Genomic DNA, 55,065 nt, shown 5'->3' with positions numbered 1-55,065 from the left:
AGCGCCACCTTGACGACGAGCGTCACGATGGCGAGGCAGGCGAGAATGGATGCGGCGGCGAAGGAGCCGGCCGCGTTATAGTCGTGATAAAGCAGTTCGATATGCAGCGGCAGCGTGTTGGTCTGGCCGCGGATGTTGCCCGAGACGACGGAGACTGCGCCGAACTCGCCCATGACGCGCGAATTGCAGAGCACGACGCCATAGAGCAGCGCCCATTTGATATTGGGCAAGGTGACGGAGAAGAAGGTCCGCCAGCCGCTCGCCCCGAGCGATGTCGCCGCCTCTTCCAGATCGCGCCCCTGCGCCTGCATCAGTGGAATCAGCTCGCGCGCCACGAAGGGTGCCGTCACGAACATGCTGGCGAGCACGATGCCGGGCAGCGCGAAGAGAATTTTTATCTCCATCGATTGCAGCACCGGGCCGAACAGGCCCTGCAAGCCGTAGACGAAGAGATAGGCCACGCCCGCGACGATCGGCGAAACCGAGAAGGGCAGCTCGATAATGACGGTCAAAAGCCGCTTGCCACGGAAATCGTGTTTGGTGATCGCCCAGGCAGCCGCAACGCCGAACGCCGTGTTGATCGGCACGGCGATAAGCGCGGTGATGACTGTCAGCAAGATGGCGTGGCGCGTATCCGGGTCGACGATCGACTCGGCAAAATAGACCACGCCACTCGAAAACGCCTCGACGGCGATGACAACAAGCGGTGCCACGATCATCAGTCCGACAAGCACGAGCACGATGCCGAGCAGGCTTCGGCGGAAGACCGGATTGTCGCCGACACGCGGCGGCTTGCCTTTTCTGTTGTGCACCATGGTCAGCCCCGCACCGTGTAGCGCAGGGCACGGGCCTGCATCAGGTTGGTGATGGCGAGCATCACGAAAGCCGTCAGCAGCATGACGGAGGCAATCGCGGCAGAGGCCGGATAGTCGTACTCCTCAAGCCGGATGAAGGCGAGCAGCGCCGTGATCTCCGTCGAGAACGGCTGGTTGCCGGCGATGAAGATGATGGCGCCGAACTCGCCGAGGCTGCGCGCGAAGGAGAGCGACACGCCGGCCAGCAGCGCCGGTGTCAAGAGCGGCAGGATGACGCCGACGAAGATCGAGAGGTCACTGGCGCCCAGCGTCTGCCCCGCCTCCTCCAGCGCCGGATCCAGCTCCTCCAGCACAGGCTGCACGGTGCGCACGATGAAGGGAATGCTGGTAAAGCTCATCGCGACGATGATGCCGAGCGGCGTATAGGCGACCTTGATGCCGAGAAGCGACAGCGGTGCGCCGAACCAACCGTTGGTGGCCAACAGCGTGGTGAGCGCAATGCCCGCAACCGCCGTCGGCAGCGCGAAGGGCAGGTCGACCAGCGCATCGATGAGCCGCCGGCCCGGGAAGCGATAGCGCACCAGAACCCAGGCAAGCGCCATGCCGAAGATGAGGTTGAAGACCGTTGCGGCGAGCGCGCAGAGCACCGTCACGCGGTAGCTGGCGAAGGCACGATCCGACGAAATGATGCGCCAATAGTCCGCCGGCCCGAGGCTCGCCGCCTTGAAGACGAGCGCGGCCAGCGGCAGCACCACGATGATGGCCACATAGACAAGGGTGATGCCGAGCGCGAGCGGCAATCCGGGCAGTACACGCCGTCTCAAAGCGCGCGTCCTTTCTCAAGCAATTCCAGGAAAAGGGCATGGCGTTTCCGTCCGGAATACGTCGCACTTTTCATGCCGACAACCGGCGAGCTCCATGCCCGCCGGTTGTCGGAAAAACAATGGTTTTGGACGATCAGCGGCTGCCGTAGATCTTGTCCAGCGTACCGCCTTCGGCAAAATGCTCCTCGGAAATCTTCTTCCAGCCGCCGAAGACGTCATCGACATTCACGAGGCGGATTTCCGGGAACTTGTCCTTGAACTCGGCGGCGACCTTTTCGTCATGGACGCGGTGACCGAATTCAGCGGCGATCTTCTGGCCTTCCGGCGCGTAGAGGAAGTCGAGATAGGATTTCGCGAGATCCCGGCTGCCCTTGGCTTCCGCGACCTTGTCGACGATGGCGACCGGGAACTCGGCCAGTAGCGAAACGGACGGCACGACGCTCTGGAACTTGTCTTCGCCGTACTGCTTGGCAATACCCTTGGTCTCGGCTTCGAACGTCACGATCACATCGCCGATCTCGCGCTCGACGAAGGTCGTCGTCGCTGCGCGGCCGCCCGTGTCGAAGACCGGCACGTTGTCAAAAATCTTGGTGACGAATTCCTCGACCTTGGCCGGATCGTCCTTGAACGCTTCCTTGGCGTAAGCGGTTGCGGCGAGATAGGTGTAGCGCGCATTGCCCGAGGTCTTCGGGTTCGGGAAGATGACCTTCACGTCGTCGCGGGCAAGGTCTGCCCAGTCCTTGATGTTCTTCGGGTTGCCGGCACGCACCAGGAAGGACGGAAAGGAGTAGAAGGGCGAGGCATTGTTCGGGAATTTCTGCTGCCAGCCTTCTGCGACAAAACCGTTCTTCACGAGGAAGTCGATGTCCGTCACCTGGTTGAAGGTCACGACGTCGGCTTCAAGGCCTTCAACGATGGCCCGCGCCTGCTTGGAGGTGCCGCCATGCGACTGGTCGATGGTGACGCCCGGATGCGCCTTCACGAAGGCTTCGTTCTCGGCGGCGAAAAGCTCGCGCGCCACATCATAGGAGGCGTTGAGCAGCTTGTCGGCGGCATGCGCGGAGAACGGAGCGGCGAGGCCGAGAAGGGCCACGCCGAGAAGGAGCAAACGTTTCATCTGAAAAACCCCGAATGGAAATTGAATTCGGGCAGACAATAACGGGCTGAGGCTTGTGATCCGAGGAATCACCTGCCGCGGCTTCTACGGCAGGTGAAACAATTTTCCCTGAAAGGGACGGTGCGGGGAATCTCCGGCCAGACCGTCAGCGGGTGGGAACCGGGACCTCGCCGCGATAGTCGTAGAAGCCACGGCCGGACTTGCGCCCAAGCCAGCCGGCTTCGACATATTTCACCAGCAGCGGGCACGGGCGATACTTGGAATCGGCGAGCCCGTCATGCAGCACCTGCATGATCGAGAGGCAGGTATCGAGGCCGATGAAGTCGGCAAGCTGGAGCGGACCCATCGGATGGTTGGCGCCGAGCCGCATCGCCGTATCGATGGCATCCACCGAACCGACGCCCTCATAAAGCGTGTAGATCGCCTCGTTGATCATCGGCAGCAGGATGCGGTTGACGATGAAGGCCGGGAAATCCTCGGCAACCGTAATCGTCTTGTCGAGCGAGGCGACGAATGCCTTGGCCGCGGCAAACGTACCTTCTTCGGTGGCAATGCCGCGCACGAGTTCGACAAGCTTCATGACCGGCACCGGGTTCATGAAGTGGATGCCCATGAAACGCTCCGGCCGGTCGGTGGCGGATGCGAGACGCGTAATCGAGAACGACGATGTGTTGGTGGCAAGGATCGCTTCCGGCTTCAGCACGGAACAGACGAGGCCATAGATCTTGCGCTTGACGGTCTCGTCTTCGGTCGCCGCCTCGATGACGAGATCGGCATCGGAGAGATCGTTGACGTCGGCCGAGCCCTTGATGAGCGCGATCGCCTTCTTGCGCTCGTCCTCGGTCATCTTGCCGGAGGAAACCAGGCGAGCGAAATTGCCGTTGATCGTTGCAAGGCCGGTTTCGACCCGCTCGGGCGACAGGTCGTAGATATGGACCTTGTAGCCGGCGACGGCCGCGACATGCGCGATTCCGCACCCCATCTGGCCTGCGCCCACAATACCGACGTTCTTGATCATAGCGCCAACCGCCCCGTCATCTCATTCCGCGCCCCGATGGCGCAAAAAAACACCGGGCCGGTCGAGCCGGCCCGGTGAAGTGATAAAGCGCCGCGACGCATTTTTCCAGTGAAATCCTCGTCGCAAAGCCCGACCTTCGTCGGCTTAGAGCGCCTTCTGGAGTTCCGGCAGCGCCTCGAAGAGATCGGCGACGAGGCCATAGTCGGCAACCTGGAAGATCGGTGCCTCCTCGTCCTTGTTGATCGCAACGATCACCTTCGAGTCCTTCATGCCGGCGAGATGCTGGATGGCGCCCGAGATGCCGCAGGCGATGTAGAGCTGCGGGGCAACAACCTTGCCCGTCTGCCCGACCTGCCAGTCGTTGGGCGCGTAGCCCGCATCGACGGCAGCGCGCGATGCGCCGACGGCTGCACCGAGCTTGTCGGCGACAGGCAGGATCACCTCCTGGAACTTTTCAGACGAGCCCAGTGCACGGCCGCCCGAGATGATGATCCTGGCAGACGTCAATTCCGGACGGTCGGAGGACGACAACGCATCCCTGACGTGGCTGGAAAGACCGGGGTTCGCTACGGCCGAGATGCTCTCGATCGCCGCGCTGCCGCCTTCGGGGGCTGCCGCGAAGGATGCGGTGCGAACGGTGATCACCTTCTTGGTGTCGGTGGACTGCACCGTCTGGATGGCATTGCCCGCATAGATCGGACGCTTGAACGTATCGGCAGAGACGACCTCGGTGATTTCCGAGACCTGCGCGACGTCGAGAAGCGCTGCCACGCGCGGCAGAACGTTCTTGCCGACCGAGGTCGCGGCCGAAACGATAGCATCGTAGGAGCCGGCAAGCGACACGATGAGCGCTGCGAGCGGTTCCGCCAGATCGTTGGCAAGGCTGGCATCCTCGGCGACGAGCACCTTTGAGACGCCGGAGAGTTTTGCCGCCTGCTCGGCCGCAGCCTTGGCGCCGGCACCAGCGACGAGCACATGCACGTCGGAGCCGATTTTCGATGCCGCAGTCAGCGCCTTCGCCGTCTGGTCGGAAAGGTGTGCGTTGTCGTGATCTGCCAGAAGAAGAATGGCCATGGTTCTAGTTCTCCCTTTTCTGCCTTAGAGCACGCCGGCTTCGTTTTTCAGCTTGTCGATCAGCTCTGCAACCGACTTCACCTTGACGCCTGCCTTGCGGCCGGACGGTTCTTCGGTCTTCAGCACCTTGAGACGCGGGCTCGTGTCGACGCCGAAGTCTGCGGGCGTCTTCTTGTCGAGCGGCTTCTTCTTCGCCTTCATGATGTTCGGCAGCGAGGCATAGCGCGGCTCGTTGAGGCGCAGGTCCGTCGTGACGACGGCCGGCAGCTTCACTTCGATGGTCTGTAGACCGCCGTCGACTTCGCGCGTCACAGTCGCCTTGCCGTCACCGATCTCGACCTTCGAGGCAAACGTTGCCTGTGCCCAGCCGAGCAGTGCCGACAGCATCTGGCCGGTCTGGTTCGAATCGTCGTCGATCGCCTGCTTGCCGACGATGATCAGGCCCGGCTGTTCGGCTTCAGCGACGCCCTTGAGGATCTTCGCGACCGCGAGCGGCTCGACCTGATCGTCCGTCTCGACCAGCACGGCGCGGTCGGCACCCATGGCGAGCGCGGTGCGCAGCGTCTCTTCGGCCTTGGCGGGACCGATCGACACAACGATCACTTCCTCCGCCTTGCCGGCTTCCTTCAGCCGCAGCGCTTCCTCGACGGAAATCTCGTCGAACGGGTTCATCGACATCTTCACATTCGCTAGCTCGACGCCCGAGCCGTCGGACTTGACGCGAATTTTGACGTTGTAATCAACGACCCGCTTTACAGGGACCAGGATCTTCATGGCTTCCTTCCTTCATATGCCCGCGAGGGAAAATGCGCCTTTCAAGGGCGCCCTGATTGTCGGTTGGCGACATCGATACGCGTTTTTTCCCCAAACACAATGTGTCACGAGCCCTCCCCACGTGAAAACGGAGGCGTTATAAATTACCTTTACGTTCACGTCAATTTACCACGCGCGACACGCTCACCGCCCCCAATGGGTCGGCGGCACGGAGGGGCTTGATGGCGTCTCGTCGACGGCAACCGGGGTCGCCTCGACATGCCGGACGGCCTTGGGCGTGACGATCGTCTGGTCGAACAGCGGCACGCCGCGCCGCCGTAGCACGAGCACGAGGATGGCCCCTGCGACGATACCGCCGACATGGGCGCCCCAGGAGACGCCGCTGTCGCCATCGACCACCAGCATGTAGAATTGCTGGGCGATCCAGAAGGCGAGCGGAATGACCGCCGGCAGCGGCAGCGGGATGCGGAAGAACACCAGAACCCAGACGCGCACCTTCGGATGCAGCAGGAAATACGCCGCCACCACCCCGGAAATCGCCCCCGAGGCGCCGATCAGCGGCGCTTCCGAATCCGGCTGCACGAGACCGTGCACGAGGGCGCCGGCGGCCGCGCAGAGCAGATAGAAGACGAGGAAGCGGAAATGGCCGAGCGCATCCTCGACATTGTCACCGAACACCCAGAGGAACAGCATGTTCGAGGCGAGATGCATGAAATCGCCGTGCAGGAAGGCATAGGTGACATAGGTCGCATCCTCCGGCACAAGCACGAGGCTCGGCTCCAGGTCGGCGAAATCGAAGACCACCGCCGGGATATAGCCGAGGCCGACCACCGCGGCGTCGGAAAACGACTGCGTCGAGGCAAGCCCCGTCACCAGCCAGACGACGACATCGATCACGATCAGGCTGATCGTGACATACTGCACCTTGATGTATTTCAGGGCATTCGCGTCGTGCAGCGGTATGAACATGGATCCCCTTCCCAAGGCCTGCTGCGGACGAGCTTATCTGTTCTGCCCCGGAACCCACAATATGTCCGTGCGTCCTTTGTCGTTGACCCAGCGGGCGGCGACGAAGAGGAAATCCGAGAGCCGGTTGATATAGGCGACCGCCGCGGCCGAGACGGTCTCCCCACCATCCTGAAGTGCCACGATCCGCCGCTCGGCCCGGCGCGCAACGGTGCGTGCCAGATGCAGCGCCGCCGAAGCCGGCGTGCCGCCCGGTAGCACGAAGGAACGCAGTGGCTCCAGATCGGCATTGAGCGTGTCGATCTCCACCTCCAGCCGGTCGACCTGCGACTGCGCGATGCGCAGCGGCTCGTAATCGAGTTTTTTGCCGGTGTCAGGCGTCGCAAGGTCGGCGCCGAGATCGAAAAGATCGTTCTGGATGCGCACCAGCATCCGATCGAGGGCCGGATGATCGGCAAGATGCTGGCGCACAAGCCCGATACAGGAGTTCGCCTCGTCGACCTCGCCATAGGATTCGACGCGAAGATCATGCTTCTTGCGACGCGGCCCCGCGACCAGACCGGTCGTGCCGTCATCACCCGTGCGCGTATAAATCTTGTTGAGCTTGACCATCGTTCCCTCAGCGCCCGCCGCCGGTAATCCACAGCGTCAACATGATGAGGACGATGGCGATCGCCTGCAGGAGCACGCGCGCCTGCATCAGCTTGTTCGATGTGTTGCCGCTGCCGCCCTTGGCCATGTTGACGAGACCGCGCACGAGCACGATCACCACGAGGCCCATGACGAGCAGGGTCATGAAAGTGAGAAAGGAAGACATGCCAACAATCCGATTTGATTTCCGTCAGCCCTATTCACATAGGGCATTCGGCGGAAATAGCACGCATTTTGACGGGGAAGGCCTGCGACGCCACGCCGCGTCAGCCAAGCCTGCCGATGATCCGGTAGAACAAGGCGGCCGGCAGCAGCTTTTTCAACAGCGCACCCTGCTTGGCCGGTGTCGTCACGATGTAATGCGGCCTTGGCGCCTTCGCCGTCAGCGCATGGCGCAGCACCACATGCACCGCCTCCGGCCCCAGCTTGCCGCGCGCCGGTTTCGATTCGCCGCGCAACCGTTGCAATTGCCGGCGGTATTCTTCCGCATGCACCGAGTTTTCAAGATCGATGTTCTTCTCGATGTAGGTCAGCGCAGTGGCGGTGAAACGCGAGGTGATCGGCCCCGGCTCGATCAGACTGACATGCACGCCTGACCCGGCAAGCTCCATGCGCATCGTCAGCGACAGGGCTTCGAGCGCGAATTTCGATGCATTGTAGGCGCCACGCCAGCGATAGGGCACGATGCCGAGGATCGACGAGCATTGCACGATGCGGCCGGAACCCTGTCTGCGCATGGTGGGAATGACCCGCCGCGTCAGATCGTGCCAGCCGAAGACATTCGTCTCAAATTGCTGGCGCAACACATCCACCGGCAGGTCCTCGACGGCACCGGCCTGTCCGTACGCACCGTTGTTGAAAAGCGCATCGAGCCGGCCTCCGGTGCGTGCCAGCACCGTCTCGACAAGGGCTGCGATCGTGTCCGGCTTGGTATAATCCATCAACAGCGCCTCGATACCATCGGCTTCGAGGCTGGCCCGGTCTTCCTCCCGCCGCACGGTCGCAAAAACTCGCCAGCCCTCCGCCTTCAGCGCACGGGCGCAGTGCGCACCTATGCCCGAAGAGCAACCGGTGACGATGATGCTCGGCGGGGTTGTCGCATTCGGAGAAGACATGGCGGTTTCCTGTACAAATCTGCGTCGATTTCCCATATCACCACGACAGCACCACACGTCGTCCATAAAGCGCGGCACTATGGAAATTTGGATTTGGGCATAACGTCTTAAACTGAATCCGGTTTAAGACGTTATGCCCGGGCAGACAATTGCAGAGCCGGCCGGGCACGGTCGCAAAAGGAACTGGACATTGCCGATGCCGACCGCCATCCGCCTTGCCTACAAGGTCGTCTTCGACGCGATCTGGCATTTTTCCGAGGACGACGGCTGGGCGATGGCGAGCCACGTCGCGCTCTCGACGCTTCTGGCGATCTTCCCCTTCCTGATTTTCGGCACCGCGCTTGGCTCCTTCCTCGGCGCTGACCAGTTCGCCGAGACCGCCGTGCACCTGATCTTCGACACCTGGCCGGAATCGATTGCAGCCCCCATTTCCCGCGAGGTCGTCGCCGTCCTCACCATTCCACGTGGCGGCCTGTTGACGGTCTCCGTGCTCGCCGCCGCCTATTTCGCCTCGAACGGCGTGGAGGCACTTCGCGTCTCGCTCAACCGCGCCTACCGGGTGGCCGAAACGCGCTACTGGTACGTTACGCGCCTGGCGAGCCTCGGCTTCGTCATCGCCGGCGTGCTGGCACTCGCCGTCATCAGCATTGTGCTCGTCGCCGCGCCGCTCGCGGTGCGGGCGTCGGGCGACTGGCTGCCCTGGCTGAACTATGTCTATTCCTGGGTGGAAAGCTGGGGCCTCTTCGGCACCATCCTCGTACTGTTCGTCGGCCTGCTGATCGCCCATCTCTGGATGCCCGCCGGCCGGCGCAAGATCGCCGACGTGCTGCCCGGCATCCTGCTGACACTGCTGGCCTGGGGCATCGGCGCCTATACCTTCGCCTCCTATCTCACGACCTTCGCCAATTACGTCTCGACCTATGCCGGCCTCGCCTCGATCATGATCGCCCTGGTCTTCCTCTATATCGTCGGCGTGATCTTCATCCTCGGCGCAGAGATCAACGCGGCCCTGATGAAGTTCCGTGTAAAGCGCCTGATTCTCGACAGGATCAGGGGCGTGCGCAAGCCGCCACCGCCAGCCGATGGCGATTCAATGGAAGACGAAGCCATAGCCCGCGAGCAGGGCGCGAATGCCGGCAGGTGAAACACCCTTTTCCCGGTAGGCCGTAATCCCCGTATCCTGGTTGCTTTTCGACAGTTTTCGCCCGTCCGGCCCCGGCACGAGCCCGTGATGGCGATAGGCGGGCGCCGGCAACCCGAACAGGCTTTGCAGGAGACGATGCACCGCCGTCGCGTGAAAAAGGTCCTGCCCGCGCACCACGTCGGTGATGCCCTGTACCGCATCGTCGAGCACGACGGCGAGGTGATAGCTCGCCGGAGCATCCGGCCGCGACAGGATGACGTCACCCCAGCGCTCCGGCCGCGCCGTCACGGTGCCGGTCTCGCCCTCCGGCCCCTCGCCCGCCTCCGACCAATCCAGAACCGCCGGCGCCAGGTCACAGGCCTTGTCCATGTCGAGCCGCCACGCATGCTGCCGGCCTGCTTCGATCCAGGCATTCGCCTGCCCGCGGTCGAGCGCACGTTCTTCCGTCGGATAAAGCGGCGCCCCATCCGGATCGCGCGGCCAGAGACCGCCGTCCGCCTCGTGCGCCTGAACCCGCGCCTTCACCTCGCCGCGGCTCAAAAAACCCGGATAGAGCAGACCCATCGCCTTCAGCCGCTCCAACGCCTCGGCGTAAAACGCCAGATGCTCCGACTGCCGCCGCACCGGCCTTTCCCAATCAAGGCCAAGCCAGCCGAGGTCCCGGTAGATCGCCGCTTCGAATTCGGGCCGCGATCGGGCAGGATCGATGTCTTCCATGCGCAGCAGGAACCGCCCGCCGCAGGCTGCGGCAAGCTCGTGGTTGAGGATCGCCGAAAGCGCGTGGCCGAGATGCAGCAGGCCGTTCGGGCTCGGCGCAAACCGAAAGACACGATTTTTTGACAAAGCACTTTGCATGAGGTCTTCTGGCATGAAGAGGCGTGTCACGTCACTACAGGGCCGCGCGTTGAGAGTGACGCACAAAGGCCGCTGTTGGAACAAGGATCGAGGCCGCTCGAAACCATGCGACTGCACATGATCAATTCGGAGACGGATGTCGCGGCGGGTCTGGTCGACCTCGCCCTGCTCGACGCACGCCTGTTCACCGTCATCGACAAGGCTGGCCCGGTGCCACTCCGGCGCCTGCCACCGGGCTATCGCGGCCTTGCCGGCATCATCGTCGCCCAGATGGTGTCGCGCGCCAGTGCCGATGCGATCTGGCGGCGGCTGGAAGAGCTATCGGGCGATATCACGCCCCATCACATCCTCGCCCTTTCCGACGAGGCCTGCCGCACAATCGGGCTGTCGCGCGCCAAGGCCGAGACGCTGCGCCGCGCGGCCGAGGCCGTCGATCGCGGGGAACTCGATCTCGACGCGATCTGTCGCATGGAAGCGAAGGCAGCGACCCACAAGCTCACCGCCATCAAGGGCATCGGCCGCTGGACGGCGGATGTGTACCTGCTGTTCTGCGGCGGTCACCCGGATATCTTTCCGTCCGGTGACATCGCGTTGCAAAATGCCGTCGCCCATGCGCTTGGCCTTGCCATGCGCCCGAGCCCCCAGGAGCTCGACCGGATCGCCGAAAGCTGGTCGCCCTGGCGCGGTGTCTCGGCCCGATTGTTCTGGGCTTATTATGCCCGCGAGATGCGCCGCGAGGTCGCGCCGGTGCTCGAAGGTTGAGGCTTGCGAAATACGTTGTTTTCGCTTTTCCTTTCCCGCTTCACAATGCTGTAACAACGGGCCTAATATAGAAGAGCAGATGCCGAATCGATCAGGAGAAGCCCTTGACGATTTCTGTTTCACCACAGGCCCTGCCAGCTCTTGTCTTGAATGCTGACTACCGGCCACTGAGTTATTACCCCTTGTCGCTTTGGTCCTGGCAGGACGCGATCAAGGCCGTGTTTCTTGACCGCGTAAACATCATCGCCGAATACGACCATTCGGTTTCTTCCCCGAGCTTCACGATGCGCCTGCCGAGCGTCGTGTGCCTCAAGTCCTACGTGCAGCCCTCACGCCACCCGGCCTTCACCCGGTTCAACGTGTTCCTGCGCGACAAGTTCGAATGCCAGTACTGCGGGACGCCCGACGACCTGACTTTCGACCATGTTATCCCGCGCGCCCATGGCGGTGAGACGACGTGGCACAATGTGGTCGCGGCCTGCTCCCCGTGCAATTTGAGAAAAGGCAGCAAGCTGCCGAAGCAGGCGGGCATGTTCCCGCATCAGAAGCCCTACCAGCCGACGGTTCAGGATCTGCACAACAACGGGCGACTGTTTCCACCCAACTTTCTGCATGAAAGCTGGATGGACTATCTCTACTGGGACGTCGAACTGCAGCCCTGACGCAGGTCGCGCGAAACGGCCAAGCCGTTTTGCGCCATCAGCCTGCGTGGCCCGAAGGGTTGCGGCATCTCAGGCTTTCGCGGACCGCACGCCCTTGAAGGCGATCGCGGCAAGGATGAGGCTTGCGATCACGTTCCAGCCGGCAAAGGACAGGCCGAGGAAGCGGAATGACGCCTCCGTGCAGGAGGGCCCGTGCTTGCTGTTGAGATCGGACAAGAGATCACCGGCATTCTGCGTGACACCCTGGGCGGAGGTTGCGCAGGTCGCCGGCCCCTCCCAGAAACTCCACTCGACGCCCGCGTGATAGACGCCCATACCCACACCGACCAGCATCATGATGCCGGCAATCGCCAAAAGCAGTCGCGTCAGCCAGGCCGGACCGCCGAACAGGGCGGAGACCAGCGCCGCAACCGCAACCGGAATGCCATAATAATAGGGATCCCGCTGCAACAGGCAGAGCGCGCAGGGGATGTAGCCGCCGACATGCTCGAAGGCGAGCGCGCCGCCCACGGTCGCCGCCATGCCGAGCGAAAGCAGGCCTGCGGATGTCTTGCGGGAAAGGTCGAGGAATGCCGTCATCAGGATCGTCCAATCGGGCCGGCGGGGGTGCCGGCGAACGGCGCCGAGTTCTATCAGGTGGCACGTCGTTGTAAATCACCTGCACGGATATGTGATCAGACCCGTTTAGCCCCGATTTCCCGGTTGCCGCCCACGAACGCTTCGTGTAAACGGCGATGGCTCACAAGTGCCGTGCCCCATTGGCGGAACTGGTAGACGCGCTCGACTCAAAATCGAGTTCCGAAAGGAGTGCTGGTTCGATTCCGGCATGGGGCACCAATCTTTTCTGCGCCACGCCGCCCACCAACCCATCGTGCTGTTTCGCCTCCGCTCCGCTATGGCGCACCGAGGCTTTCCTGGATAAGGCTGGTTTTCAGGCATTTCCGAAGAAATACCGCGGCTAATCCAACCAACTGCCCGCCTTTCGGGGCGCGGTAAAGAGCCTTTGACGGTTTAAAGATCTTTGGCTGTGATTGACAGGACGATGCGTCCTTACAGGTTTGAAGAAGCCTCGGCGAACCTTATGGACTGCACCACGTCCCTTCCCCCGGCGAACCATTTATGATTACCTATGATTGTTCTTCAGAGGGGAGCTAGCCGCAATGTCATTCATGGTAGCAGCTAGCACCGGTTTTAGCGCTGCGAGAGAAATTTACGCAGCAGGACATAAATCCAGCAACAAACTTCACTTAGACGGGAACTCCGCATTTACCGCCAATCGGCACAACTATGCGCCTGTCGCCTTCGGTGCGACATTTGCCGAAAGCGACCAGGCGCATGAAAATCAACTCCGAGCTGCTCTTCTCCAGCTCGGCGGGTTCCGTGAACGTTTTGGTATTCCAACGACCTATTTCTTGCGCGATGGGAAGGCGCTTCTTCGTATGCGCCCCGTCGCAACGAATTGCGGCGAGCTTGCTATGATCGCAGCAGCAAGTGCCTGGGTCAGGCTGGGGGAGCCAAAACCTGCGCCATTGGCGTTGGTCTCTTTGGCGGCGCCGGCTGACCACGTTTTCTGTGCTGTCGGACCCCGCGTCAAATGTGCGAATTTAGGAAACAATACAGTGGAGGAGTTGGCGAGAAGTCCACTTTCCGCCGATGTTTGGGCGGTCGATCCATGGCTGAATGTGTTTTGCAAATTGCAAGATTACCCGGCGCGGGCCGGCGAAAAATTCAACAAATGGCACCTGGCCAATAAGCGAATCGCCTGGGGAACCGGGCCGCAAGGTGCCGGATGGTACCCACCGCTTGGCGACTACGCCCGGGGCTTTGCGGCGGCTGGTTTGGTAGTGACCCTGGGCTGACACGCGCGACATACAATCAAAATCTATCGTCCGCGCCTTGTTGGGGCTGGCTTCAAGGCGATCCCATCCTGCCCCACCGTAAGCCGGAATTCAGAAAGCCTGCAAAAATTCGTTTTTTAGCGGGAACAAATTTTGCTGTGCTGCATTTCACGGGGGCAGCCGCAGACACCCCCGGATGCGGTTGTGAGGGGGACCCGAGAGCGATGTGCACGCTCTTGGGTCTCAACCATTTTAGGCCCCATAAACGGAAATACGGGGCCACTCGCGGGCGATGATCAGAGAATGAAATCCGCCTTGGTGAAGGTGATGGACGCGTCCACCACAATCGAAAAATCCGCCTTGCCATCGCCGTTCACGTCGCCCTGGATATAGGTGTCACCACCCGTCTTCACGTAACGAAGTTCGCCGGCATCCTTCGAGAAGGCCTTGTTGCCGATGAAGGAAAAGGCCTGGTCCTTGGCGAGCGTGGTGTCGGCGTCGATTGCCTTGAGGTCGATCCTGTCTTTTTCCTTCTGGTTGAAGTCGAAGATCGTATCGCGTCCGCTCGCAGCCACCGTCGAATCCTGCACCGAGAGGAAGACGAAGGTATCGGCACCGGCACCGCCATAGAGCTTGTCCGCGCCGGCGCCACCCTCCAGCCGGTCGTTGCCGGCATCGCCCTTCAGCGTGTCGTTGCCAGCGCCGCCGTAGAGCTTGTCTACACCATTGCCGCCGGACATCGTGTCGTTGCCGTTGTAGCCGTAGAGCGCGTCATTGCCGTTGCCGCCCCAGAAGACGTCGGCATAGTTGGTCGCCTTGATGACATCGTCACCGGACAGGAAGGCGTTGAGGAACTTCGTGGTGCTGCCGCTGTCGATCGCCGCCGTCAAGGCCTTGCCGGTCAGCGAAAGGTTGGTGACGTCGAGGACGGCGATGCCGTCGGAGACGGTCTTGAAAGCCGTGATCGTGCCGCCGGTGACGCCAAAAACTTCCCCGCCCACGACCTTGTACGTCAGGTTTGTACCGCTGAACTTCATGTAGCTCTTGCTGTCGTCGCGAAACTCGAGGTAGGTCGGCTTTGCAACTTCGCGATCATAATCCAGGATTGTCTGCAACTTTTCGGAAACGAATTTGTTGAAATTTGCGCCGGATTTCAAAGAGAAACCCCTAATATTGATATTGCTCATACTCTATCCCCGGTTGCGATAGCCGATGCTTAGCCTGCGCCAAACAGGCCAACAACTCCCAATTCGGGGCGGATCTGTCTGACTTCGGAACAGTCCTAATCATCCCTAAACAGCACCGAACAAATCCTCCCCTTGCGCGTTTCCATTCAGTCAACCACAGGAGCGTTCCATGGTCTTCAAAGAAGGTACCTTCAAGGGTGAACCACCCGAACACTTCGAAGCACCACACCCCGCGTGGCTCGAACAGGCGGTCGCCGACGCCCTGTCCGTCGCCGGCGACGTGGATGCGTCCGATGTAACCGTGACCTGCGAGGGCACGCGGATCATTCTATCAGGCAGCATCAGTTCCCCGCAGGAGGCGGAGCGCGCAACGGCAATCGCGGCGTCCATTGCGAATGTCAGCAGCGTGGACAACCGCCTGTCCTGGCTCTGACCCCCACAAAGGCGCCATTGCGGGCTGCCCCTCCGGAATGCTAGGTGCAATGCAGCAAACTGGAGTGCCGCCGGATGCTCGCCGAGAGATCGACCTATGATGCGCTGTACCGGGATTTCCGCTGGAAGATCCCGGAACGGTTCAACATCGGCACCGCAGTCTCCAATGCCTGGGCCGAGCGTGAACCGGAGCGTATCTGCCTTCAGCATTTCCGCCCGGACGCGCCGCCGCTTTCGATGACCTATGGCGAGCTTGCCGCACGCTCCGACGCGTTTGCGGCAGCGCTTGCTGCGGAAGGGGTCAGCCGGGGTGACCGCGTCGCGATCCTTTTGCCGCAGGGTTTCGAGACGGTCATCGCGCACCTGGCGACCTACAAGCTTGGCGCCATTGCCCTGCCGCTCGCCTTGCTTTTCGGTGCCGATGCCCTGCTCTATCGGCTAAAGAATGCCGAGGCGAAGGCGATCGTCACGAACCGGTTCGGCCTTAGCCGTTTGCAGCCGATCCGGCCGGAGCTGCCGACCCTCGATCTGGTGATCACGATCGAGCCGGTCGGCGATCCGGCAGCAAAGTCCTTTCAGGACCTCATTTCCCGGCACGCCGGTCCGTTCGACGCAGTCGACAGCGGCCCGGACGATCCGGCGATGATGATCTATACGTCGGGCACGACTGGCCCGCCGAAGGGTGCCCTGCATGGCCACCGGGTGCTGCTCGGCCATGTGCCGGGTTTCCAGATGCATCACGAATTCCTGCCGCAGCCGGGCGACCGCATCTGGACGCCCTCCGACTGGGCCTGGGCGGGCGGCCTGCTCAACGTGCTGCTGCCGGCCCTGCTGCTCGGCGTGCCGGTCGTCTCCTCGCCGGGGCAGAAATTCGATCCGGACATGGCCTACCGCATCATGCAGGACATGGACGTGCGCAACGCCTTCATCCCGCCGACGGCGCTGCGGCTGATGAAGAGCGTCGCAAACCCGCGCGAAAAATACCGGCTGAACCTGCGCACCATCGGCTCGGCTGGCGAATCGCTCGGCCGAGAGACCTGGGAATGGGTGCGCGACACGCTCGGCATCACCATCAACGAATTCTACGGCCAGACCGAATGCAACATCGTGCTCGGCTCGATCGGCAAGCTCGGCGTGTCGCGGCCCGGCCCGATCGGCAAGGCGGTGCCCGGCCATGTCGTCGCGATCATCGGCGCCGAGGGCCGGGAAGTGCCGCGCGGCACGGTCGGCCAGGTCGCGGTCAAACGGCCCGACCCGGTGATGTTCCTTGGTTACTGGCAGAACCCGACGGCGACGGCGGAAAAATTCGTCGGCGACTGGATGGTGACCGGTGACCTCGGCCGCATGGACGAGGAAGGCTACGTCACCTTCTTCGGCCGCGACGATGATGTCATCACCTCCTCCGGCTACCGCATCGGCCCGAGCGAGATCGAGGATTGCCTCGCCGGCCACCCGGCCGTGCAACTTGCCGCAGCCGTCGGCAAGCCGGATCCCGTGCGCACCGAGATCGTCAAGGCCTATGTCATGCTGCGCCCGGGAGAGACACCCTCGGAAGCACTCGCCTCCGATATCCGCGACTGGGTGAAATCACGGCTTTCCATGCACGAATATCCCCGCGAGGTGGATTTCGTCGATTCCCTGCCGCTGACAACCTCCGGCAAGGTCATCCGCCACCTGCTGCGCAAGCGCGCTGCGGAAGAGGCGCCGTTCGTGGCCTAGAGCAATCCAACAAAGGTGCGCAGCGGTTTTGCGTTTGGAGTTGCGCCAAACAGGAAGCGTCTAACGCCGCGCCAGCGACCGGATCTTGTCGCGCAGCAGCCGCGCGACATTGCGCGTGTTGCGGTAGAGGTGAAGCTGCGCCGCCGTCTGGCGGACGTCGCGGTCGCGGTTCTGTTGCAGCCCGACGACGAGCGTTCCCATGTCCTCGCGCTCTTCCCAGAAGCGGCTCATGACCGGATGGTCCGGCACCGCACAGGAATCCGACCGCGCGATATTCGCGTCGTCGAGGTGCCATTCGGTCAGTTCCGCCACAAGCAGCTTGCCGGGCGAATATTTCGCAAACGCCTCGTCATAGGCCGTCTTCCACGTATAGGCCTCGCCGCCCGTCATGAAGACGATCATCGAGGCGATGGCGCGCCCGTCGAGATCGAGCGTGTGGATGCGCACGCCGTCGGTTTCCGCAAGATTGCTGATCGCCTCGCGCGCAAAGGCAGCGCGATACCGGTCGTTGATCATCGCCGTGCGGCCGCGTCCCTTCCAGCCGGCCGCCTCGAGCAGCAGGAATTCCTCCATGCGCAGGCGGATGTCGGCGGGCTGGCGGGCGACGTTGTAGCTGAGCTCGCCCATTGCATCGAGCCGGCGCCACTGCCGACGCAGCTCGCGGAAATGCTCGGGCGAGATGGCATTCTGCAGATAGGTCTGGCCGTCGAGCAGGCTGTCGAGCATCGGCCGGCGATAGGTATCGGTGACGGTGACCGGCAGGTTGCGGCCGATCGCAACGGCGCGCAGCAGCTGGGCGAAGGCGCCGTTGAGGCGCAGGTCCGGCAGGACGAGGATCGGCGGCAGCCCGGTGCCCGGCCCACCGAGCGCTTCGAGGAAATTGTCCAGCGTTTCGGCCGCGTCTTCGGCATCGACGAGCGGCGTGCCGAGCGGGCCAAACGGGTTCGACCAGCCGCGCAGGATGCTTGCACCAATGGAGAAGCCCGGCTTTTCCACCGAGAAGGGCATCAGGAAGCGGATGCGGCTACGCCCGTTGCTCTCGTCGCGGATGACGAAAAGCCGTACGGCGCGGTCCTCCAGGCGGGGCATGGCGGGCGCCAGAAACCGCCCCGTAAAGAAGACGTTCGGCTCCATGACGCGGTTCGACAGGAAATCGAGTTCCTGCTGCAGCTCATAGCCCGCCGTTGCCGGATAGAGCGCCAGCGAGCGGCCCGGCCGCCCGACGATGAAACGCTGGTCCGCCGGCGGTTGTGCCAGCGGCGGGGCTGGCGGGATAGCGGCCTGGGCGCGCCCTGCCGCGATGGCGTGGTCGATGCCGTGGCTATCGGTCATGATGGTCCATCCCGTTGACGAGACTCGCTTTCACCGGATTGGCGAAGGCGAAGAGAATGATGGAAAGTCTGGTGCGCACCACGATGTGCAAAAGCAGCGCCTCGACGACCATGGCGCCAGCGGTGGCGATGGCGGCGCCCGTCAGGCCGAAGAGCGGAATGAGCGTGACGTTGAAGAGGATGTTTGCCGTAAGCGCCACGGCATAGACACCGACACAGAGCCGCTGTTCACCGCACATGGTGAGCAGCACTTCGCCCGGCCCGACAAGCGCCTTGGCGAGAATGCCGGCAAAGAGAATGAACATCAGGCTCCAGCCGGCCGTGAAAGCCGGCCCGAAGAGCGATAGCAGCAGATGGCCAGACAGCAGCACCACGCCGCCAACGACGAGCGACGGCCAGAAACTCCAGCGCACCGTCTCGCCGGCAAAGCGCGCAAGGGCTACGCGGTCACCCGCAGAGAACATGGCAGAAAAACGCGGGGCGGCGGCGGCCTTTACGGAGAAGAACACGAAGTGCACGAGCGCCATGGTTTTTGCCGCGGCGAAATAGATGGCCACACTTTCCGGATCGAGGAAGAGACCGACGACGATGACGTCGGAATTGGTAAGCAGGAAGCCGAACCCTTCGATCAGGAAGATCGGCAGCGCCGCCTTGATCCAGAGCGAGAACTCGATCTTGCGCGGTCCCGCGACATAACGTTTGCCGAGCCGGTAGACGATATTGAAGAACTGCACGACCGTGGTGAGGTAGGTCGCGGCCAGCGCCGCGGTCATCGCCGTCAGGGCCGTATGCGGCGCGCCAAGCGTCACCGCCAGCACCATGAAGACGAGGATCAGCAGCGGGCGGACGATATAGGTGGGGCTCAGCGCCACCACCGCCCAGCTATGCGCGCGCGCCGTGCTTTCCAGCACGTCGCCGAGCGCGATCATCGGCATGCAGAACAGGCCGATGAACAGCGGCAGGACATAGTAGCCGGCAAAGGAATCGCGGAAAAACCAGAGGCAGAGGAAACCGAGCACCGCAAGCGTGGTCGAGGACAGGATGGCGAAAATGCGGGCGGTGGAGGTAAGCCCGCGGATTTCCGCAAGGGCGCTGCGGCCGACATAGTCGGGCAGGAAGCGCACGACCGTCGTGTGGAAGCCGAGACAGGACATGTCGCCGACGATAACGATGAGCGCCCAGACGAAAACGAAGATGCCATATTCGAACTCGCCCATCACCCGGGCCAGCACGATCTGCGTCAGGAAGGCGATGGCGGCGCTGGCAACCCGGATGGCAAAGGCAATGAGCGCCATGCGCTGGGCGAGGTTGCGGGGATCGTCGCTGGACAGGATCGTCGCGAGCGCACGCGTGAGCGGCTCCGCCTTGCCGCGCAGGCCGGATGGCAGCAACCTCTCAGCCGATTGAATGACCGCCATCAACACAGGAACCCAGACGCTACGCAGAACTCGACAGCGTCAGTCTTGTCAGATCAGGGTTAACAAACGGTTGGGTCGCGGCGTCACGCGCCTTGACCGACCAACAAAAATGCCGCCCGAAGGCGGCATTTTCAGTCTTTGCGATCAGGCCTGTTCGAAGGCGCCGTGGCAATGTTTGTATTTCTTGCCCGAACCGCAGGGGCAGGGCTCGTTGCGGGAGATGCGGCCCCAGCTCGACGGATCGTTCGGGTCGCGGTTCTCCGGCTCGACGGCAACCGCCATGAAGCCACCGCCATTGCCTTCGCCGAAATCGTCTTCACCCGTTGTGCCGTCGATGTGATGACCTTCCATCTGCGGCAGCGCCGGCGCCGGCCCATCGGCGGCCTGGCGCACCAGCTCGACGCGCATCAGCTGCGCGGTGACCATCTGGCGAAGGTTTGCAAGCAGCGCCTGGAAGAGTTCGAAGGCTTCCGCCTTGTACTCCTGCAGCGGATCACGCTGGGCATAGCCACGGAAGCCGATGACGGAGCGCAGGTGGTCGAGATTGACGATATGCTCGCGCCACAGCGTGTCCAGTGTCTGGAGCAGCACGGAGCGCTCGACATAGGTCATGATTTCCTGGCCGAAGCGTTCCACGCGGTCGGCCGCAGCATCGTCGGCGGCCTTGTGCAGGCGCTCGAGAATGTCCTTCTCGTCGATGCCTTCCTCGGCCGCCCAGGCCTCGATCGGCAGATCGAGATTGAGCTGCTCGACGACGCCCGCTTTCAGGCCCGCAACGTTCCACTGCTCGGCATAGGCGTTTTCCGGGATGTTCAGGCGGACGAGGTTCTCGACCACTTCGTTGCGCATGTCGGTGACGATTTCCGACAGATTCTCGCTGTCCATCAGCTCGATGCGCTGCTCGAAGATCACCTTGCGCTGGTCGTTCAGCACGTCGTCATACTTCAAGAGGTTCTTGCGGATGTCGAAGTTGCGGGCTTCGACCTTCTTCTGCGCGCGCTCCAGTGCCTTGTTGATCCAGGGATGGACGATTGCCTCGCCTTCCTTGAGACCGAGCTTCTGCAGCATGGAATCCATGCGCTCGGAGCCGAAGATGCGCATCAGGTCGTCCTGCAGAGACAGGAAGAATTTCGAGCGGCCCGGGTCGCCCTGACGGCCGGAACGGCCGCGCAGCTGGTTGTCGATGCGGCGGCTTTCGTGGCGTTCGGTGGCGAGAACGTAGAGCCCACCGCCGGCAAGAGCCTGTTCTTTCAGCTTCTTGACCTCGGCTATGATCGCCTCGCGCTTGGCGTCAAGCTCGGGACCCGGCTCCATCTCGGCAAGGTCGCGCTCAAGGCGCATTTCGAGGTTGCCGCCGAGCTGGATGTCGGTACCGCGGCCGGCCATGTTGGTGGCGATCGTCACCGCACCCGGCACGCCGGCCTGCGAAACGATATAGGCTTCCTGCTCGTGGTAGCGGGCGTTCAGCACCTGGAAGTCCTTGAAGCCGGCCATCTTGAGGCGCTCGGCAAGGTATTCGGACTTTTCGATCGAGGTCGTGCCGACGAGGACCGGCTGGCCCTTTTCGCGCGCGTCCTTGATCTCCTGGATGATCGCCTTGTATTTCTCTTCGACGGTCCGGTAGACCTCGTCGTCTTCGTCGAGGCGCTGGATCGGCAGGTTGGTCGGCACTTCCACGACGTCGAGGCCGTAGATGTTGCCGAATTCTTCCGCCTCGGTCGAGGCCGTACCGGTCATGCCGCCGAGCTTGGAATACATGCGGAAATAGTTCTGGAAGGTGATCGAGGCCAGCGTCTGGTTTTCCGGCTGGATCGTGACCTTTTCCTTGGCTTCGAGCGCCTGGTGCTGGCCCTCCGAATAGCGGCGGCCCGGCATCATGCGGCCGGTGAACTCGTCGATGATGACGATCTCGTCGTTGCGGACGATGTAGTCCTTGTCGCGGGTGAAGAGCTTGTGGGCCTTCAGCGCATTATTGATGTGGTGCACGATCGCGACGTTCTCGACGTCATAGAGCGATTCGCCCTTCAGGAGCCCCGCCTGACGCAGCAGGTTTTCGAGCTTCTCCGTGCCGACTTCCGAGAAGTTGGCAGAGCGCTGCTTCTCGTCGATCTCGTAATCCCCTTCATCGAGCAGCGGAATGTAGGCATCGATGGTGGTGTAGAGGTCGGAGCGGTCGTCGAGCGGGCCGGAAATGATCAGCGGCGTGCGCGCTTCGTCGACGAGGATCGAGTCCACTTCGTCGACGATGGCGAAGAAGTGGCCGCGCTGGACCATCTGGCCGCGCTCGTACTTCATGTTGTCGCGCAGATAGTCGAAGCCGAGTTCGTTGTTCGTGGCGTAAGTAATGTCGCAGCCATAGGCCGCGCGGCGCTGGTCGTCGTCAAGCCCGTGCATGATGACGCCGGTCGTCATGCCCAGGAAGCTGTAGATCTTGCCCATCAGCGCGCTGTCGCGGGTGGCGAGGTAGTCGTTGACCGTCACGACATGCACGCCCTTGCCGGCGAGCGCGTTCAAGTAGACGGGAAGCGTCGCGACGAGCGTCTTGCCTTCACCGGTCTTCATTTCGGCGATCGACTTCTCGTGCAGGATCATGCCGCCGATCAGCTGGACGTCGAAGGGACGCAGCCCCAGCACACGCAAGGCCGCCTCGCGGGCGACCGCAAAGGCCGGCACCAGGAGATCGTCAAGCGTCTTGCCCGCGGCGAGTTGCTCGCGGAACTCCACCGTCTTCGCGCGCAACGCGTCGTCGGAGAGCGCCTTCATCTGCGATTCCAGCGCATTGATGGCGTCGACCCGCGGACTATAGGAGCGGATGCGACGATCGTTCGAGGAACCGAACAACTTGCGGGCTATGCCGCCGAGGCTGACCATCAGGATGGTCCTTTCTTTGTGGGCACCCGGCGCGTGACAGGTCGTAGGAATTGCGCGCAAAGCCGTGAAACGCCCGGAAACTGATCTGGACGCGGGATTGCGTGACAGATAAGAGGGGGGTCGAATGATGTCAACGGCTCTGGCGGTTGCACAACTGCCACATTCTGGTGGTGTTGAGCCGTCTGGCACCGGATATCGGCTCGATTCCGGCGAGGATGTGAAAGGTCTTTTCTTTATGTTGAAGTATAGCAAGCTCGCGGCAGTCGCCCTCATCGCGATCGTCGCCGCAAGCACAAGCGTCCGTGCACAGGACGCCGCCGCCGATCCGGTCATCGCCAAGGTCGGCGCGCTCGAGATCCACGAATCGGAGCTGAAGCTCGCGATCGCCGGCCTCGACCCGCAGCTCGCCAACCTGCCGGACGAGCAGAAGCGCGTCGCCGCCCTCTCCTCGATCATCGACGTCAAGCTGCTTGCCGCCGATGCCGACAAGGAAGGCCTGAAGGACGACGCCGAGTTCAAGCAGCGCCTCGCCTTCCTGACGGATCGCGAACTGCACAACGCCTATTTCAAGAAGCACGTCGTTGATGCCGTCACGCCGGAAGACGTGAAGGCGCGCTACGAAAAGGAAATTTCCGCCATCACGCCGGAAGACGAAATCCGCGCCCGCCACATCCTCGTCAAGACCGAGGACGAAGCCAAGGCCGTGATCGCCGAGCTCGATGCCGGCAAGGATTTCATCGAGATCGCCAAGGCGAAGTCGACCGATCCGAACAAGTCGGAAGGCGGCGACCTCGGTTACTTCGCCAAGGGCCGCATGGTTCCGGAATTCGAAACGGCGGCGTTTGCCCTCGAAAAGGGCGCCTATTCCAAGGTCCCGGTCAAGTCGCAGTTCGGCTTCCACGTCATCAAGATCGAGGACAAGCGCAAGCAGCAGCCCCCGGCACTCGACCAGGTCGAGCCCCAGGTTCGTCAGCTCGTCATGCGCGACAAGTATCTTGAGCTTCTGGAAAAGGCCAAGGCCGCAGCACCGATCGACATCCAGGATCCGGCGCTGAAGACCGCTTACGACGCGGTCAACAAGGCGGAAGCTGCGGGCGAAGGCGAACCCGCGCCGGCCATCGAAGGCCAGCAGTAAGAACGACAACGGCCCGGCGTTTTTCGTCGGGCCTTTCTTCAAACAGGCCGGCCCGGCTCCCGTCGGGCCTTTCCTCAAACAGGAATGCACGATGTCCGGCTCCGTCTCCCCGCTCGCTCCGAAAACCTTTGCCGAGATGCCGCCGGTCGGCGGCGTGCGCATGGCGACCGCCGCTGCAGGGATCAAGTACAAGAACCGGACGGACGTGCTGATGATGGTCTTCGATCGCCCGGCGGCGGTCGCAGGCGTCTTCACCCGCTCGAAATGCCCTTCCGCCCCCGTCGATTTCTGCCGCGCCAATCTGCCCGGCGGTGTCGCCCGCGCCGTGGTGGTCAATTCCGGCAATGCCAATGCCTTTACCGGCAGCAAGGGCCGCGAATCGACCAGGATGACCGCCGAAGCTGCCGCCAAGGCGATCGGCTGTACCGAGAGCGAAGTTTTCCTCGCGTCGACGGGCGTCATCGGCGAACCGCTCGACGCCACAAAATTCTCCGGCGTGCTCGATGGCCTCGCCGCCTCGGGAACGGAAGATTTCTGGTTCGAGGCCGCCAAGGCGATCATGACGACGGATACCTATCCGAAGGTCGCGACCCGCACCGCAGACCTCGGCGGCGTCACCGTCCGCATCAACGGCATCGCCAAGGGCGCCGGCATGATCGCACCCGACATGGCGACCATGCTCTCCTTCGTCGTCACCGATGCAGCCATCCCCGCGCCGGTGCTGCAATCCCTGCTGTCGGCCGGCGTCGGCCCGACCTTCAATGCCGTCACCGTCGACAGCGACACCTCGACCTCCGACACGCTGATGCTCTTTGCAACCGGCGCCGTGGACGGCCAGCAGCCGGTAACGGCCGACGACGCATCGCTCGACGGTTTCCGCGCCGCCCTCAACGACCTCCTGCGCGATCTGGCGCTCCAGGTCGTGCGCGATGGCGAAGGGGCGCGCAAGATGGTCGAAGTCACCGTCGAAGGTGCTGAGACTGACGCCGCCGCCAAGCGCATCGCGCTGTCGATTGCCAATTCGCCGCTCGTCAAGACCGCCGTTGCCGGCGAGGACGCCAATTGGGGCCGCATCGTCATGGCCGTCGGCAAATCCGGCGAGATGGCCGACCGCGACCGCCTCGCCATCTGGTTCGGCGACGTGCGCGTCGCCGTCGATGGCGAACGTGATCCGTCCTATTCCGAAGATGCGGCGACCGCCGTCATGCAGAAGCAGGACATCCCCGTCCGCGTCGAGATCGGTCTCGGCAATGGAAGGGCGACGGTCTGGACCTGCGACCTGACCAAGGAATATGTCGAGATCAACGGCGACTACCGTAGTTGAGGCCGGGACCACGTGATGCCCTGCGGACAAAAGACGATGAGTGACCTCCCCAAAGTGCGCCGGCTCGAAGCCGTCGGTTTTCGCGCCTGGCCGGCAGCCTCGGTGCAGTATGACGGAAGCTGGCTCTGCCGGCTGACCGCCGGCCACCCCTCGCGCCGGCTGAATTCGGTAAACCCGCTCGACCCGTCCGACTATCGCGACCTCGACATCCGCCTGCAAAAGGCGGCAAAGCGCTTCGCCGACTACGGCCGGCCGCTGCTGGTGCGCCAGACGCCCCTGACGCCGCCGAAGCTGATCGCCTTCATGGACGAAGCGGGCTGGGGGGAAGACGGCCATACCGTCGTCATGATGGCCGACCTAGCCACCCTTCCCCGCGACGAAGGCCTCGACCACCTGCCAAGCCGCGATGTCGGCCGCTTCGTCGATGCGCGCATTCGCGTTGCCGGCGACGACCCGGCGCTGAAGCCCGGCCTGACCGAGATCATCAACGCCATCAAGCCGGAAACCGGCCTCTTCATCTTCGAGGAAGCGGAGTTCGGCCCGACGGCCGTGACGATCGCCGTGCACGACAATGACCTGGTCGGCATTCTCCAGCTCGGGGTTGCAGAAGAACGGCGCGGCCAGGGCCTCGGCACCGCCATCCTGCATGCGAGCCTGCGCTGGGCCAAGCTCAAGGGCGCCCGCCACGCCTGGGTGCAGGTCGAGGCGGACAATGCGGCGGCGATCGCGCTCTACCGCCGCGCCGGCTTCCAGGACGTCTATCAGTACAGTTATCGGGGACCGGCCGCGGCATGACCGAACTGACGTCCAAGCCCCGTCGCATCCTGCTCGTCGCCGCCTGCGCGCTCGTCGATGCCGATGGCCGTATCCTTTTGGCACAACGGCCTGAAGGCAAATCGCTCGCCGGTCTCTGGGAGTTCCCGGGCGGCAAGGTCGAGCCCGGCGAAACGCCGGAAGAGACGCTGATCCGTGAGCTGGACGAAGAACTCGGCATCCAGACAAAGGTCGCGTGCCTTGCGCCGCTGACCTTCGCCAGCCACACCTATGACGACTTCCACCTGCTGATGCCGCTCTATGTCTGCCGTCGCTATGAGGGCACCGCCCATGGCCGCGAAGGGCAGGCGATCAAGTGGGTGCGGCCGAAGGCGTTGCGCGACTATCCCATGCCGCCCGCCGACGAACCGCTGATCCCCTTCCTGATGGACCTGCTCTGAGCACTCCGGCAGGAATTTACCCCGCATTTTTCGTGTTTCGTTAAGCAATCGTTTAGCACCGTGGTTCAAAGATTAGCTTTGAACGTTGCAATGCGTGCGAGACCCTGTGATGCGTGACGATGACTTCTGGAAAGCCGTTCAGGAGAAGGATTACACGCCGGCCGGCGATACCCGGACCGGCGCGCTCAACCTCGCCCTGCTCTTCGGCACGGCTGTAATAGCGCTTGCGCTGGTTTTGACCCCGGTCCTCTCCGCGAAGACCGACAAGCGCATGATGGCGAACGTGCCCGACGAATTCGACATGATCTCGACAGGTTCTATCCCGACGGATGGGACCAAGCGATACACGGTGCGCCGCAGCGTGCTGCAGGAAATGCCCGGGGCCGTCTGCATCGTCAACGGCAATGGTCAAGGCAACGGCTGCTGAGCCGACAGCAAACCTAGAGTGCTCGAAGCACGCAGGAGAGATGAATGGTGCGCAGGCTGCTGAAATCATTCCTTTCCAACCGCAGTGGCGCGACAGCCATCGAATACGGGCTCCTCGCGGGGCTCATTGCAATTGGTCTCCTGGCCGGTTTGCAGGCCTTTAGCGGCGGCCTCGGAAATGTCTTCAACACCGTCACGACCAGCATCGAATCCGCACGGAATTAACGCGGTTATTCCTGGCCGGTCTGCTTGAGCGCATCGGCCAGGCGCATCGTCGCCGAGCCGGGTTTCAGCGGCTTCTGCTGGCTTTCATGCGGCGCCCAACCCGAGACATAGATGACCGAAAAGGTCGCCCGGATCCGTCCGTCAGGATCGGAAAAGCGTTGTGCATAAAGCTCCGCCGCCCGCAGCAGCACGCCCCGCGCCAAAGGCCTGCGGCTGCGCCCGGTGAGTGGATTGGCCATCCCCATGGCGCGCAGGTCCTTCATCAGCGGAAAGAGCGAATCGTAGCGGACCGTATAGGTCTCCTTGTCGGTCACCGGCAGGGCGAAGCCGCCGCGCTGGAGCAATGCGCCGATATCGCGCACGTCCGGGAAAGGCACGACCCTCGGGCTCGCCCCACCGGTCATCTCGCTTTCCGCCGCAAGCAGAACCTCGCGGAGTTCCTGCAACGTGCCATTGCCCGGGATCGCCGCAAGAAACAGCCCGTCCGGCTTCAGCGCCCGGCGGATCTGCACGAAGACCCCCGGCGTATCATTGGTGAGGTGCAGGGCAAGCGGCGACACGATGAGGTTTGCCGATTGCGGCGCCAGCGGCACCGTTTCCAGCGACGACACGGTCAGCACTTCGCCGGGCGTGGCAAAACGCTGGTCGCTCTCGATCCGCTCGATGGCATCCACCTTGCCCGTTTCGGCAATCGCCCGCGCAACGGCGCCGGTATGGCCATGCAGTTCCACAGCCCGCTCGAAGCGCCGGTCGATGACGCTGAGGCGCTCGGCCAGTTCCCGCGCCACCACGTCGAGCAGGAAATCCGCCGGCCCGTCTTTGAGGGCCCGCAGCCGGTGCATGTCGATCAGGGCGTGGTCGAAGAGCGTTTCCATCGTCAAAATCCAGTTCGGAATCCCATCGCTTTGGCCATTGGGAGAGACTATTGTCAACCGCATGGGCGAAATCGAGGCTGAGGCATTGCCGGCAATCCCGCTCCGGCTGGTCGTCGCCCGCCGGTTGCGCGGTCTTGCAGGTGCCGCCCTCAACCTTGTCTACCCGCCGGCCTGCGCCGGGTGCGGCGTGCTGCTCGGCAGCAGCGCCAGCCTCTGCCCCCACTGCTGGGCGAAGCTCGCTTTCATCGAACGCCCCTATTGCGAGATGCTCGGTACACCCTTCTCGCACGATCTCGGCCCCGGCATCCTCAGCGCCGATGCCATCGCCAATCCGCCGCCTTTCGACAGGCTGCGCTCCGTCGCGCTCTATGACGACCTCGCCCGCGTGCTGGTGCATTCGCTGAAATACCGCGACCGAACCGACCTGGCGCCGATGATGGCGCAATGGATGCTGCGCGCCGGCGACGGCAGCGTGCAGGCGGCCGATCTCATCATCCCCGTCCCCCTGCACCGTTTCCGCCTGCTCTGGCGCAAGTTCAACCAGGCAGCCGAACTCGCGCGCGCCCTTGCAGACCTTTCCGGCAAACCGGTGCTCATCGACGCCGTGCGTCGCACGAAGCGCACCCGCCGCCAGATCGGCCTCGGCCCACGCGCCCGCGAGGAAAACGTGCGCGGCGCCTTCGCCATCACGCCGGAAGGCCGCGACAAGCTCTTCGGCCGCCGCGTCGTGCTCGTCGACGACGTCTACACGACCGGCGCAACCGTCGCGGCGGTCACTCGCACCCTGAAACGCGCTGGCGTTGCCGACGTCACCGTTTTGACCTTTGCAAGGGCGCTTCCCGGACCTATATGAAAGACAAGGTTTTCCAAGCTTTGGAGCAGCAAACTATGGCTTCGGTCGTCATCTATACGCGTCAGTTCTGCGGCTATTGCAGCGCCGCCAAGAAACTTCTCGAGACCAAGGGCGTGGCCTTCGAGGAGCATGACGCAACCTATGCACCGGAAGTGCGCCAGGAAATGATCAAGCGCGCCAACGGCCGCACAACCTTCCCGCAGATCTTCATCAAGGACCGCCATGTCGGCGGCTGCGACGACCTGCATGCGCTGGAACGCGCCGGCGAACTCGACGCGCTGCTGGCAGCGTAGGGAGACAATCCATGACCGTCACGATCGCCGCCGTCCAGATGTGCTCCGGGACCGATCCCGTCCGCAACGTGGAAACGATGCGGCGCCTCGTGCGCGAGGCGGCCGCCAAGGGCGCCGTCTATGTCCAGACGCCGGAGATGACCGGCGCCCTCCAGCGGGATCGCACCGGTCTTAAAGCCATCCTCCGCTCGGAGGCCGACGACCTCGTGGTCGCGGCCGCCACGGAACTCGCCAGGGAACTCGGCATCCATATGCATGTCGGCTCGACGGCCATAGCGCTTTCCGATGGCAAGATCGCCAACCGTGGCTTTCTGTTCGGCCCGGACGGCGAAAAAGTCTGCAGCTACGACAAGATCCACATGTTCGACGTCGATCTCGACAATGGCGAGAGCTGGCGCGAGAGCGCGGTCTATTCGCCGGGCGCCGTCGCGCGCATGGCCGACCTGCCCTTCGCGAAACTCGGCTTCGCCATCTGCTACGACGTGCGCTTCCCGGAACTCTTCAAGACGCAGGCCCAGGCCGGCGCCGAGATCATCTCCGTGCCCGCCGCCTTCACCCGCCAGACCGGCGAGGCGCATTGGGAAACGCTGCTGCGCGCCCGCGCCATCGAAAACGGCGTCTACATCATCGCCGCAGCCCAGGCAGGCGTGCACGAGGACGGCCGCGAGACCTTCGGCCATTCCATAATCATCGACCCGTGGGGCCGCGTTCTTGCCTCAGCCGGCGGCACCGGCGAGGCCATCGTGCTCGCTGAGGTCGATCCTGCCGCCGTCAAGGCCGCGCATGACAAGATCCCGAACCTGCGCAATGGACGCGCCTTCACCCTCGAGGTGGCGGGCGAGCCCGCGAAGGGAGGCGTTGCCGCTTGATCCGCTACGAGCTTTCCTGTGACAATGGGCACGCCTTCGAAGGGTGGTTCGGCTCAGCGGGCGATTTCGACCGCCAGCAGACGATGGCGCTCGTCTCCTGCCCGTCCTGCGGCTCCGCCCACGTCGCCAAGCGCCTGATGGCTCCGTCCGTCTCGACCGCCCGCAAGAAGGAGCGCCGCCAGGAACTCGTCGTGCAGGCCGGCCAGAAGGAAATGATGGCGAAGCTCCGGGAGGTCGTCACCACCATCCGTGCCAATTCCGAGGACGTCGGCGAGCGCTTCCCCGAGGAGGCCCGCAAGATCCACTATGGCGAAACCGAGCAGCGGGGCCTGATCGGCCGCGCCTCCGCCGAAGAGGTGCGCGACCTGCTGGAAGAAGGCGTCGAAGTCGCCCCCCTCCCCGTCCTGCCTGACGATACGAATTGATGCGCGGCCACCGTCTCGCCGCCTACAATTTCGGCCTCCATGTCGATGATTACGAAAGCCCGCGCGTCGAAGGGTTTCGCCTGCGCGAACCCTTGAACTTCGAGGCGGCAAGCCGGGCGGACGGCTATGTCGGCCGCTCGGGCTACGACGACGTGCCGGGACCGGAAAGCTGGGGCGAGAAGGTCTATCCCCGCTTCATCAAGGGTAGCGGCTTCGAAGACGCACCCTCCTCTCTGTCGCTCTGGGCCGACCTCGAAGCGCTGATGGCCTTCACCTATAACGGCGTGCACGCCGATGCGCTGAAATATGCCCGCAACTGGAACCAGAAGCAGGCCTGGCCTTCGCTCGTTTTATGGTGGGTGCCGGACGGTTTGCGGCCCGTCTGGGCCGACGGTGCGCAGCGGCTGGAATACCTGCACGACAACGGCCCGACGCCGCGCGCCTTCACCTTCAAGGTCGCCTTCTGTCCGGACGGCAATCCCGTCGCCATCGACCGCAACCGTGTGAAGGCAAAGGCCGAACACAATGCGCCCGGACAGGAAGACCTGCTTGCCGTTGCGAGGACCCTGAAACCCTGACTACGCGGAGGCGCGGCGGGCGACCATCATGTAGTTGACGTCCATGTCCTTCGACAGGTTCCACTGATTGAGCAACGGATTGAAGAACACGCCGGTCCGGTCCGTTACCGTCAGGCCCGAAGCCGTAAGCGGCTTCTCGATCTCTTCCGGACGCACCAGCTTTTCATATTGATGCGTACCGCGTGGCAGCCAGCGCAGCACATTCTCCGCGGCAAAAATCGCCAGCGCTGCCGCCTTCATAGTGCGATTGATCGTGGCGACGAACGTCATGCCGCCGGGGCGCACCATGGAGGCGCAGGTGGTGAGGAAGAACTCGACGTCGGAGACGTGCTCGACCACTTCCATGTTGAGCACGACGTCAAACGTCTCGCCGGCTTCCGCCAGCGCCTCGGCCGTCACCGCCCGGTAATCGACCGGAACGCCGCTGCCGGCCGCATGCGCCTTGGCAATACCGATATTCTTTTCCGACGCGTCCGCGCCGAGCACATCCGCCCCCATGCGCGCCATCGGCTCGGACAGCAGGCCGCCGCCGCAGCCGATATCGAGGATACGCAGCCCCTCGAGCGGGCGATGCGCCTTCGGGTCGCGGCCGAACTGGGCTGCGACAAGATCGCGGATATACGTGAGGCGGACGGGATTGAACTTGTGCAGCGGACGGAACTTGCCGGCCGGGTCCCACCACTCGGCGGCCATCGCCGAAAAGCGGTCAACTTCCGCCTGGTCGATCGTCGTGCGGGCTGCCTCGCTCATGGCTCGTCTCCTTCGCGTCCGTATCCCCGTGAAGTCGGCCTCCACGGGGCGGATGTCAAGAGGGCGAAGCGTCTCAGCCGAGCCGCGTTGCCTTGAGCCGCGCTTCGTCGAGCACGATGCCAAGGCCGGGCGCCTCGCCGAGCAGCAGCCAGCCATTCTCATGGCGCAGCGGCGTTGCAAGCGGATAGTCGCGGCGCGCCTCGCTCCATTCCGGCGTGTCATAGGGATATTCGAGGAAGGGCGCATCCCCCGCCCCCGCCGTCAGATGCGCATTGGCGAGCACACCGATGCCGTTCGTCCAGGAGTGCGGCGTGAAGGTGACACCCGCCTCGCGCGCCTGGAAGGCGAGCCGCCGGCAACCGGTAATGCCGCCGACCAGCGCCACGTCCGGCTGGATGACGTCGAAGGCGCGTTCCTCGATGATGTCGCGGAATTCGTAAAGCTCCCGTGTCATCTCGCCGCCGGCGATGCGAATGTCGGTCGCCTCCTTCAGCGCCTTCATGCCCTTGCGGTCGGAGCGGTGCAGCGGCTCCTCCATCCAATAGATGCCGAGCCGTTCCAGTTCGCGCGCAACGACGAGCGCATCCTTGAAGGTCCAGGGCAGCGTCGTGTCCCAGGGCATGCGCCAACCCTGGTTGCAGTCGACCATCAGTTCCAGCCGGTCGCCGACGCGCGCCCGGATCGCCTCCAGTGCCTTGACGTCGTCGCGCCAGCCATTGCGGCCGCCGGCTGACGACGAGAAGCGCACCTTCATCGCCGGAAAACCCTCTTCGATATAGCGCTCCGCCTGGTCCGCCATGGCGGAGGGCTCGCGCAGGACGCCGGAGGAGGCGTAGAGCCGAACGCGATCAGCCCGACCGCCCAGCATGCGCCAGACCGGCTCGCCCGTCACCTTGCCGGCGAGATCCCAGAGCGCGAGATCAAGCGGCCAGCAGCGGCCATAGTGGAAGTTGATATGCGACAGAACCTCATAGTGCCGTTCGAGATGGCGCGGGTCCTGCCCGATGAACAGGTCCTCGTGCCCCTCGAACCCCTTCATCAGGTCGCCGGAGCCGATGCCCTCGCGGCCCTCGTCGTCCGTCACGCGCACGATCGTCGCGTCGAAATGCCGGCGCGGCCGGCCGTCCCAGCTGGCCTTGAACGGTGGATCGAGCGGCAGCCGGTGGTGGCTGATCCCGATGGAAACGATCTTGCTCATGCCTTCCCCCTTCAAGAGCAGTTCCAGGAAAAGTGTGAAGCGGTTTTCCGTGGGAACTGCGAAAAAACAAAAAGCTCAGCCGAACTGCTGCCAGATCGTCTTGTAATCGCAATATTTGTCGATCGCATGCACCGAGCGGTCGCGGCCGAAGCCGGATTGCTTGAAGCCACCGAAGGGTGTGGCGAAATTCGACATGTCGTAGGTGTTGATCCAGACAGTCCCGGCGTGGATCGCCTCGGAAAAGCGGTGCGCCCGGTCCATGTCGCGGGTGAAGACCGCGCCGGCCAGCCCATAGATCGTGTCGTTTGCGATCGCCAGCGCCTCATCCTCCGTGTCGAAGGCAATAGCCGCCAGCACGGGTCCGAAAATCTCCTGGCGGGCGATGCGCATGTCGTTCGTCACATCGGTGATGACGCCCGGCGAGACATAATAGCCGCCAGTCTCCGCCAGCACGCGTTCGGCGCCGAAAGCACGGCGCCCTCCATCCTTCTCGCCAATGGCGATCAGCCCGAGCACCTTGTCCATATGCTCCGCCTCGATCAGCGCACCGATCTGCGCCGAGGGTTCGAAGGGATGCGCGAGCGCAATCTCACGCTTCACCACCGCCTCGATCTTCTCGATCAGTGCGTCCTGCACCGAGCGCTGCACGACGAGGCGGGTGGCGGCGTGGCAGGTCTCGCCGGAATTGTAGAAGCAGCCCCAGGCGGCCGCACTCGCCGCCGCATCCAGATCCGCATCCTCGAACACGACGAGCGGCGACTTGCCGCCAAGCTCCAGCGCTACGCGCTTGAGGTTCGACTGCGCCGCATAGCCCATGATCAGCTTGCCGACCTCGGTCGAGCCGGTGAAGGCGACCATGTCGACATCCATGTGCAGTGCAAGCGGCTTGCCGACCTCTTCGCCGAAGCCTGTGACGACGTTGAAGACGCCGGCGGGAAGCCCTGCCTCGATCGCCAGTTCCGCCAGCCTCAACGCCGAAAGCGAGGACTGTTCGGCCGGCTTCAGCACGACGGAATTGCCGGCCGCGATCGCCGGCCCGAGCTTCCAGGCGTCGATGATCATCGGATAGTTCCACGGCGTGATCGCTGCGACGACACCGATCGGCACCTTGCGCACCAGCGCCCGTGCCTTCGGCCCCGTCGGCGCGATCTCGTCATAGAGCTTGTCGATCATCTCGCCGTAATACTGGATGCCATCCGCGCAGAGCCGCACGTCGACGCCGAGCGACGCCTGCACCGGCTTGCCGACGTCGAGCGTCTCCAGCAGCGCCAGTTCCTCGCCGTGGGTACGGATCAGCTCTGCCCAGGCCAGCATGATCTTCTTCTTTTCCAGCGGTTCCTTGCCGCGCCAGATGCCGCTGGCAAAGGCGTTGCGCGCCGAGGCGACGGCCAGATCGACATCCGCCGCATCTCCCTGCGCCAGCACGGCACCCGGCTGGCCGTCCATCGGACGCGTGCGCACGAAGGTCCGGCCGGACGCGGCAGGCTGCACCTTGCCGTCGATGAAATGTCCGCGGTCGAACGAGAGCCCGGCAAGGCGGTCTTCCCAATAGGCACGGCTGAACTGTTCGGTCATGTCAGGTCCTCAGAGCGTCTTGGGCAGGGCCATAACCGCGGCGGCCACCGTATCAATATCGGCGTCGGCAATGTCGCGGATCGTCGAGCGGCGCATCGGCTGGTTCTCCGGTGCGCGCATCTCGCGGGCGAGATCATCGGCGGTGAAGGCGGCAAAGGTTTTCGGCAAAGCGCGGACAATGCCACAGCGATCCATCAGGTCGCTGACAAATCCAGGCAGCATCGCCGTATCGGACAGACCGCAGGCGCGTGCCGCGGCGGCAAGATCCGCGGTATCCGCCTCCACGAGCCAGGCGAGCGTCGCCTCGAATCCGAGCGCCGTGGCCAGCCCGTGGTGCACCGGCGCGAGGCCGGCAAGCGCGTGGCTGATATTGTGCGCGACCGCGGTGCCGCAATTGTCGATCGCCATGCCGGCATAACACGAGCCGAGCAGCACTTTGCCGCGCGCCTCGATATCCGCCGGGCTCTTCACCGCCGTCTCCAAAGCCTCGGTGAGAAGGCGCAAAGCGGCATGGGCATAGAGCGCCGCACCCGCATGGGCATTGCGGTTGGTCGCCGCCTCGAAGGCATGCACGAAGGCATCGAGCCCGCACCAGGCGGTGAGGTTGGCCGGCAGCGTCACCGTCAGCGCCGGATCGAGCAGCACCAGATCGGCCTTGGTCTCCGGCCCCCAGATCCAGAGTTTCTTGCCTTCCGGCCCGGCAAAGATCGTCGTCGCCGAGGTCTCGGAGCCCGTGCCCGCCGTGGTCGGCACCATGATCTTCTTCAGCGGCCTGTTGGGAAGCGGATTGGCGGCGAGCGCGTAATGCATCGGATCTGCATCCGCCGCCGCAGCACAGGCCGCAATCTTCGCGATATCGAGCGCCGAGCCGCCACCGATGCCGACGACGAGATCCTTGCCGCGCGCGGCACCCGTCGCCGCCCTGACATGGGCAAGTTTCGGTTCGCCCGCAAAGTCGGAAAAGAACGCCGCGCTCACGCCTTCCGCTGCAAACTGGGTAGCGAGACGCTCGCCAAGGCCATTCCCCGCAAGAAAACCATCGATGACGACGAGGACCTTTTCGGCGCCGAGCGCGCGGGCAGACGCGGCGATGGTGTCATGGACCCCGTCACCAAAGCGGATATCAGGCACGAAAGACGTTGCGAACTTCACGAGAACACCCCGGATTGATTTGCCGAACCGTGCATCACGATTTCAGATTTTCAAATCCTTGGATTTTTCGGGCTTTTTGATAACTTCAAATCATGAAAGTCAGTTTGCTCGCCCATATCCCCCTTGAAGCCTTTCGCGTCTTCGACGCCGCCTGCCGCCACATGAACTTTTCCCGTGCCGGCCGCGAGCTGAACATCACGCAGGCCGCCGTCAGCCGCCGCATCAAAGGGCTGGAAGACCATCTCGGCACCCAGCTCTTCGCCCGCAGCGGCAAGAACCTGACGCTGACACCGCGCGGCGAAAAACTGTTCCAGCGCGTACGCGCCTCGCTCGACTATCTGGAGGAAAGCCTCGAACCCTTCCGCACCGGCGCCGGGCAGAGCATATCGCTTGCCGCCAGCGGCTCGGTCTCGCATCTCTGGCTCGGTCAGCGCCTGCGCAATTTCGCGCGCGACAACCCGGACGTCTCCCTCCGCCTCGTCACATCGGACAGCCCCGCCGACCTCGCCTCGGAAAACAACGACCTCGTGATCCTCTACTCTGCGGGTGAACATCCCCGCTGGGACCTGACCCCGCTGCTGGCCGAGGAACTGGCGCCGGTGGCCGCACCGGGCTACATCGCCCGCAAGCGACTGGAGGCCGCCACGGTCAAGCCCGCCGATCTCGCAGGCCTCGATCTGATCGACTACGAGCGCTTCAACGCCAACTGGATCTCCTTCCGCCCGTGGCTGGAGCGCGTCGCGCCCGAAGCCTACCGCCGGATGCCGTTTCCCCGCCCGCACCTCACCTTTTCCACCTATGCGCTTGCCATCGACGCAGCGCTCAGCGGCGATGGCGTGGCGCTCGGCAGTCTTGGCCTTATTGCAGCAAAACTTGCCGAAGGTTCCCTCGTGCAACTGGGCACGACAAGCCTCGTCACCGGATACGGTTATCATCTCGGCCTGCCGAAATTTCGCACCGCGCCGCCGGAAGTGCTGAAACTGCACGCCAGCCTGCTGGCCTCGCGAAACGGGCTGTAGCAGAACCATCCAAACATGCTTACCGACATCATGTTTCTATTGGCAATGATGGTAAACAGTGTCACACTTTGGGGCATTCAGGAGAGAAGCGAGGTCGTGGGGAGGCCTCGGTGATCGTGTGGTCCGTCAAGGGCCATGGGGTGGCTGACACGCCGCCCTCCTGCAACGAAAGATCGTGGGACGATGACACTCAGCGCCTTGCTCATGGCCTTCTACACGTTGATCGCGCTGCTGTTCATCGACTGCAGCCTGCGCGAAGGTGCGGAAAAAGGCGGCCGGTGGGATCTCGACCGCGTGCTAGGCCTGCTGCTTTGCGTCGCCTGGCCACTGGCGCTTGCCGGCACCCTGCTTGTAGCCTATCAGGAGCGTGAGATCGGCTGATCCAGGGGCGTTGCCCTGCCTGTTGCACAATGACCGGCATCAGCTCCATCGCCACAGGCAACGGCGCGGTTCGGCATGACGGAGCGGAGAAAACAGGGCATATCCGGCTTGCTTGTCTTCGGGCTCTTCGCCGTGGTGCTGTTGGGCGCGCTCAGTGCCACCGTGCTTTTCGCCAACAACTACCGTAATCTCAACCTGCTGCTTTCCCGCTTCGGATTCGATCCGATCGACACGACCCCGCGCGAGCGTGCGCTTCGGCCCTATGAGCTGAAGGGCAATCGCATGCCGCGTCCGAAGGGTCTCATTTCGGAACGCCTGCTCACGCCCGTCACCCCCAGCCAAACGCAGTTCGTGCGCACGATCCACAAAGCGCCGCAGGCGCTCTGTGAGGCGCTGGAGCGCAGCGGTTTTCCCAATCCCGGCTGGAAGGTCGGCATTTTCGACAAGGAAAGCTGGGATTGCCAATCCTACCGCGAATTCCCGCACGCGCAGGATGGCGCAAACCCGCCGTCCTCCGCCTTCCTTGCCATCAAGGGCAATGCGGAGACGCGCGTTTCCTCCTTCCGCATCAAGCTCAATATCGAAAACCCCGCAACGCAAAACCTCGTGACGGACGCCGTCATCGCCGCCCTCGAAGTCTTTCTCGAAGAAGTGCGCTGGGAAGAGGCGCCGGAGATTTTTGCCGACATCCGCGCCCTCAAGGAATTCGACATCATCCGCTTCGGCAACCGGATCCAGCTCAAGAAGGAATTCAGCGAGACGCCGCGCTATAACTTCGTCATTACGCCGGACCGTACGCGTAACCGCGGCTCCTACCTGCCGGATTATTTCGATCGCAGCCGCTGGATGCCGCTGCCCGATACGCTGTAATCCTCCCTTGATGGCACAGACATTCCCAACCACACTCCACCCATTCAAACCGGAGCAGGCATGAAAGCGGCGACGAGGACGAAACCGAACGGGCGGGCGATTGCATGGGCAATGGCAGCCTCACTTCTCCTGTCATGGACGGCAGCGCAGGCCACGGGCCTGCAATCTGGTGCGGTCTCCGACGAGCCGATCTGGACCGACAAGCCCGTTCGCATCGACCGCAAGGCGCAAGGCTATGAGCGGGTAAAAGTCGAACGGAAAATCCCGCCGCTGACCCTGAAGCCGACGACGCGCGTCACCGTCTTCGACAGCAGCTCGTTTCAGGAGGGTGGACGCCTCTATGTGCTGGCGGATGCCGTGGCGGTCAATCCGAAGCGGCTTTGCCGTGGCGATGACAGGCACATCGCCGCCTGCGGCCAGCAGGCGCGGCTTTTTCTGAAGCGCCTGATCACCAACCGCCCACTGGCCTGCCGTGAACATTTTCGCGCAGGCCATGCCGTCTTCGTCTCGTGCCGTGTCGGTGACGCGGACCTTGCGGAAAGCCTTGTTGCCAAGGGAGCGGCCTGGGCTGCGACGCCACGCCTGGCTGCGGTCCAGCAACGGGCGATGGCTGCGAAGGCCGGAATATGGATCGACATGGAATGCCGCACAAACGGGCGCTGCCCGCCACAGGAGCGGCGCTGAGTGCTGCCACGCCCCTTGCCAGTTCACAGCGCAATCGCTTCCGCCTATGGTCTGCCCATATGAAAAACCTTCTCCCCCGCATGTTTCGCAATACAGAAACCAGCACCCATGACGCCCCGCCAAGACGGCGCATCGAAATCGACCGGCGCCGGTCGACGATCTACGCCATCGGCGACATCCACGGCTGCCTCGATGCGCTGCTCGCACTGGAAGCACGCATCCTGGCGGACGTCCGGCAAAGCGGCGTGCAGGACCCGCTGCTGATCTATCTCGGGGACTATATCGATCGCGGGCCGGATTCGAAGGCGGTGCTCAGCCATATCGCCCGCCAGGATCACGGCGACGGCATCGAGCGCATAGCGCTCTGCGGCAATCACGACGATACGTTCCTGCGCTTCATTCATGACCCGGCTAACAATGCGGCCTGGATGAATGTCGGGGGCGATGCAACCTTGCGGTCCTACGGCCTCGGGGAACTGGCGCATCTGCGGCGGCCGGAGGAGCTGGCGGATATCGGGCCGATGCTGCGCGCGACGATCCCGAACGAACACGTCACCCTTCTCGAAAACCTGCCTGTCATGGCGACGATCGGAACCTGCCTCTTCGTGCATGCCGGCATCCGCCCGGGCATCGCGATCGAAGACCAGACGGATCGCGACCTGCTGTGGATTCGCGAGCCGTTTCTGAGCGAAGGGCCGCGCCTGCCGATCAACGTGATCCACGGCCATACGGCCGGGGCGGAGGCGGTTTTCGGCACTCGGCGAATCTGCATCGATACGGGTTGCTACAAGACGGGGCGGCTGACGGCGCTCAAGGCGACCCCGGACGGGGCAAGGCTGCTTTAGCCTTGCCGCCGGATCCGCCTAACCGCGGCCGAACTCATCCTCGATGCGGATGATATCGTCTTCGCCGAGATAGGACCCCGTCTGGACCTCGATCAGTTCCAGCAGGATCTTTCCGGGATTTGCCAGGCGGTGCAATTCGCCCTGCGGAATATAGACGGATTCGTTTTCGCGCAGCGGGATCGTCTTGTCGCCGATCGTCACCTCGGCCGTGCCGCGCACCACGATCCAGTGTTCGGAGCGGTGATGGTGCTTCTGCAGCGACAGCCGCTTGCCCGGCGTCACGAACAGGCGCTTCACCTGGAAGCGGTCACCGTTCAGCACGGAGGTGTAGCCGCCCCAGGGACGGTAGGATGTCGGGTGGGTCTCGGTCAGCTTCGCCGTCTTCGGCAGGGCCGCCAGATGTTTGACCAGCTTGCCGACATTCTGGCTGTCTTCCAGGCGGCCGACATAGACGGCATCTTCGCTGGCGATGACGGCGATATTGTCGAGCCCCTGCACCGCGACATGGATGTCGCGCGAGATGACCAGCGAATTGCGCGTGTCGAGCACTGTCGTGCTACCATCCGCGACGTTGCCGGCGTCATCCTGCTTGCCGGTCTTCCATACCGAATCCCAGCTGCCGAGATCGGACCAGGTGATCGGCGAGGGTACGACGGCGGCAATCGGTGTCTTCTCGAAGATCGCATAGTCGACGGAAATATCCGGTGCCCGGGCAAAGGCTTCTTCGTCGAGCCGCTCGAAATCGAGATCGTGTTTGGCCTTGGCTACGGCCTCGCTCGCCGCATCCAGCACCTCGGGCGCATATTGCCGAAGCTCGCGCAGGAACAGGCCGACCGGCAGCATGAACATGCCGGAATTCCACAAATAGCCACCCGCCGCCAGCATCGCCGTCGCGCGGTCACGATCCGGCTTCTCGACGAAGCGCCGCACCGCATTCGCCCCGTTTCCGAGGTCTTCGCCAATCTCGATGTAACCGTAGCCGGTCGCCGGTTCGTTCGGCGTGATGCCGAAGGTGACGAGACGGCCGGCCTCGGCCGCGGCCTGCGCCTTGGCGATGCAAGCGAAATAGACGTCATTCGCATCGATCTCGTGGTCCGATGCCAGCACCTGCATGACGGCCTGCTCGCCAAACTGGCGCGCAATGACGGTCGCTGCAACGGCAAGCGCCGGCGCCGTATTGCGTGCGACGGGCTCAAGCAGGATCGACGTCAGCGCGATGCCGGCGGCGCGGGCCTGCTCGGCGACGAGGAAGCGGAAGTCATTGTTGGTGACGACGATCGGCGGCGCATAAAGGCCCGCATCCGCGACGCGCGCCAGCGTCTTCTGGAAAAGTGTTGCCTCCCCCAGGAACTCGAGGAACTGTTTTGGCGCAGACGCGCGGGAGAGCGGCCACAGGCGGGTGCCCTTACCGCCGGCCATGATCACGGGTACGATCTTGCTGGTCATCATTCCTCGTCCTGATGCTTGGCCCACCGTCATGGAGAGCATGGCATATGTGACGCCACTCTCCACCTGCCCCGTAAAGAAACAGCAAATTGCATGGCCGACACTTTGCCCGCAAAAGTGCCTTCTTGACGTTAAGGTAAAGAGGACCTTCCGCAAGGCATGCGCATTTGACAGACAACAAAAAGCCCGCCGGAGGCGGGCTTCTGTTGCAGGCGATCACCCGTTCGGGGATCAGACCGGCATAACGATGCCGTTCAACGTCGTCAGCTCGGCAAGGTAGGTCTCGACGCCGAACTTGTGCTCGTCGGAGGCAGCATGTTCGAGTTCCTTGCGGGCGGCCTCGATGCGGCGGGTGATGTCTTCGCTCTTGATGTCATCGACATGCACGGCCGATTCGGCCAGCAGCGTGCAGCCGGTCGGGATGATGTCGGCGAAACCGCCGAAGACCACATAGCGGTCCTTCTTGCCATCCGCGAACGTCACGGTGACGACACCGGGCTTGATCGTCGTCATGGTCGGCGCATGGTTGGCCATGACGGTCATCTCGCCCTCGGTCGCCGGAATGACGACGGAGCTGACGCTGCCGGAAACCAGCAGGCGCTCGGGAGAAACGAGTTCAAAGTTGAAACTGTCAGCCATGACCATTCACTTCTTTTGATTTCATAGGTCAGGAGAGGGCGCCTGATTTGCAGGCGCCCATCGTTCATCAAGCGGCTTCGGCAGCCAGCTTCTTGGCCTTTTCGACCGCTTCTTCCATGGAACCGACCATGTAGAACGCGGCTTCCGGCAGGTGATCGTACTCGCCGTTGACGAGGCCCTTGAAGCCCTTGATCGTGTCTTCGAGAGCGACGAGCTTGCCCGGCGCACCGGTGAAGACTTCGGCGACGAAGAACGGCTGGGACAGGAAGCGTTCGATCTTGCGGGCGCGGGCAACGGCGATCTTGTCGTCTTCCGACAGTTCGTCCATGCCCAGGATCGCGATGATGTCCTGGAGCGATTTGTAACGCTGCAGGGTCGTCTGGACCTTACGAGCGACTTCGTAGTGCTCTTCGCCGACAACCATCGGGTCGAGCATGCGCGAGGTCGAGTCGAGCGGGTCCACGGCCGGGTAGATGCCCTTTTCGGCGATCGAGCGCGACAGAACCGTAGTTGCGTCCAGGTGGGCGAACGAGGTTGCCGGCGCCGGGTCGGTCAAGTCGTCGGCGGGAACGTAGATGGCCTGAACCGAGGTGATCGAGCCCTTGGTCGTGGTCGTGATGCGTTCCTGCATCTGGCCCATGTCCGTTGCGAGCGTCGGCTGATAGCCCACGGCCGACGGGATACGGCCGAGCAGAGCCGACACTTCGGAACCAGCCTGCGTGAAGCGGAAGATGTTGTCGACGAAGAACAGAACGTCCTGGCCCTTGTCGCGGAAGTCTTCAGCAATCGTCAGACCCGTCAGAGCGACGCGAGCGCGTGCGCCCGGCGGTTCGTTCATCTGGCCATAAACGAGGGCAGCCTTGGAGCCTTCGCCGCCGCCGTGCTTGTTCACGCCGGATTCGATCATTTCGTGGTAAAGGTCGTTGCCTTCGCGGGTACGTTCACCCACGCCTGCGAACACCGAGTAACCACCGTGCGCCTTGGCGACGTTGTTGATCAGTTCCATGATGAGAACGGTCTTGCCGACGCCTGCGCCGCCGAACAGGCCGATCTTGCCGCCCTTTGCGTAAGGTGCGAGCAGGTCGACGACCTTGATGCCGGTGACGAGGATCTGCGCTTCCGTCGACTGCTCGACGTAGGACGGTGCTTCCTGGTGGATCGAACGCTTGCCAGAAGTGACCAGCGGGCCAGCTTCGTCGACCGGCTCGCCGATGACGTTCATGATGCGGCCGAGCGTTTCCGGACCGACCGGAACGGTGATCGGCTCGCCCGTGTCGGCGACCGGCTGACCGCGGACGAGACCTTCGGTCGAGTCCATGGCGATGGTGCGCACGGTGTTTTCACCGAGATGCTGGGCAACTTCGAGAACAAGGCGGTTGCCGTTGTTGTCGGTTTCCAGTGCGTTGAGGATCTTCGGCAGATCGCCGGTAAAGGCGACGTCGACGACGGCGCCGATGACCTGCGTCACGCGACCGGTCGCAACGAAAGCGGCCGGAGCGGCAGCCTTCGCAGCGGCCTTGGCGACAGCGGTCTTCGCAGCCGGTGCCTTGGCTGCCGTTGCCTTCGCGGCAGGAGCCTTGGTTGCTGCTGCTGCGACCGGAGCCGCCGCTGCCGTCTTGGTCGCAGCCGGCTTCTTCGCCGCTGCGGTGTCCTTCGGGGTAGCTGCCTTAGCCATATCTCTTACCCTCTTTGTCCTGGTCCTTAGAGCGCTTCAGCGCCCGAGATGATTTCGATGAGTTCCTTGGTGATCTGAGCCTGACGCTGACGGTTGTAGTTGAGCGTCAGCTTGTTGATCATGTCACCAGCATTGCGGGTCGCGTTGTCCATGGCGCTCATCTTGGCACCCATTTCGCCGGCGACGTTCTCGAGCAGGGCCCGGAAGATCTGGACGGAAATGTTGCGCGGGATGAGATCCCCGAGGATCGCGCTTGCATCCGGCTCGTAGTCGTAGATCGCCGCCGCACCAGTCGTCTCGGCAACGACCGCCGGAGCGGAGGCCGGAATTAGCTGGAGCGCGGTCGGGATCTGCGAGATGACCGACTTGAACTCGGAATAAAACAGCGTGCAGACGTCGAACTCGCCCTTTTCGAACAGGCCGATGACCTTGCGGCCAATCTGGTCAGCGTTCTCGAAGCCGATGCGCTTGACTTCACGCAGGTCGACACGATCGACGATCAGCGAAGCGAATTCACGGCGCAGGATATCAAAACCCTTCTTGCCGACGCAGACGATCTTGACCGTCTTGCCGCTCGCCAGAAGCCTGCGGGTATGGTCACGCGCCAGGCGCGCAATCTGCGAGTTGAAGCCGCCGCACAGGCCGCGTTCAGCCGTGCAGACCACGAGCAGATGAACCTGGTCCTTGCCCGTGCCGGTCATCAGGCGTGGCGCCGAATCGTCCTGGCCGACGGCCTGGGCAATGTTGGCGAGCACGACGCTCATGCGCTGCGAATAGGGCCGGGCGGCCTCGGCCGCTTCCTGGGCACGCCGAAGCTTTGCCGCGGCGACCATTTTCATCGCCTTGGTAATCTTCTGCGTCGCCTTGACGGAGGCGATCCGGTTTTTCAGATCCTTAAGTGAAGGCATCCGTTTTCCGTCCTGTGACACGATCCGAAAGGATCATGCGTCAAATCCTAAGTTCGGGAAACCTGCGCGCTAGACCAGCGCGCAGGGCGGAACCGTCAGCCTCAGCCGAAGGTCTTTGCGAAGGCATCGAGGGCGGCCTTGAGCTTGCCCTTGGTGTCGTCGCTGATCGCCTTGTCGGTGCGGATCGCATCGAGGATCGCCTTGCCCTCGGAGCGGAAGTAACCGAGCACACCCTGCTCGAACTTGCCGACCTGGTTGACTGCGATCTTGTCGAGGTAGCCGTTGACGCCAGCGAAGATCACCACGACCTGCTCTTCCGTCTTCAGCGGCGAGAACTGCGGCTGCTTCAGGAGTTCGGTCAGGCGCGCACCGCGGTTCAGCAGGCGCTGCGTTGCGGCGTCGAGGTCCGAGCCGAACTGGGCGAAGGCTGCCATTTCACGATACTGGGCGAGTTCGCCCTTGATCGAGCCGGCAACCTGCTTCATCGCCTTGATCTGAGCGGACGAACCCACGCGGGAAACCGACAGACCGACGTTAACGGCCGGGCGGATACCCTGGTAGAACAGGTCCGTTTCAAGGAAGATCTGGCCGTCGGTGATCGAGATCACGTTGGTCGGGATGAACGCCGAAACGTCGTTACCCTGGGTTTCGATGACCGGCAGAGCCGTCAGCGAGCCAGCGCCCATGTCGTCGTTGAGCTTTGCAGCGCGCTCGAGGAGACGCGAGTGCAGGTAGAAAACGTCGCCCGGATAGGCTTCGCGGCCCGGCGGGCGGCGCAGCAGCAGCGACATCTGGCGGTAGGAAACGGCCTGCTTGGAAAGGTCGTCGTAACCGATGAGGGCGTGCTTGCCGTTGTCACGGAAGTATTCGCCCATCGCGCAACCGGCGAACGGTGCGAGATACTGCATCGGCGCCGGATCGGAGGCGGTTGCAGCAACGATGATCGAGTACTGCAGAGCGCCACGCTCTTCGAGAACCTTCACGAACTGGGCGACGGTCGAACGCTTCTGGCCGATAGCGACGTAGACGCAGTACAGCTTTTCGCCGTCCGGGCCGTTGTCGTGGATCGCCTTCTGGTTCAGGATCGCGTCGAGGATGATCGCGGTCTTGCCGGTCTGGCGGTCGCCGATGACCAGCTCGCGCTGGCCGCGGCCGACCGGGATGAGGGCGTCGATGGCCTTGAGGCCGGTCGACATCGGCTCATGCACCGACTTGCGCGGGATGATGCCCGGAGCCTTGACGTCAACGCGCGAGCGCTGCTTGGCATTGATCGGGCCCTTGCCGTCGATCGGGTTGCCGAGCGCGTCAACGACGCGGCCGAGCAGCTCCGGACCAACCGGCACGTCCACGATGGCGCCCGTCCGCTTGACGGTGTCGCCTTCCTTGATGTCACGGTCCGAACCGAAAATAACGACACCGACGTTGTCGCTTTCGAGGTTCAGCGCCATGCCACGGATGCCACCGGGGAACTCCACCATTTCGCCGGCCTGGACGTTGTCGAGGCCGTAAACGCGAGCGATGCCGTCACCGACGGAGAGCACCTGGCCGACTTCCGAGACTTCCGCCTCTTTGCCGAAGTTTTTGATCTGATCTTTGAGAATTGCGGAAATTTCCGCGGCGCGGATATCCATCAGCCGACCTCTTTCAGTGCAAGCTTAAGAGTAGAGAGTTTGGTGCGAAGGGACGTGTCGATCTGGCGGGATCCCACCTTGACGATCAGGCCACCGAGAATGGACGGGTCGACAGTGACGGCAATCGTCACGTCTTTGCCGGTGACGCCTTTCAGCGCCGCCTTCAATTCTGTTTCCTGCGCTGCGGTCAGCGCATGGGCCGAGGTAACATCGGCCGTGATTTCGCCGCGGGCGCGGGCCGCGATGACGCGGTATGCCTTGATCATGCCCGGGATAGCAAAGAGGCGGCGATTGGACGCAACCACCTTGAGGAAGTTTGCCACGAGACCCGTGATGCCAGCCTTGGCGGCAACGGCGGCGATGGCCTTGGTCTGTTCTTCGGCGGAGAAGACAGGGCTGACGATCAGCCGCTTGAGGTCATCGCTCTCGTCGATCATCGCCTGGAAACGGGCAAGATCGGCACCGACACTGTCAGCCGAACCGGCTTCCTGTGCGAGGTCAAAAAGCGAAGACGCGTATCTTTCTGCAACACCGGAAACGAGCTGGGATGTGTCTGCCACGGGCACAAGCTTCTCTTCTTATCATCCAGATCGAGGGGCGGTAGCGAGGCTACAGTCCTAACCGTCTGAAATCGTTGCTGTAATCTTCAGTTCCCGCAGACTTGGACGCCCGCTTTTTCTGAATTTCGCGGTTCGTCTAGCATAGGAAACCGGGACTCGCAACACACGCGGCGCAGGAATGCGCCATAAGTCGGCCACAGTCGGAGCAAAAGTTCACCGCGCGGACTATGTTCAGGCGCTGGCGGAGCGGAAAACGCCGTTTTTCGCTCAGAGGAAGCCGAAGGCATAGCCCAGCGGAAGGGCGGCCAGCACCCCCTGCACGACCAGAACGAGAAGATTCTTCGCCGAGAACGAACCGTCCGACATCATCGACAGGATGCGGCCGAACGCCGCGAGCGCAAAGCCGCCGCCGATCGCCATGTAGATCCAGCTTTGCGCCATCAGCAGCGCGACGATTGCCAGACCCGCATAGAAACCGCCCGCCGAGCGGACGAAGGCGAACCCCTCGCGGCTTGTCTCGCGGGGCTGGAGGCCGGCAAGTTTCAGCGCCGTCCCCGGCGCGAAGAGGCCTAACAATCCGAAGAGCACGGTCGCGATGGCCGCTGAGAAGGCCAGGAACTCGCCCGTCTCGGTGGGGATGTAGAATTCCATTTCGGCGTGTCTCCGTCGGTGCTTGTCGAACCTCTATCGCACAGGCACACGAATCGAAGAAGCCGGCCCGCCGAATTCGCACAACTCTTTGTTAACCCTGCCGGTCAGAGGAAACTCTGCGGATCGATGTCGAGCTGCACCTGCAGCGATGCCCGCTCCTTCGGCCCGTTGGCGATCATGGTACGCAGGAATGTCTGCATGTCGCTGTTTCGGCGGCCATGCACCAGCAGGCGAAACCGATGACGGCCGCGCACGAGCGCCAGCGGCGCTTCCGCCGGGCCGAGGATCGAGATGCCATCGACATGCGATGCCGCCTGACGCAGGCCCCGCGCATGGGCCTCCGCCTCGCCACGGGTGTCGGCCGAAACGATGACCGAGGCAAGCCGGCCGAACGGCGGCAGCAGAGCCTTCTCCCGCTCGCCGATCTCGCGGTCATAAAAGGCCTGCGCATCGCCGGAAACAATCGCCTGCATGACGGGATGCAGCGGCTGGTAGGTCTGGATGAGGCCGTGGCTCTTGAGGCCGGTGCGTCCAGCGCGTCCCGTCACTTGGGAGAGCAGCTGGAAGGTGCGCTCCGCCGCCCGCGGGTCGCCATTGGCAAGTCCGAGATCGGCATCCACCACGCCGACCAGCGACATCAGCGGAAAATTGTGCCCCTTGGCGACAAGCTGCGTGCCGATGACGATATCCGCCTCGCCGCGCGCAATGGCTTCCAGCTCCAGCCGCAACCGCTTGACGCCCATCAGGTCGGAAGAAAGCACGATGGTGCGCGCTTCGGGGAAATGCTTCTCCACCTCTTCGGCGATACGTTCGACGCCCGGCCCACAGGCGGCGAGATGATCGAACGTTCCGCATTCCGGGCAGGCTTCCGGTGTGCGCTCGGCATAGCCGCAATGATGGCACTGGATCTGCCCGCGGAACCGGTGCTCCACCAGCCAGCTCGAGCATTGCGGGCACTGGAAGCGATGGCCGCAGACCCGGCAGAGCGTCAGCGGCGCATAACCGCGCCGATTGAGGAAAAGCAACGCCTGCTGCTGCTTCTCGATGGTGCGGGCAATGCCGCGCAGCATGACCGGTGAGAGAAAGCCACCGCGCGCCGGCGGATGACGCCGCATGTCGACGAGATGCAGATCAGGAAGGGCAGCATCGCCATAACGCGTCGGCAAATGCAGTTTTTTATACCGCCCGACATCGCTGTTGACACGGCTTTCGACGGACGGCGTCGCCGAGACAAGCACCGCCGGAAAATCGCCGATGCGCGCCCTGACCACCGCCATGTCGCGCGCATTGTAGAAGACGCGGTCTTCCTGCTTGTAGGCCGGATCGTGCTCCTCATCGACAATGACGAGGCCGAGATTTTCGAAGGGCAGGAACAGCGCCGACCGCGCGCCCGCAACGACCCGAACATCTCCCGTCGTCACCTGCCGCCAGACCTTTTCACGGATGCGCGGGGCGAGGTCGGAATGCCATTCGGCGGGCTTGGCACCGAAACGATCCTGGAACCGCTCCAGAAAACTCGCGGTCAACGCGATTTCCGGCAGCAGGATCAGCACCTGCCTGCCCTGTCGCAAGGTCTCGGCGATCGCCTCGAAATAGACTTCTGTCTTGCCCGACCCGGTAATGCCGTCGATCAGCGAGACGTTGAACCCGCCGGCCTGCACGCTTTCTACCAGCTCCGCAGCGCTGTCCGTCTGCGGCCCTTCGAGCCGCGGCTCGACATAGTCCGGGTCCGGTGCAGCCACGACGGGCGGCGGTGGCAAGAACACGGTCTCGAAGCTGCCCTGCTTCACAAGCCCATCGATAACGCTCGTCGAGGTCCCGGCGGCATGCGCGAGCCCAGACCGGGTCCAGGGAATGCCGTCCTGGACCATTTCCAGCACGCGCTCACGCGCGCTGGTCAGCCGCTCCGGCCGGTGTCCGGTAAAGCGCAGCCCCTCGATCATCGGTTCAGGATCGAATGCGGCCGGCGCACGCAGCGCCATGCGGGCAACGAGGCCGGGCGGCGTCACCGTGTAGGCGGACACCCAGTCGAGAAAATCCCGCATCTCCTTCGAGAGTGGCGGGCAATCGAACACCTTCTCGATGGGCCGCAGCTTCTTCGGATCGAACTTGCCGTCGTTATCGCCATCCCAGACCACACCCGGCACCAGCCGCGGCCCGAGCGGCACCTGCACGATCGAGCCCGGCTCGACCGCCATGCCCTCCGGCACCGTGTAGGAATAGGGCACGGGTGTGGGCACCGGCACCATCACAGGCACCGTGCGCGGAAACAGTTTTTCCCCGAAAAGGTCGATCGAATCGTTATCCATCAGGCGCGAAGATGCCCCCGCCACGCCGGGAAGAAAACCGCAAAGATCGCGATCCTCCCGCTCATTCGTCATCCTCCGCCATTTCGCCGGTCAGCCGCATGCCGTCGATCCAGGTCGCGCCGTCATTGCGCACGACACGTTTGGCGCGCACGCCGCAGCGCGTCTCCACCTCCCGCGCCAGCCGCTCGGAATGGGTGACAATCCACAGCTGGCTCGACTGCGCGGCACGCGCGATCATTTCGGCCAGCGCCGGCAGCATGTCCGGATGCAGGCTTGCCTCCGGCTCGTTGAGCGCGATCAGCGGCGGTGTACGGTAGGAGAGCAGTGCCGCCGCCAGCGCCAGGAAGCGGATCTGCCCGTCGGAAAGTTCGCGTGGCTGGAAGACGCGCTGCGGAAACTGCGGGAAGACCAGCCCATAGGACGCGAACTCCTCCGGCTCCGGCACGGAAAGCTGCGCGCCGCCAAAGGCAGCCGCCACCGCCCGGTCGAGATCGACCGTGTCGCCCCGCGTCCATTTCAACGTCGCGAAGACCGCCGCCATGTTCGCCCCGTCCTCGTCAAGCAGCGGCGCGGTGACGGCAAGGCACGGTTGGCGCAGCGCCGAATCCCGATCGGAGCGAAAGCCGTGGAAGAAGCGCCATTGCGAGACGGCGCGCCGAAACGTCCCGACCTCCGGATAATGACCGGCGTCGCCAAGCAATGCCACGGCGGTCTCCGAGGCCAGCGCCTGCTCCGGATGTTCGGCCATGCGGCCGGCCTCGTTGCGCACCATGATGCCGGGTCCCGCCCGTTTCATCATCGTCACCGGCCGGCGGCCGGTCTCGATCGACAATTCCTCGACCTTGACCTGCGGCTCGAAGGCGAAGCCGGCGGCTGCCGGTGGTCGCAACCCCGCTTCGATCCGGTAGCGGAAGGTGATCGCACGATCCTCGTCGAGCAGTTCAGCTTCCAGGCGAATGCGCACCGGCTCGTTCGGCCGCCGCTTGCCCGTCCAGAGCGCCGAGCCCATGCCGCCCTCCGCCGCGATCTCCTGGGCGAACGTGCCGCGCACCGCGGCCTGCACCAGTTGCAGCGACCGGTAGAGGTTGGATTTCCCTGCCCCGTTCTCGCCGACGAACAGGTTCACTCGCCCGAGATCCATGCGGATTGTGCGCAGCGAGCGGTAATTTTCGGCGGACATGGAACGCAGCAGCATGAAACGGATCCAAATTCGAAACGATGGCGCTCTCTATACAAGCCACCATGTCTAGAGGAAGGCAGGCCGACTTGCCCAGCCCTCGCACCGACCATTAGCAAATCCCTAACGCAAATCACCCATCCTGCCGCAAACGGCGGATCGCCTCCGACGATCCCATTTTTGGTTTGCGCACATTCCGACGCAAGACCGCTCAAGCATTTTGCCGGAATTGCGCCAGGGGCAGGACATGAACGAACTTCTCATCATCGCCGACCCGACGCTGATGGCCGAGCGGCAGGGCTGGCTGGCCGCACTTGCCGACGAGCGCCGGCTCTCCGGCAACACGCTCGACGCCTATGAGCGCGACACCCGCCAGTTCCTCGCCTTCCTCACCGGGCATCTCGCCGCCCCGGCCCGCCTCAAGGATATCGACAACCTTCGGCCGGCGGACCTGCGCGGTTTCCTCGCCTCCCGTCGCCGCGATGGAGCCGGTGCCCGCACGCTCGGCCGCGGCCTCGCCGGCCTGCGCTCGTTCCTGCGGCACCTGGAGCGCAAGGGCCTCGCCAATGCCGCCGGCGCCTCCGCCGTGCGTTCGCCGAAACAGCCGAAGTCGCTGCCGAAACCACTGTCCGATCGCCAGGCCATCGCCGTCGTCGATGCGCACGAGCAACTGGCCGACGAACCGTGGATCCGCATGCGCAACGCCGCGGTGCTGACACTGCTCTACGGCTGCGGCCTGCGCATCTCCGAAGCACTTTCGCTCACTCCGGCTGATTTTGCCGGCACGCCCACGTCGCTGCGCATCACCGGCAAGGGTGACAAGATGCGCATCGTGCCGCTGATCGCACCGGCGCTGACCGGCGTTCAGGATTACGTCAAACTCTGCCCCATCCCGCTGTCCGACGACAGGCCACTCTTCCGTGGTGCGCGCGGCGGGCCGTTGCAGCCGGCCATCATCCAGCGCGAGATGCAGAAGATGCGCGGTGCGCTCGGCCTTCCCGACAGCGCCACGCCCCATGCACTGCGCCATTCCTTCGCCACGCACCTTCTTGCCGGCGGCGGGGACCTGCGCACCATCCAGGAATTGCTAGGCCATGCCAGCCTCTCGACGACGCAGGTCTATACCGGCGTCGATTCGGCCCGGCTTCTCGAAATCTACGACCGCGCCCACCCCCGCGCCTGACGTTCGTTAAGAGATTATGAGGGCGAGGCCGCTAGGGTCGCCAAAAATGACAGGGAATCGACCATGATCGCCACACTTCAGAAAAGCCGCACTGCCATCGCCGACCGCCTGGCGGATGCCGGCCTCTGGATGATGGCAGCGCTTCATGTGCTGGTCGCCCTCTCCTTCCTCGTCGTTCTGGCGACGCTCTCTCCCGCCAACGCACAGGAACCACCGGTCTGCGGCGGCGATAACCTGCTGGTGAAATACGAAAAGGACGACCCGGCGGGCTTTGCCAAGCTGCGCGCCGAGGCCGACGCCGTGCCGAACGGCAAGGGCATCTTCTGGAAGATCGAGAAGGATGGCAGGCCCCCCTCCTGGCTGCTCGGCACCATGCATGTGACGGACCCGCGCGTGCTCGCCATGCCGGAGGCCGCACGCACCGCCTATGCCGATGCCACGACCATCGTCGTCGAATCGGACGAAATCGCCGACGAGAAGAAGGCGGCGGCGGCGATCATGACCCGCCCCGACCTCACCATGTTCACGGATGGCAAATCCATCACCGACTTCCTCGACAAGGACGGTGAGGACAAGCTGGCGGAGGGCCTCAAGACCCGCGGCCTGTCGCTCGCCGCCGTCGGCCGCATGAAGCCGTGGATGATCATGAGCTTCGTGGCACTTCCCGCCTGCGAAGTCGCCCGCAAGACATCCGGCATTGCCTTCCTCGATCAGCGCCTCGCCAGGGATGCGCTTGCCGATGGCAAGACGCTGAAGGGTCTCGAAACCCTGATCGAGCAGATTTCGGCGCTCGATTCGCTGCCGATCGAGCCGCAGGTGGAAGGCCTCGTCCAGACGCTGGCGCTCGGCGACACGCTGAAGGACGTCATCGAAACGATGAGCCAACTCTATCTCGCCGGCGATACCGGCATGATCATGCCGATGATGCGCGCCGCCGCCCCCCAGACGGACGACGACAAGGCCGCCTATGCCGATTTCGAGCAGCGCATCATCATCGACCGCAACCACACCATGGCGGAGCGCGCAGCCCCCATCCTGGCCAACGGCAATGTCTTCATCGCCGTCGGCAGCCTGCATCTTCCGGGCGCGGAAGGCGTCGTGGAACTGCTGCGTAAGCAGGGTTTTACCGTCACGGCGGTGAACTAAGCCTCACCTCTGGACGACCCGGCGGCCGATGCCGGACAGCATCGTGCGAACGATCAGCTTGTGGAACGGCATGACGGCTGCAAGATAAAGCCTGCCAAGCAGGTTGTTGCGGTGCACGAGCGTCATCACGCTCAAGGTCTGGCCGCTCGGTCGGTCCTGCCGGATATCGATGACGATGCGGAAGTCCAGATGCCGGTCGTCGAAGCCGAGCACGACGCGGTCGTCGCTCGCGCTCACCACCGGAAAGCCACCGATCTCCGTCTCCGATGTCTTCACCTGCTCCGCCGCCCCCTTCAGCCCGAAGGGCGCGACCAAGGCGTTGCGCAGCACCATGAGCCTGCGTACCCAACCCGGCGGGTGCTCCAGCGCCAGCCGGGCCGCCTCCCGCGCCGTGAGGTTGTCGACGGGCAAGCCAAGCGTAAAACGATCCGCCCAGTCAGCAGATGGAAGAAGTGGATGCGGGAGCGAGACGGGTCTCGATACGGGGGACATGAAGGCCATCCTTTGTGGCTTTCATGGTGCCCCCGTTCGGCAGGCGAGGACAGGCGGCCGGTTGTCGCAGCCGCCTGAGGCGATCACATATGGATCGGCTTGAAGAAGGTTGCGAGCGCTGCTTCCTTGACGGCTTCCGACATGGTCGGGTGCGCGTGGCAGGTGCGGCCGAGGTCTTCCGACGAGCCGCCGAACTCCATCAGCACAGCCGCCTCGTGGATCATCTCGCCGGCGCCGAAGCCGACAATGTGCACGCCGAGCACGCGATCGGTGTCCTTGTCAGCCAGAACCTTAACGAAGCCGTCGGTCGCCAGCATGGCGCGGGCGCGGCCGTTTGCCGTGAACGGGAACTTGCCGGCCTTGTAGGCGATGCCCGCGGCCTTCAGTTCCTCTTCCGTCTTGCCGACGGAGGCGACTTCCGGCTGGGTGTAGACGACGCCCGGGATGACGTCATAGTTCACGTGGCCCGCCTGGCCGGCGAGGATTTCGGCAACGGCAACACCCTCGTCTTCCGCCTTGTGGGCGAGCATCGGGCCGCGCACCACGTCACCCAGCGCATAGATGCCGGCAACGTTGGTCTGGAAGTGGTTGTCGATCTCGACGCGGCCGCGGTTGTCGAGCACGACACCGGCTTCCTTGAGGCCGAGGCCTTCGGTGTAGGGCTTGCGGCCGGTGGCGATCAGCACGACGTCTGCTTCGATCGTCACGGCATCGCCGCCCTTGACCGGCTCGAACGTCACCTTGGCGCCCGAACCCGCCTTCTCCACACCCGTCACCTTGGCGCCGAGCTTGAACTCCATGCCCTGCTTGGCGAGCATGCGCTGGAACTGCTTGGAGACGTCGCCGTCCATGCCGCCGAGGATCGTGTCGAGATATTCGACCACCGTCACCTTGGCACCGAGGCGCGCCCAGACCGAGCCGAGTTCGAGGCCGATCACGCCACCGCCGACGACGATGAGATGACCCGGCACCTTCTCCAGCGCGATACCGCCGGTGGAGGAGACGATGATCGTCTCGTCGATATCGACCGGGACGCCCGGAATGCCGGCGACATCAGAGCCCGTCGCGATGACGATGTTCTTCGTCTCCAGAACCTGCTCTTCGCCCTTGTCGTTGGTGACGGAGACCTTGCCCGCGCCCAGCACCTTGCCGGTTCCCTGGATGCCGTCGATCTTGTTCTTCTTGAACAGGAAGGCGACGCCGTCGACGTTCGACTTCACGGTCGCATCCTTGTGCGCCATCATCTTCGGCAGGTTGAGGGTCGGCTTCACGCCATCAATGCCGAGCGCTTCCATGCCATGGGCGGCGTGGCTGTAGGTTTCGGAGGCGTGCAGCAGCGCCTTCGACGGAATGCAGCCGACATTGAGGCAGGTGCCGCCGTAGGTCGCGCGCTTTTCGACGACCGCGACCTTCAGGCCGAGCTGGGCCGACTTGATGGCGCAGACATAGCCGCCGGGGCCGGAACCGATAACGATGAGATCATATGCCATGACAGTCCTTCCTGCGCGGGGGCCTAGCGGCCGCCGCTGACGTTGAGGGCGGCACCCGTCACATAGGATGCCGCATCGGAGAGAAGATAGAGAATCGAATGGGCGACTTCATCGGCCGTGCCCGGCCGCTGCATCGGAATGAGCGCCGCCATGTCGCGCGCCCGCTCCGGCAGGCCGCCGGAAGCGTGGATGTCGGTGTCGATGATGCCGGGGCGCACGAGATTGACGCGAATGCCTTCCGTGGCGACCTCACGGGCAAGCCCGATGGTAAAGCTCTCGATCGCGCCCTTGCTCGCGGCATAATCGATATATTGCCCGGCCGAGCCGAGCTGGGCCGCGACCGAGGAGATGTTGACGATCGAGCCGCCCTTGCCGCCGTGGCGCGTCGACATGCGACGCACGGCTTCCTGCGCGCAGCGGATCGAGCCCATGACATTGACCGAAAACATGCGCTCCAGCCGCTCGGCGGACATCTCGTCGAGACGCTGCGGCGA

Annotated in this window: 57 protein-coding genes and 1 tRNA gene (2 of these 58 cut by a window edge); 25 read left to right on the top strand and 33 right to left on the bottom strand. The window is 63.5% G+C overall.

Annotated elements, in window-relative coordinates; translation table 11 throughout:
* The 10 genes from cysW to ACT6VE_RS15715 all read right to left on the bottom strand — a co-directional run.
* On the bottom strand, window positions 1-815 hold the 5' portion of the coding sequence (gene cysW, locus ACT6VE_RS15760; protein WP_444799493.1) for a sulfate ABC transporter permease subunit CysW. The gene continues 82 nt to the left of window position 1, outside the view; the window shows 815 of its 897 coding nt (coding positions 1-815); the start codon lies at window positions 813-815; the stop codon falls past the left edge of the window.
* 2 nt (window positions 816-817) lie between these two features.
* Complete coding sequence (gene cysT / locus ACT6VE_RS15755) at window positions 818-1,639, bottom strand: sulfate ABC transporter permease subunit CysT (protein WP_444799492.1); 822 nt, start codon at window positions 1,637-1,639, stop codon at window positions 818-820.
* Between the two features lie 133 nt (window positions 1,640-1,772).
* On the bottom strand, window positions 1,773-2,756 hold the full coding sequence (gene cysP, locus ACT6VE_RS15750) for a thiosulfate ABC transporter substrate-binding protein CysP (protein WP_444799491.1): 984 nt from the start codon (window positions 2,754-2,756) through the stop codon (window positions 1,773-1,775).
* Between the two features lie 145 nt (window positions 2,757-2,901).
* Window positions 2,902-3,774 (bottom strand): 3-hydroxybutyryl-CoA dehydrogenase, encoded by an 873-nt coding sequence (locus ACT6VE_RS15745; RefSeq protein WP_444799490.1) that lies wholly within the window; start codon window positions 3,772-3,774, stop codon window positions 2,902-2,904.
* A gap of 144 nt (window positions 3,775-3,918) precedes the next feature.
* Window positions 3,919-4,848, bottom strand: a complete 930-nt coding sequence (locus ACT6VE_RS15740) for an electron transfer flavoprotein subunit alpha/FixB family protein (protein WP_444799489.1) — start codon at window positions 4,846-4,848, stop codon at window positions 3,919-3,921.
* Window positions 4,849-4,872: 24 nt separating this feature from the next.
* On the bottom strand, window positions 4,873-5,622 hold the full coding sequence (locus tag ACT6VE_RS15735; protein ID WP_444799488.1) for an electron transfer flavoprotein subunit beta/FixA family protein: 750 nt from the start codon (window positions 5,620-5,622) through the stop codon (window positions 4,873-4,875).
* Window positions 5,623-5,805: 183 nt separating this feature from the next.
* Window positions 5,806-6,591 carry a rhomboid family intramembrane serine protease gene (locus ACT6VE_RS15730; protein ID WP_444799487.1) on the bottom strand — a complete coding sequence of 262 codons (786 nt, stop codon included), beginning with the start codon at window positions 6,589-6,591 and terminating at the stop codon, window positions 5,806-5,808.
* A gap of 33 nt (window positions 6,592-6,624) precedes the next feature.
* The gene (locus ACT6VE_RS15725) at window positions 6,625-7,200 is read right to left on the bottom strand and encodes a cob(I)yrinic acid a,c-diamide adenosyltransferase (protein ID WP_444799486.1); all 576 of its coding nucleotides are present in this window, start codon (window positions 7,198-7,200) and stop codon (window positions 6,625-6,627) included.
* Between the two features lie 7 nt (window positions 7,201-7,207).
* Window positions 7,208-7,405, bottom strand: a complete 198-nt coding sequence (locus tag ACT6VE_RS15720; RefSeq protein ID WP_261004660.1) for a twin transmembrane helix small protein — start codon at window positions 7,403-7,405, stop codon at window positions 7,208-7,210.
* 100 nt (window positions 7,406-7,505) lie between these two features.
* Complete coding sequence (locus ACT6VE_RS15715; RefSeq protein ID WP_444799485.1) at window positions 7,506-8,354, bottom strand: SDR family oxidoreductase; 849 nt, start codon at window positions 8,352-8,354, stop codon at window positions 7,506-7,508.
* A gap of 196 nt (window positions 8,355-8,550) precedes the next feature.
* Between ACT6VE_RS15715 and ACT6VE_RS15710 the strand changes: the two genes are divergently transcribed.
* Window positions 8,551-9,498 carry a YihY/virulence factor BrkB family protein gene (locus tag ACT6VE_RS15710; protein ID WP_444799484.1) on the top strand — a complete coding sequence of 316 codons (948 nt, stop codon included), beginning with the start codon at window positions 8,551-8,553 and terminating at the stop codon, window positions 9,496-9,498.
* Here ACT6VE_RS15710 and gluQRS read toward each other — a convergent pair.
* Window positions 9,445-10,368 carry a tRNA glutamyl-Q(34) synthetase GluQRS gene (gene gluQRS, locus ACT6VE_RS15705; protein WP_444799483.1) on the bottom strand — a complete coding sequence of 308 codons (924 nt, stop codon included), beginning with the start codon at window positions 10,366-10,368 and terminating at the stop codon, window positions 9,445-9,447. The two genes, ACT6VE_RS15710 and gluQRS, sit on opposite strands and share 54 nt — an antisense overlap.
* A gap of 96 nt (window positions 10,369-10,464) precedes the next feature.
* Between gluQRS and ACT6VE_RS15700 the strand changes: the two genes are divergently transcribed.
* Together ACT6VE_RS15700 and ACT6VE_RS15695 are read left to right on the top strand one after the other, a co-directional pair.
* Window positions 10,465-11,115, top strand: coding sequence for a DNA-3-methyladenine glycosylase family protein (locus tag ACT6VE_RS15700; RefSeq protein ID WP_444799572.1), 651 nt, complete (start codon window positions 10,465-10,467; stop codon window positions 11,113-11,115).
* A gap of 104 nt (window positions 11,116-11,219) precedes the next feature.
* Entirely contained in the window at window positions 11,220-11,777 is a 558-nt protein-coding gene (locus ACT6VE_RS15695) for an HNH endonuclease (RefSeq protein WP_257950573.1), read from the top strand.
* Window positions 11,778-11,846: 69 nt separating this feature from the next.
* On the opposite strand, the gene ACT6VE_RS15690 is transcribed toward ACT6VE_RS15695, so the two are convergent.
* Window positions 11,847-12,362 (bottom strand): disulfide bond formation protein B, encoded by a 516-nt coding sequence (locus ACT6VE_RS15690; RefSeq protein WP_444799571.1) that lies wholly within the window; start codon window positions 12,360-12,362, stop codon window positions 11,847-11,849.
* 167 nt (window positions 12,363-12,529) lie between these two features.
* Here ACT6VE_RS15690 and ACT6VE_RS15685 point away from each other — a divergent pair.
* Together ACT6VE_RS15685 and ACT6VE_RS15680 are read left to right on the top strand one after the other, a co-directional pair.
* Window positions 12,530-12,614: transfer RNA gene (locus ACT6VE_RS15685), tRNA-Leu, on the top strand.
* Window positions 12,615-12,937: 323 nt separating this feature from the next.
* Window positions 12,938-13,636 carry a hypothetical protein gene (locus ACT6VE_RS15680; protein ID WP_444799482.1) on the top strand — a complete coding sequence of 233 codons (699 nt, stop codon included), beginning with the start codon at window positions 12,938-12,940 and terminating at the stop codon, window positions 13,634-13,636.
* Window positions 13,637-13,911: 275 nt separating this feature from the next.
* Here ACT6VE_RS15680 and ACT6VE_RS15675 read toward each other — a convergent pair whose 3' ends face one another.
* Window positions 13,912-14,802 (bottom strand): hypothetical protein, encoded by an 891-nt coding sequence (locus ACT6VE_RS15675; protein ID WP_444799481.1) that lies wholly within the window; start codon window positions 14,800-14,802, stop codon window positions 13,912-13,914.
* A 169-nt stretch (window positions 14,803-14,971) separates the two neighbouring features.
* Between ACT6VE_RS15675 and ACT6VE_RS15670 the strand changes: the two genes are divergently transcribed.
* Together ACT6VE_RS15670 and ACT6VE_RS15665 are read left to right on the top strand one after the other, a co-directional pair.
* Window positions 14,972-15,235, top strand: coding sequence for a BON domain-containing protein (locus ACT6VE_RS15670; protein WP_444799480.1), 264 nt, complete (start codon window positions 14,972-14,974; stop codon window positions 15,233-15,235).
* A 74-nt stretch (window positions 15,236-15,309) separates the two neighbouring features.
* Window positions 15,310-16,953, top strand: coding sequence for an AMP-binding protein (locus tag ACT6VE_RS15665; RefSeq protein WP_444799479.1), 1,644 nt, complete (start codon window positions 15,310-15,312; stop codon window positions 16,951-16,953).
* A 60-nt stretch (window positions 16,954-17,013) separates the two neighbouring features.
* Here ACT6VE_RS15665 and ACT6VE_RS15660 read toward each other — a convergent pair whose 3' ends face one another.
* From ACT6VE_RS15660 to secA, 3 genes are all read right to left on the bottom strand, one after another.
* Complete coding sequence (locus ACT6VE_RS15660; RefSeq protein WP_444799478.1) at window positions 17,014-18,285, bottom strand: GNAT family N-acetyltransferase; 1,272 nt, start codon at window positions 18,283-18,285, stop codon at window positions 17,014-17,016.
* Window positions 18,275-19,702 carry a lipopolysaccharide biosynthesis protein gene (locus tag ACT6VE_RS15655; protein ID WP_444799477.1) on the bottom strand — a complete coding sequence of 476 codons (1,428 nt, stop codon included), beginning with the start codon at window positions 19,700-19,702 and terminating at the stop codon, window positions 18,275-18,277. Before ACT6VE_RS15655 ends, ACT6VE_RS15660 begins: the two co-directional genes overlap by 11 nt.
* 144 nt (window positions 19,703-19,846) lie before the next feature.
* Complete coding sequence (gene secA, locus ACT6VE_RS15650; protein WP_444799476.1) at window positions 19,847-22,573, bottom strand: preprotein translocase subunit SecA; 2,727 nt, start codon at window positions 22,571-22,573, stop codon at window positions 19,847-19,849.
* 235 nt (window positions 22,574-22,808) lie between these two features.
* On the opposite strand from secA, the gene ACT6VE_RS15645 reads away from it, so the two are divergent.
* From ACT6VE_RS15645 to ACT6VE_RS15620, 6 genes are all read left to right on the top strand, one after another.
* Window positions 22,809-23,708, top strand: coding sequence for a peptidylprolyl isomerase (locus tag ACT6VE_RS15645; protein ID WP_444799475.1), 900 nt, complete (start codon window positions 22,809-22,811; stop codon window positions 23,706-23,708).
* Between the two features lie 91 nt (window positions 23,709-23,799).
* The gene (gene argJ / locus ACT6VE_RS15640; protein ID WP_444799474.1) at window positions 23,800-25,032 is read left to right on the top strand and encodes a bifunctional glutamate N-acetyltransferase/amino-acid acetyltransferase ArgJ; all 1,233 of its coding nucleotides are present in this window, start codon (window positions 23,800-23,802) and stop codon (window positions 25,030-25,032) included.
* Window positions 25,033-25,068: 36 nt separating this feature from the next.
* Window positions 25,069-25,827, top strand: coding sequence for a GNAT family N-acetyltransferase (locus tag ACT6VE_RS15635; protein ID WP_444799473.1), 759 nt, complete (start codon window positions 25,069-25,071; stop codon window positions 25,825-25,827).
* Window positions 25,824-26,246, top strand: a complete 423-nt coding sequence (gene mutT / locus ACT6VE_RS15630) for an 8-oxo-dGTP diphosphatase MutT (protein WP_444799472.1) — start codon at window positions 25,824-25,826, stop codon at window positions 26,244-26,246. The genes ACT6VE_RS15635 and mutT overlap by 4 nt, the downstream gene beginning before the upstream one ends.
* Before the next feature lie 109 nt (window positions 26,247-26,355).
* A complete protein-coding gene (locus ACT6VE_RS15625) occupies window positions 26,356-26,673 on the top strand; it encodes a hypothetical protein (RefSeq protein ID WP_444799471.1) in 318 nt (105 codons plus the stop codon).
* Between the two features lie 44 nt (window positions 26,674-26,717).
* Window positions 26,718-26,897, top strand: coding sequence for a Flp family type IVb pilin (locus ACT6VE_RS15620; RefSeq protein WP_444799470.1), 180 nt, complete (start codon window positions 26,718-26,720; stop codon window positions 26,895-26,897).
* A 5-nt stretch (window positions 26,898-26,902) separates the two neighbouring features.
* Here the strand turns inward: ACT6VE_RS15620 and ACT6VE_RS15615 are convergent, their stop codons facing one another.
* Window positions 26,903-27,772: a methyltransferase domain-containing protein gene (locus tag ACT6VE_RS15615; RefSeq protein ID WP_444799469.1), complete on the bottom strand. Its 870-nt coding sequence runs from the start codon at window positions 27,770-27,772 to the stop codon at window positions 26,903-26,905.
* 61 nt (window positions 27,773-27,833) lie between these two features.
* Between ACT6VE_RS15615 and ACT6VE_RS15610 the strand changes: the two genes are divergently transcribed.
* From ACT6VE_RS15610 to ACT6VE_RS15590, 5 genes are read left to right on the top strand one after another with little or no spacing between them, the layout of a single operon-like run.
* Entirely contained in the window at window positions 27,834-28,625 is a 792-nt protein-coding gene (locus ACT6VE_RS15610) for a ComF family protein (RefSeq protein WP_444799570.1), read from the top strand.
* Window positions 28,626-28,660: 35 nt separating this feature from the next.
* Window positions 28,661-28,918 carry a glutaredoxin 3 gene (gene grxC, locus ACT6VE_RS15605; RefSeq protein ID WP_069060792.1) on the top strand — a complete coding sequence of 86 codons (258 nt, stop codon included), beginning with the start codon at window positions 28,661-28,663 and terminating at the stop codon, window positions 28,916-28,918.
* An 11-nt stretch (window positions 28,919-28,929) separates the two neighbouring features.
* A complete protein-coding gene (locus tag ACT6VE_RS15600) occupies window positions 28,930-29,787 on the top strand; it encodes a carbon-nitrogen hydrolase family protein (RefSeq protein ID WP_444799468.1) in 858 nt (285 codons plus the stop codon).
* A complete protein-coding gene (locus ACT6VE_RS15595; RefSeq protein ID WP_444799467.1) occupies window positions 29,784-30,212 on the top strand; it encodes a DUF1178 family protein in 429 nt (142 codons plus the stop codon). The genes ACT6VE_RS15600 and ACT6VE_RS15595 overlap by 4 nt, the downstream gene beginning before the upstream one ends.
* On the top strand, window positions 30,212-30,790 hold the full coding sequence (locus ACT6VE_RS15590) for a DUF3291 domain-containing protein (protein ID WP_444799466.1): 579 nt from the start codon (window positions 30,212-30,214) through the stop codon (window positions 30,788-30,790). Before ACT6VE_RS15595 ends, ACT6VE_RS15590 begins: the two co-directional genes overlap by 1 nt.
* Here the strand turns inward: ACT6VE_RS15590 and ubiG are convergent, their stop codons facing one another.
* The 4 genes from ubiG to ACT6VE_RS15570 form a co-directional block, all read right to left on the bottom strand.
* Window positions 30,791-31,540 carry a bifunctional 2-polyprenyl-6-hydroxyphenol methylase/3-demethylubiquinol 3-O-methyltransferase UbiG gene (gene ubiG, locus ACT6VE_RS15585; protein WP_444799465.1) on the bottom strand — a complete coding sequence of 250 codons (750 nt, stop codon included), beginning with the start codon at window positions 31,538-31,540 and terminating at the stop codon, window positions 30,791-30,793.
* A gap of 73 nt (window positions 31,541-31,613) precedes the next feature.
* Window positions 31,614-32,738 (bottom strand): mandelate racemase/muconate lactonizing enzyme family protein, encoded by a 1,125-nt coding sequence (locus tag ACT6VE_RS15580; RefSeq protein ID WP_444799464.1) that lies wholly within the window; start codon window positions 32,736-32,738, stop codon window positions 31,614-31,616.
* A gap of 75 nt (window positions 32,739-32,813) precedes the next feature.
* On the bottom strand, window positions 32,814-34,313 hold the full coding sequence (locus tag ACT6VE_RS15575) for an aldehyde dehydrogenase (RefSeq protein WP_444799463.1): 1,500 nt from the start codon (window positions 34,311-34,313) through the stop codon (window positions 32,814-32,816).
* Window positions 34,314-34,322: 9 nt separating this feature from the next.
* Window positions 34,323-35,465, bottom strand: a complete 1,143-nt coding sequence (locus tag ACT6VE_RS15570) for an iron-containing alcohol dehydrogenase (protein ID WP_444799462.1) — start codon at window positions 35,463-35,465, stop codon at window positions 34,323-34,325.
* Window positions 35,466-35,557: 92 nt separating this feature from the next.
* On the opposite strand from ACT6VE_RS15570, the gene ACT6VE_RS15565 reads away from it, so the two are divergent.
* The 5 genes from ACT6VE_RS15565 to ACT6VE_RS15545 all read left to right on the top strand — a co-directional run bounded on the left by ACT6VE_RS15565 (window position 35,558) and on the right by ACT6VE_RS15545 (window position 39,264).
* The gene (locus tag ACT6VE_RS15565; protein WP_444799461.1) at window positions 35,558-36,484 is read left to right on the top strand and encodes a LysR substrate-binding domain-containing protein; all 927 of its coding nucleotides are present in this window, start codon (window positions 35,558-35,560) and stop codon (window positions 36,482-36,484) included.
* A 183-nt stretch (window positions 36,485-36,667) separates the two neighbouring features.
* Window positions 36,668-36,865, top strand: a complete 198-nt coding sequence (locus ACT6VE_RS15560) for a hypothetical protein (RefSeq protein ID WP_444799460.1) — start codon at window positions 36,668-36,670, stop codon at window positions 36,863-36,865.
* 75 nt (window positions 36,866-36,940) lie between these two features.
* A complete protein-coding gene (locus ACT6VE_RS15555; protein WP_444799459.1) occupies window positions 36,941-37,735 on the top strand; it encodes a DUF6030 family protein in 795 nt (264 codons plus the stop codon).
* A 111-nt stretch (window positions 37,736-37,846) separates the two neighbouring features.
* Complete coding sequence (locus ACT6VE_RS15550; RefSeq protein WP_444799458.1) at window positions 37,847-38,419, top strand: thermonuclease family protein; 573 nt, start codon at window positions 37,847-37,849, stop codon at window positions 38,417-38,419.
* A gap of 80 nt (window positions 38,420-38,499) precedes the next feature.
* A complete protein-coding gene (locus ACT6VE_RS15545; RefSeq protein WP_444799457.1) occupies window positions 38,500-39,264 on the top strand; it encodes a metallophosphoesterase family protein in 765 nt (254 codons plus the stop codon).
* Between the two features lie 18 nt (window positions 39,265-39,282).
* Here the strand turns inward: ACT6VE_RS15545 and ACT6VE_RS15540 are convergent, their stop codons facing one another.
* From ACT6VE_RS15540 to ACT6VE_RS15500, 9 genes are all read right to left on the bottom strand, one after another.
* On the bottom strand, window positions 39,283-40,710 hold the full coding sequence (locus tag ACT6VE_RS15540; RefSeq protein WP_444799456.1) for a mannose-1-phosphate guanylyltransferase/mannose-6-phosphate isomerase: 1,428 nt from the start codon (window positions 40,708-40,710) through the stop codon (window positions 39,283-39,285).
* 231 nt (window positions 40,711-40,941) lie between these two features.
* Entirely contained in the window at window positions 40,942-41,349 is a 408-nt protein-coding gene (locus tag ACT6VE_RS15535; protein WP_069061598.1) for a F0F1 ATP synthase subunit epsilon, read from the bottom strand.
* Window positions 41,350-41,416: 67 nt separating this feature from the next.
* A complete protein-coding gene (gene atpD, locus ACT6VE_RS15530) occupies window positions 41,417-43,024 on the bottom strand; it encodes a F0F1 ATP synthase subunit beta (protein WP_444799455.1) in 1,608 nt (535 codons plus the stop codon).
* A 26-nt stretch (window positions 43,025-43,050) separates the two neighbouring features.
* Entirely contained in the window at window positions 43,051-43,932 is an 882-nt protein-coding gene (locus tag ACT6VE_RS15525; RefSeq protein WP_444799454.1) for a F0F1 ATP synthase subunit gamma, read from the bottom strand.
* A gap of 101 nt (window positions 43,933-44,033) precedes the next feature.
* Window positions 44,034-45,563, bottom strand: coding sequence for a F0F1 ATP synthase subunit alpha (gene atpA, locus ACT6VE_RS15520; RefSeq protein ID WP_069060780.1), 1,530 nt, complete (start codon window positions 45,561-45,563; stop codon window positions 44,034-44,036).
* Window positions 45,563-46,129: a F0F1 ATP synthase subunit delta gene (locus ACT6VE_RS15515; protein ID WP_444799453.1), complete on the bottom strand. Its 567-nt coding sequence runs from the start codon at window positions 46,127-46,129 to the stop codon at window positions 45,563-45,565. The genes atpA and ACT6VE_RS15515 overlap by 1 nt, the downstream gene beginning before the upstream one ends.
* Before the next feature lie 261 nt (window positions 46,130-46,390).
* Window positions 46,391-46,774 carry an AGROH133_08824 family phage infection protein gene (locus ACT6VE_RS15510; RefSeq protein WP_444799452.1) on the bottom strand — a complete coding sequence of 128 codons (384 nt, stop codon included), beginning with the start codon at window positions 46,772-46,774 and terminating at the stop codon, window positions 46,391-46,393.
* A 104-nt stretch (window positions 46,775-46,878) separates the two neighbouring features.
* Window positions 46,879-49,083, bottom strand: a complete 2,205-nt coding sequence (locus ACT6VE_RS15505; RefSeq protein WP_444799569.1) for a primosomal protein N' — start codon at window positions 49,081-49,083, stop codon at window positions 46,879-46,881.
* Window positions 49,084-49,144: 61 nt separating this feature from the next.
* A complete protein-coding gene (locus ACT6VE_RS15500) occupies window positions 49,145-50,278 on the bottom strand; it encodes an AAA family ATPase (RefSeq protein ID WP_444799451.1) in 1,134 nt (377 codons plus the stop codon).
* A 229-nt stretch (window positions 50,279-50,507) separates the two neighbouring features.
* Here ACT6VE_RS15500 and ACT6VE_RS15495 point away from each other — a divergent pair, with 229 nt between their 5' ends.
* Both ACT6VE_RS15495 and ACT6VE_RS15490 read left to right on the top strand, forming a co-directional pair.
* A complete protein-coding gene (locus ACT6VE_RS15495) occupies window positions 50,508-51,443 on the top strand; it encodes a tyrosine recombinase XerC (RefSeq protein ID WP_444799450.1) in 936 nt (311 codons plus the stop codon).
* Between the two features lie 63 nt (window positions 51,444-51,506).
* Window positions 51,507-52,589 (top strand): TraB/GumN family protein, encoded by a 1,083-nt coding sequence (locus ACT6VE_RS15490; RefSeq protein WP_444799449.1) that lies wholly within the window; start codon window positions 51,507-51,509, stop codon window positions 52,587-52,589.
* A 3-nt stretch (window positions 52,590-52,592) separates the two neighbouring features.
* Here ACT6VE_RS15490 and ACT6VE_RS15485 read toward each other — a convergent pair whose 3' ends face one another.
* The 3 genes from ACT6VE_RS15485 to ACT6VE_RS15475 all read right to left on the bottom strand — a co-directional run.
* Complete coding sequence (locus ACT6VE_RS15485) at window positions 52,593-53,081, bottom strand: DUF2867 domain-containing protein (protein WP_444799448.1); 489 nt, start codon at window positions 53,079-53,081, stop codon at window positions 52,593-52,595.
* Window positions 53,082-53,164: 83 nt separating this feature from the next.
* The gene (gene lpdA, locus ACT6VE_RS15480) at window positions 53,165-54,571 is read right to left on the bottom strand and encodes a dihydrolipoyl dehydrogenase (protein ID WP_444799447.1); all 1,407 of its coding nucleotides are present in this window, start codon (window positions 54,569-54,571) and stop codon (window positions 53,165-53,167) included.
* A 23-nt stretch (window positions 54,572-54,594) separates the two neighbouring features.
* Window positions 54,595-55,065, bottom strand: the 3' portion of a protein-coding gene (locus tag ACT6VE_RS15475; protein ID WP_444799446.1) for an SDR family oxidoreductase. It continues 282 nt past the right edge of the window; 471 of the gene's 753 nt are visible here — the last part of the coding sequence; its start codon lies beyond the right edge, outside the window — the gene reads right to left on this strand; the stop codon is at window positions 54,595-54,597.

This window comes from Shinella sp. (assembly GCF_052438155.1).
Taxonomy (GTDB): Bacteria; Pseudomonadota; Alphaproteobacteria; order Rhizobiales; family Rhizobiaceae; genus Shinella.
This window is presented reverse-complemented; position numbering and strand designations above follow the sequence as displayed.

Excerpts from the sequence above, each read along its gene's own strand:
- cysP (WP_444799491.1), bottom strand. The coding sequence starts at position 2,756 with ATGAAACGTTTGCTCCTTCTCGGCGTGGCCCTTCTCGGCCTCGCCGCT.
- ACT6VE_RS15745 (WP_444799490.1), bottom strand. The coding sequence starts at position 3,774 with ATGATCAAGAACGTCGGTATTGTGGGCGCAGGCCAGATGGGGTGCGGA.
- ACT6VE_RS15740 (WP_444799489.1), bottom strand. The coding sequence starts at position 4,848 with ATGGCCATTCTTCTTCTGGCAGATCACGACAACGCACACCTTTCCGAC.
- ACT6VE_RS15735 (WP_444799488.1), bottom strand. The coding sequence starts at position 5,622 with ATGAAGATCCTGGTCCCTGTAAAGCGGGTCGTTGATTACAACGTCAAA.
- ACT6VE_RS15730 (WP_444799487.1), bottom strand. The coding sequence starts at position 6,591 with ATGTTCATACCGCTGCACGACGCGAATGCCCTGAAATACATCAAGGTG.
- ACT6VE_RS15725 (WP_444799486.1), bottom strand. The coding sequence starts at position 7,200 with ATGGTCAAGCTCAACAAGATTTATACGCGCACGGGTGATGACGGCACG.
- ACT6VE_RS15720 (WP_261004660.1), bottom strand. The coding sequence starts at position 7,405 with ATGTCTTCCTTTCTCACTTTCATGACCCTGCTCGTCATGGGCCTCGTG.
- ACT6VE_RS15715 (WP_444799485.1), bottom strand. The coding sequence starts at position 8,354 with ATGTCTTCTCCGAATGCGACAACCCCGCCGAGCATCATCGTCACCGGT.
- ACT6VE_RS15710 (WP_444799484.1), top strand. The coding sequence starts at position 8,551 with ATGCCGACCGCCATCCGCCTTGCCTACAAGGTCGTCTTCGACGCGATC.
- gluQRS (WP_444799483.1), bottom strand. The coding sequence starts at position 10,368 with ATGCCAGAAGACCTCATGCAAAGTGCTTTGTCAAAAAATCGTGTCTTT.
- ACT6VE_RS15680 (WP_444799482.1), top strand. The coding sequence starts at position 12,938 with ATGTCATTCATGGTAGCAGCTAGCACCGGTTTTAGCGCTGCGAGAGAA.
- ACT6VE_RS15675 (WP_444799481.1), bottom strand. The coding sequence starts at position 14,802 with ATGAGCAATATCAATATTAGGGGTTTCTCTTTGAAATCCGGCGCAAAT.
- ACT6VE_RS15670 (WP_444799480.1), top strand. The coding sequence starts at position 14,972 with ATGGTCTTCAAAGAAGGTACCTTCAAGGGTGAACCACCCGAACACTTC.
- ACT6VE_RS15665 (WP_444799479.1), top strand. The coding sequence starts at position 15,310 with ATGCTCGCCGAGAGATCGACCTATGATGCGCTGTACCGGGATTTCCGC.
- ACT6VE_RS15660 (WP_444799478.1), bottom strand. The coding sequence starts at position 18,285 with ATGACCGATAGCCACGGCATCGACCACGCCATCGCGGCAGGGCGCGCC.
- ACT6VE_RS15655 (WP_444799477.1), bottom strand. The coding sequence starts at position 19,702 with ATGGCGGTCATTCAATCGGCTGAGAGGTTGCTGCCATCCGGCCTGCGC.
- secA (WP_444799476.1), bottom strand. The coding sequence starts at position 22,573 with ATGGTCAGCCTCGGCGGCATAGCCCGCAAGTTGTTCGGTTCCTCGAAC.
- ACT6VE_RS15645 (WP_444799475.1), top strand. The coding sequence starts at position 22,809 with ATGTTGAAGTATAGCAAGCTCGCGGCAGTCGCCCTCATCGCGATCGTC.
- argJ (WP_444799474.1), top strand. The coding sequence starts at position 23,800 with ATGTCCGGCTCCGTCTCCCCGCTCGCTCCGAAAACCTTTGCCGAGATG.
- ACT6VE_RS15635 (WP_444799473.1), top strand. The coding sequence starts at position 25,069 with ATGAGTGACCTCCCCAAAGTGCGCCGGCTCGAAGCCGTCGGTTTTCGC.
- mutT (WP_444799472.1), top strand. The coding sequence starts at position 25,824 with ATGACCGAACTGACGTCCAAGCCCCGTCGCATCCTGCTCGTCGCCGCC.
- ACT6VE_RS15625 (WP_444799471.1), top strand. The coding sequence starts at position 26,356 with ATGCGTGACGATGACTTCTGGAAAGCCGTTCAGGAGAAGGATTACACG.
- ACT6VE_RS15620 (WP_444799470.1), top strand. The coding sequence starts at position 26,718 with ATGGTGCGCAGGCTGCTGAAATCATTCCTTTCCAACCGCAGTGGCGCG.
- ACT6VE_RS15615 (WP_444799469.1), bottom strand. The coding sequence starts at position 27,772 with ATGGAAACGCTCTTCGACCACGCCCTGATCGACATGCACCGGCTGCGG.
- ACT6VE_RS15610 (WP_444799570.1), top strand. The coding sequence starts at position 27,834 with ATGGGCGAAATCGAGGCTGAGGCATTGCCGGCAATCCCGCTCCGGCTG.
- grxC (WP_069060792.1), top strand. The coding sequence starts at position 28,661 with ATGGCTTCGGTCGTCATCTATACGCGTCAGTTCTGCGGCTATTGCAGC.
- ACT6VE_RS15600 (WP_444799468.1), top strand. The coding sequence starts at position 28,930 with ATGACCGTCACGATCGCCGCCGTCCAGATGTGCTCCGGGACCGATCCC.
- ACT6VE_RS15590 (WP_444799466.1), top strand. The coding sequence starts at position 30,212 with ATGCGCGGCCACCGTCTCGCCGCCTACAATTTCGGCCTCCATGTCGAT.
- ubiG (WP_444799465.1), bottom strand. The coding sequence starts at position 31,540 with ATGAGCGAGGCAGCCCGCACGACGATCGACCAGGCGGAAGTTGACCGC.
- ACT6VE_RS15580 (WP_444799464.1), bottom strand. The coding sequence starts at position 32,738 with ATGAGCAAGATCGTTTCCATCGGGATCAGCCACCACCGGCTGCCGCTC.
- ACT6VE_RS15575 (WP_444799463.1), bottom strand. The coding sequence starts at position 34,313 with ATGACCGAACAGTTCAGCCGTGCCTATTGGGAAGACCGCCTTGCCGGG.
- ACT6VE_RS15565 (WP_444799461.1), top strand. The coding sequence starts at position 35,558 with ATGAAAGTCAGTTTGCTCGCCCATATCCCCCTTGAAGCCTTTCGCGTC.
- ACT6VE_RS15560 (WP_444799460.1), top strand. The coding sequence starts at position 36,668 with ATGACACTCAGCGCCTTGCTCATGGCCTTCTACACGTTGATCGCGCTG.
- ACT6VE_RS15555 (WP_444799459.1), top strand. The coding sequence starts at position 36,941 with ATGACGGAGCGGAGAAAACAGGGCATATCCGGCTTGCTTGTCTTCGGG.
- ACT6VE_RS15550 (WP_444799458.1), top strand. The coding sequence starts at position 37,847 with ATGGCAGCCTCACTTCTCCTGTCATGGACGGCAGCGCAGGCCACGGGC.
- ACT6VE_RS15545 (WP_444799457.1), top strand. The coding sequence starts at position 38,500 with ATGTTTCGCAATACAGAAACCAGCACCCATGACGCCCCGCCAAGACGG.
- ACT6VE_RS15540 (WP_444799456.1), bottom strand. The coding sequence starts at position 40,710 with ATGACCAGCAAGATCGTACCCGTGATCATGGCCGGCGGTAAGGGCACC.
- ACT6VE_RS15535 (WP_069061598.1), bottom strand. The coding sequence starts at position 41,349 with ATGGCTGACAGTTTCAACTTTGAACTCGTTTCTCCCGAGCGCCTGCTG.
- atpD (WP_444799455.1), bottom strand. The coding sequence starts at position 43,024 with ATGGCTAAGGCAGCTACCCCGAAGGACACCGCAGCGGCGAAGAAGCCG.
- ACT6VE_RS15525 (WP_444799454.1), bottom strand. The coding sequence starts at position 43,932 with ATGCCTTCACTTAAGGATCTGAAAAACCGGATCGCCTCCGTCAAGGCG.
- atpA (WP_069060780.1), bottom strand. The coding sequence starts at position 45,563 with ATGGATATCCGCGCCGCGGAAATTTCCGCAATTCTCAAAGATCAGATC.
- ACT6VE_RS15510 (WP_444799452.1), bottom strand. The coding sequence starts at position 46,774 with ATGGAATTCTACATCCCCACCGAGACGGGCGAGTTCCTGGCCTTCTCA.
- ACT6VE_RS15505 (WP_444799569.1), bottom strand. The coding sequence starts at position 49,083 with ATGGATAACGATTCGATCGACCTTTTCGGGGAAAAACTGTTTCCGCGC.
- ACT6VE_RS15500 (WP_444799451.1), bottom strand. The coding sequence starts at position 50,278 with ATGCTGCTGCGTTCCATGTCCGCCGAAAATTACCGCTCGCTGCGCACA.
- ACT6VE_RS15495 (WP_444799450.1), top strand. The coding sequence starts at position 50,508 with ATGAACGAACTTCTCATCATCGCCGACCCGACGCTGATGGCCGAGCGG.
- ACT6VE_RS15490 (WP_444799449.1), top strand. The coding sequence starts at position 51,507 with ATGATCGCCACACTTCAGAAAAGCCGCACTGCCATCGCCGACCGCCTG.
- ACT6VE_RS15485 (WP_444799448.1), bottom strand. The coding sequence starts at position 53,081 with ATGTCCCCCGTATCGAGACCCGTCTCGCTCCCGCATCCACTTCTTCCA.
- lpdA (WP_444799447.1), bottom strand. The coding sequence starts at position 54,571 with ATGGCATATGATCTCATCGTTATCGGTTCCGGCCCCGGCGGCTATGTC.